Source organism: Bacteroides oleiciplenus YIT 12058, assembly GCF_000315485.1.
GTDB lineage: Bacteria > Bacteroidota > Bacteroidia > Bacteroidales > Bacteroidaceae > Bacteroides > Bacteroides oleiciplenus.
Genome location: NZ_JH992941.1, coordinates 1,444,326 through 1,501,996 on the forward strand (window position 1 = coordinate 1,444,326; position 57,671 = coordinate 1,501,996).

Sequence of the window (57,671 nt, forward strand, 5' to 3'; positions counted from 1 at the left end):
TTCTGTTACCGGATTCGACTATCCGCAGCACAAAGTGTACACAGTTGGAGTAAACGTAACCTTTTAATTGAACGTAACATGAAAAAAAATAGATTATCAATAGCATTATTATCAGGCTTATTGCTTTTCTCCTCTTGCGACAGTTGGCTGGAACAGGAGAACAAGATGTCTTTCACAGAAAAACAGGCCTATACATCGGAGGTTGGTATTACAAGTATTGTTTCCAATCTGTATAGCCGCATGAAATACTGGCAGGATTTTGGTACTGATGGCGATACTTATGATCTTACCCGTTGGGATGAAGCATCTAATAACAGTCAGTATTGGGCATTTGCGGGAAATGTGGGAACCGATTACAGAAACTATTATGATTATGGTTTTATCCGTGAGTTGAATCTCCATATTCGCAATCTGAATACGGTGTCTGCCGGTTCGATTGCTGCTGATAAGTTGAAGTATTTCCAGGCGGAAGCCCGTTATCTGAGAGCTTATACTTATTTTAAGATGGTCATCCAGTACGGTGGTGTGCCTTTGGTTACTGAGGTAACAGAATATATGGACGATCCGACACCATTGGCTGTATCCAGAAATAAGGAATCGGAAATTTACGATTTCATCATCAGTGAGATGGATGCCGTAAAAGAGGATTTCGGAACTGCCCGGGTTAAGACTCGTGCTACCAAAGGTGCCGCTATGGCCCTGAAGTGTCGTGCAGCTTTATACGCTGGAACTTTAGCATACAATTATGATAAGAGTGCTACCAAGACTTTGAACTTGTCGAGTGGTGCTACGGGTATTGAGAAAAACAAAGCTGAAGGTTATCTGAAGGCTTGTTTGGATGCTTGTGCCGAATTGGAAGCTATGGGCTATCAACTCTATCAGAAACAGGCGGATTTAGCCACCAACTATGCAGAAGCATTTATTGCTAAACATGCTGAAAACCCGGAATTAATTCTCTGTAAGGCCTATGACGGAGTAAATGTGAAGAATAACTTTACTACCCGTGCCCTTACACGTAAGTTAATACGTGTTTCGAATAATAAGGCAGGTTGTGAGGTTAATCCAGTATTAAATCTGGTAAATGATTATGAGATGCTCAATACTCACGAAGCGAAAGAAATAGATGCCTATGTGGGTGATGAAGTAATAGAGGACATGGATGTGTATACGTCTACTTACCAATATAACCTGTACAATAAACCGGAAGATATTTTTGCAGGTCGTGATCCTCGTTTGGCTGGTACGGTACTTTATCCGGGAAGCTCATTTAGAGGGGTTCCTGTCGATCTTCAAGCAGGTTTGGCTATTCCTACCGCCGATGGTTATAAGTTTGAGGTTGCGCGTACCATTTTGGAGGTTGACAACCGGATGTATGAAGGTCAGAAAGTGACCGGAGAAGACGGACCGCTTCGTGGAGACGATGGTAGTAGTAACTGGTATATTTCCCATTCAGGTTTCTTGTTGAGAAAGTTTGTTGATACTGCCACCGGAAGTGAAATGAACGGTAACAGTTCTGTTCCTTATATCGTATTCCGTTTTGGCGAGGCTTTGCTGAATGCTGCTGAGGCTGCCTTCTATCTGAATGAACTGGGAGTAGCTAGCTACAATGGCCGTCCTACTAAGACTCTGGCATTGGATTATATCAACCGTGTACGCCAGCGTGCAGGTGGCGATGTGTTCAAATTGACTGAGAACGAACTGACATTCGATCGTATCGTAAACGAAAGACGTGTGGAATTGGCACTAGAAGATCATCGTTATGAGGACTTGAAGCGTTGGAGAATTGCCGATGAAGTGTGGTACAATGATCAGGCTAATAAGAATGCTACTATCTATGTGTTGTGGCCGTATAAGATTTATGCTCCGGGCACGCCCGAAGATGGTAAGTGGATTTATCGGAAGATGAAAGCTCATAACAGAGCCAATAATGCTATTTTATATTTCGATAAAAAGATGTATTATAATGGATATCCGATGAATGAAGGTAACCCGAATATTGAGAAGAATCCTAACCATTAATTTACCAACTAAAGCTTAAAAACAATGAAACTAAAATCTATAATTGCAGCAGCATTTGTCGTATTGGGTTTTGTTATGACATCCTGCGAATATGATAATTATGATGCTCCGTCTTATGTTTTCAGCGGTCAGTTGAAATGTGACGGTGAGAACTTCCCTTTTGATTCGAATAAAGGACTATTAAGAGTCTTCCAGAAAGGTTATGGTAAAGTGGACGGCGGCGGCACGGGGATACGTGTCGATGATCAAGGACACTACCAGCAACTCTTCTTCGATGCAGAGTATAAAATGACACTGGTAAATGAAACATTGCCTTTTGAACTTCCTGATTTTGAATCACTGGGTGCAGGTAAAGGTTATGACTCCATTGCCTATCATTTTAACTCGAATGTTACAAGAGACTTTGAAGTGCGTCCGTACTATAAATTGAAGAACCTGAAGGCTGAACTGAAGAACGGCAACATCGTCGCTACTTTCAACATCGAAAAGATGACCAATACGGTGAAGGCAGCTCCGAAGATTGTAAAGACCCGTATTTGGCTGAGCACAAGTTCTTTGGTGAATAGTGGCATCAAGTGTACACGCAGTAGCGATGTGGAATACATCGATGATACTACCTTGCAAGTATATATTCCATTATCTGAGTATCGTAAGAAGGAAAACTACGTAGATAACTACCGTACTTATGCTTTCTATCGCGTAGCTATCGAACTGGAGGGAATGAACCAGTATTTCCTCTTCTCAACAATACAGAAGATAGAAAACCTGCCGGTAGAGTAAACTCTATATTTTGATATGAAGACTCTGTCGGTTTGTACCGGCAGAGTCTTTTCAACTCAATTATTTATTATATCTCTGATAATATCTAAAGCATGAAATATCTATTTATACTAATCAGTTTTCTCTTATCCGTCCAGCTTTCCCTGGCTGCTGAAAAAGAATATGTATTGCAGAGTGGCGATACCGGTCTGTCCATAGCCAAAGACGGAAAACGCCTGAGCTTGCAAACTGATGACGCCCATTATTTGAGTTTAAACGCTCCTTATGTAGTTACATTGGAAGTGAATGCGGAAACGTTGAACGGTTACTATTCTTCTGTGAAGGAAGAAAAAGGATCACTGGTCTGTGTCGCAAAGTTAAAGTCAACTCATGGAACCGTATTTCATGTAAAAGATGTGTTCACCCCCGATGCAGAGAACCATTTTCGCATAGATAGGGAGGTGACGATTGACAAAACCGGAAAAGGAGACGATTACTTCAACTCTTATTTCGGACTGACCCTGCAACGTAAAACACAAATAAACGATTTCGAGTTCTTTGTTCCGGGTATCTGGTACAGGAACAACGAAAGCCTCAGACGCGGCTCACTTGCCAGCGACTATACCGATAATTACTTCTATTTCCGCGAAGACCGTTTGCCCTTGCCATTGGTATCTGCCCGTGAGAAGGCTTCCGGATTAGCTATTGATATGATACACCTCAATGCTAATCCTGAAACTTTCTATGGCGAAAACGGAGTAAACAGAATTGTGGATGAACGTATGCAATTCGGTAGCCTGGGTTTCACGGAGACAGACTCGCACTCTATTCTCTTTGTATTCCCCGGAATTGAGGGAGAAACCACTTATGTAGGGCGCCTCCCCGAACAGAAAAGAAAAGGCTTCGCCTATCGCAGCCATCCTGTGAAAGCCGGGATAAAACATGTCTATAGCCTGACTTTTGGCTTCAACCAGACAAAGGACTTCCCCGACCTGGTGGAAACCGTATGGAAGCAAGCTTGGAATAAATATACCCCTGCTGTACATAAAGTAGACGTAAAAGACGCCTACGAAGCCAGTATCGAAGTGCTGGATGCCTACCTGTTGAACCTGAATGGTGCACCAGGCTGGCCTTTCTCCGTCTACCTGCCCAACGGTATAGCTCGTGCCTATAACTATCAGATGGGCTTCATCGGCTTCCAGATTTCTAATGCTTACTTCCTGTTGCGGAAAGGACTGGAAACAGATAATAAAGAGTATGTCCGCAAAGCCTCGGAAGTGGTTGACTTCTGGGTGAACAACTCCCAACTCGAAAGCGGCATAGTGCGCCCCTGGGCGGATGCTTATGTAGATCGGAAGGCAACCTGGCGCGACTATGAAGCCTACATGCGTGTCACCGGCGGAGGCATGGAAGGCATGATGGGTGCATGGAACACCATGCGGAAACATGGCATTGATAAACCTGAGTGGCTCGCCTACTGCAAGAACTTTGCCGGCTGGTTGATACGGACTCAGGAAAAGGACGGCAGCTTCTACCTCCGTTATGACTGGAGAACCGGAAAGCCCACCCATGACAGCAAATATACCACAACCAATATCATTCGCTTCCTCATAGAACTTTATTCCGCTACACAAGATAAACAATATCTGGACGCTGCCCTGAAAGCAGGTGAATTCAGTTATGACTTTATCCACCACGACTACCTCTATGTAGGCGGAGTGATTGATAACCCCAACGTGAAGGACCGTGAATCCGGTCAAATGGCCATTTACGCCTTCCTGGCACTTTATGATGCCACTGGTGATGCCAAGTGGAAAGAGGCTGCCATACAGGCTGCCCGCTATACGGAAACCTTTATGTTTGCCTACCATGTACCGATGGCTGCCAACGATACATTGACCGATTTTCCTAAAGACGTGAGTATTGTAGGACAAACTCTCATTGCTACCGGGCATTCAGCCATAGACAATGGACTGGCTTTCTCCTCCTTCCAATACTACCGCCTGTACCTTCTGACAAGAGATACCCATTTCCTTGAAATGGCAAAAATAATCCAGAACAACACCCTCTCCATCATGGACCTGGATGGTGACATGCGCTACCGTTACAGAGGTTTGCTGACGGAATGCTTCAACCCGCAATCCAACCGTGGACATAGCGTGCGCCAGCAGCTTCCCTGGAATCAGGCTTCCATCCTAGAACCTATGCACCGCTTCATGGATGCATTCGGTGAATGGGACATCGACGTCATAGAACAGTGGCCGATGAAGAAACGGCAGGAGATGATAGAGCGTTATGCGCGTACACAAGGTTTGGAAAAAGAATAAAAAAGAACGGACTATGAGATACTATATCGTAACAATGCTATTATGGGTTGGAGCCGTACAGGCCTTTGCACAGCAACCCCGTTTGAAACAAGTGGACGAATATCTGGCAGCAACCGGGCAACCTGTTGAAGTCGGTAAACCGTTGGAAAAGGAGTATTGTCTGTTGTCTACCCTTTATAAAGGAGATAAGAGTCTGATGCTGAACTTGCCGAACTTGGAAGATTATGGAACGCGTGAAGTCATACCTTTCGGCTTCAAGTTGAACCAGACTTCCGAACTGGAACTTGCTCGCCAAGAGGATAATAAAGCTGAAAGCACTGTCCGCTCATTCTATAGTCAAAGTATGTTTTCCGGAGTTTCATATCAGTTCTGCGATAGTGTAGTGTATGGAATCACTTTATATTATGATGACCAGGAAGGAGTGAAACAGAATATACATAAGAACCTGTTGAAACACTTCAAACAAGCTGATTATATGCAGGGAGAAGCTACAATATATTCTGATCCTGACTATGCAGTGAGAGTATTGCCCGGTAAAGTGGAATTTTACTCTTTGTTCCACTTCCCCACAGTCGAGACTTTCTATCCGGGAGTGTCCCATAAAATATGGTATGGTCCTTACAATTATGAAGCGGATGGCGCATCTGTGATGCTTGCTTTCTACAACCAGGAATCCAAGGAGAATAATATCCAGTCCGCCTTTAAGGTGAGTTATAAGTATCCTGCCGACAAGCCTTTCAAAATGAACCTCATCCGCTTCATTCTTGACGACGAGACGATTGAGCTTCCTTTAGAAGTGGAATATACAGATGCGGCAGACGGGGGAAAGTCGATAGAAGAACGTGATACGCGTACCTTCCTCTTTCCCGAAGTGCTGAAAGCGATAGACCGTTCGGCAGAGGTCGGTGTGGAACTGGTGGGTGAGGGCGGACGTTTCCTCTACAAGATGCCTGCTTTCCAGCGTGCATCTGTCCATACTGCCTATGAATATTTCCGTTGGAATGTAACCAATCCGATGGCTAAATACAGAGCTTGGTAGAAACTATCATTTTATGAAACTTATGGAACGAGGATTATTAGTGTATTTTCTATCTTTCTTTTTTTGTCTGTGCCATGGAGGTAATGGGGCTGGCAATAAAGAGAAGGCAAGGGTTGAATATGGGGAACATATTTATGCCCGGTTCGAAAGTCCGTTAATATTTCCCGGTACCATAAGAGATGTTGACGTATATGTTCCGGCGCAGTATGATGGTAAATCTCCTGTACCAGTCTGTGTATTTCAGGATGGTTTGTTTTACAGGGCGGATACGATTGTTTCAGAGCTTATAGAGAATAAAGAGATTCCGGTGATGATACTGGTAGCAGCTTCTCCCGGGCAGGTAACAGGAGATTTTGATCCTGACAGTCCACGTTCCAACAGAACTTATGAGTATGATACTCCTTCGCCACGTTTCGGGCAGTTTTTGTTGGAAGAGCTTTTACCTTTTGTGGAATCTCTGAAGACTTCGGATGGAAAGCGCATCTTCTTCTCACAAGACAGGAATGACCGGATGATAACGGGTTGTAGCTCCGGAGCCGCCTGTGCTTTTAATGTTGCCTGGAATACAGATGCTTTTTCCCGTGTTTACACTGCCTGTGGTTCGTTTACGGGTTTGAGGGGGAGTTTTACGAATGCGATACTGGTTCAGAAATTTGAGCCTAAACCGATTCGGTTCTATCTTCAGAGCGGCACGCGTGATATGTGGACATCTTTTGGCGATTGGTGGAGTGCAAACCAGGCAATGGTCAGAGCATTGAACTTTGCAGGATATGATTACTCTTATCAATTTATTGAAAATGCAGAGCATTGTGATGATAATGTGGTGAAGGTATTTCCGGATGCGATGCGTTTTCTTTGGAAAGGGTATCCACTAAATAAACCTTCGACTAAAGGTAAAACACGCAATTCTATGTTGAATCAGGTTTTACTTGAAGGCAAGACCTTTGAATTGGTGATGTCTGGTGTAGATGCTAATTTCCTGTTGGTTTCAGATCATAGAGGAGGGGTGCTGCTAACTTCAGATGAGGCAACAGTACGACTGGGTAACAGAAAGGAGAAGCCGCTCTTAAATAAGAGAGTGGTTGCAGTGGGAATCAATGCAGAGATGCTGATATATTCTCTTCGGGAAGGAATGAGCATAGCGGACAGCCTCGGCCATATTTTAAAGCATGTGAAATGTGGAATGCAACTCTATGATGCTGCACCTTTGAGGGAGGGAGGCTATTATATCATTGGGAGTCATGCCGGGGAGCAATTCTCTACCATCTGGCATTTATCTGGTGAATATGAATTGTCAGAGAAAGAAAATATTCCGAAACGTGTTTGTTCACTGGCATTAAGTGGGAATAATAATTGGCTCTATGCTTTGGGGTATGATACCAGACGCGGATATAGCTATAAGGTGAGCCGGAGTGATAAGGATTTACTTTATGGACAAGAATTTTTCTATATCCATGTACCGGACCAATATGATGGTGCCGAAGTCAGATCGGCCGTCTGTGATGATTATGGAAGAATCTATCTGGCTACTGCCTATGGCGTTCAGCTATGTGATTATAACGGAAGGTGCGAAGCAATCCTCTCTTTGCCGGGAAATGTAACCCCTGTGTCTTTAGCGTGGGGCGGAAGAGAGATGAATACGCTTTATGTGCTTTGCGACAATGGAGAAGTCTACAAACGGGAACTGAATACCAGAGGGACCTCTCTGAATAGTCTTATGCCAAACATCAGGGTAGGTGCAGGTTGATTATAATTTTGATAATATGTTTAACTCTAATCAATAAAATATGAAGATTAAGAACTACTTGGCGATAGTGCTGGGTGCAGCAGCATTATTCTCTGTTACCTCGTGTGGAAACACCAAAGTAAAAAAAAATGCATCGGTGGGGGGTGATTCGCTTGCAACTACGTATGTTAATCCTTTGTTCCCAAAGGGGCCCGATCCTTGGGCTTTGTTCCACGAAGGTACTTACTATTATATGCATACCATGCAGGACAGTCTGGTACTTTGGAAGACAACCGATATTACCGATGTGCAGAATGCTCCTCGGAAGACAATCTGGATTCCTACCGAAGCTTCTAACAAATATCATCTCTGGGCACCGGAGATACATAATATCGACGGGAAATGGTACATCTACTATGCTGCCGACGATGGCAATACAGACAACCACCAGATGTATGTACTGGAGAATGTAAACAAAGACCCGTTCGATGGTGAGTTCGTGATGAAAGGGCGCGTCAGCACTGATAAGGATAATAATTGGGCCATCGACGGTTCCGTATTTCAGAATAAGGGAGAACTGTATATGGTATGGTCCGGCTGGCAGACCCGCCGCGTGGATACCGAAACCCAATGTATCTACATCGCCCGCATGGAGAATCCTTGGACGCTTGGTTCCGAAAGAGTACTGATCTCCAAGCCGGAATTGGAATGGGAGAGACATAACAAGAATGAAAACGGCTGGAATCCCAGCTATACCATCTATGTGAACGAAGGTCCCCAGCCTTTGAAGAGTCCTAAAGGAAAGTATATCCATCTGGCTTACTCGGCAAGTGGTGTATGGACTCCATACTATGCGCTGGGCTTGCTGACGGCAAGTACCGACAGTGATTTGCTTGATCCGAGATCATGGTCCAAGTCTCAACAACCGGTATTCCACCAATCACCTGAAAACGGAGTGTATGGCACAGGACACAATAGCTTCTTCCCCTCTCCCGATGGCACGGAAGCTTATATTCTTTATCACGCACGTGATACGCAGGTAGACCCCGAAGGTGCCGGAGATACCCGTTCACCCCGTGCACAGAAATTTGTATGGCTTGAAAATGACTACCCTGACTTCGGAACTCCACTTCCTACGTCGACCCGTCTGAACAAACCTTCGGGAGCAGTAGTAACTTTTGCGAAATAAAACCGTCTTATTTATAGTAAGGGGGAGCTACAAGTAGCTGTGCTGTGTTTGTAGTTTGCCACTCGTAGCTTCTTCTTCATCCCTTTGTGAAAACTGATTTTAAAACTATAAGTTATATGAGAAAGAGTGTTATTGCTTTGGCCCTATTGATGTCTGTGCCCTTTTGTTGGGCGATAAATCCCGGTGTACCGCCTGGAGGTGAGAATCCTACTATGCTGTTTGCAGATAGTACTCGAACAGGTATACCTTTTTCAAAAGATCCGCATGTTGTTTCCTTTCATGGGAAATATCTGATGTATTATTCAGTGCCTCCCAAAGGTGATTCGGGCTGGGGCATAGGCATAGCCGAAAGTCGTGACCTTGTACATTGGCAACCGATAGGCGCGTTGTCTCCGGCTGCCGATTATGAAGCTAAGGGACTATGTGCACCCGGTGCATTATTGCGCAACGATACGATTCACCTGTTCTATCAGACATATGGCAATGGAAAGAAAGACGCCATCTGTCATGCATGGTCGGTGGACGGAATTCATTTCACGCGCAATGCCACCAATCCCATCTTTGCCCCGAAAGCTGGCGACTGGAACTGCGGACGGGCAATTGATGCGGAAGTGGTGTTTGTCAAAGGGAAGTATTTCCTTTATTATGCCACTCGTACTCCTGACTTTGAAAAACAGATAGTGGGCGTGGCTACTGCTCCTGCCGGTACCAACTTCAACCGGGAGACGTGGACAGAAGCTTACGACCGGGCTATTCTTGTGCCCGAGTGGGCTTGGGAGGAAACCTGTATAGAGGCTCCTTCGGTAGTGGAAATGGATGGTACGCTGTACATGTTTTATGCCGGGGCTTATAATAACCGTCCCCAGCAAGTAGGTCTGGCAACTAGCCAAGACGGCATTCATTGGAAGAAAGCTTCGAACAAGCCTTTCCTGACGAATGGAGATCCGGGTGCCTGGAATTATTGCGAGTCCGGCCATCCCCATATCTTCAAGGATAAGGATGGGCAGACTTACCTTTTCTATCAAGGTAATGAGGACTTTGGCAGAACCTGGTTCCTGTCACAGCGGAAGGTCATCTGGAGGGATGGAATGCCGCAACTGAAATAAACAGAGAGGCTGTATCGGGACAGAGATTCACATCTCATCCTGATACAGCCTCTTCTTCATTAAAAAACTAATTTTAAACCTAATCTATAAACCTAATTTAGTGACCTTTTCTTTATTTATTCTTCCGGGAAAATAATCCGGTAATTCCCACTCAGATGCATGAAGGCGAAAAGACGGAGCAGCCCGTCATAATATGCATCGAAATAACCATCCTCATAAGGCTCGTGTCTGGCATTCCATAACTTATTTACAAACTCCCGACTCTTCTCGTGCGTACACATCAGTGAGGCGGCGGCGGAAGTGGCAACAAGACCTAATGAGTGCCTCAGTGCCTTATACCCTCCGGCTCCGAGGGTATCTCTTACTTGTGTCCCGTTCACATTATACTGATCCACGAAAGTGTCGATGCCCTGACTGTAGAGGAAATTCTGAATCTTATTTCCATATTCCTGCTGCCATTCTTTATCAGCACAGGCCCAGGAGTAGTCTAAAGCCATGTTCATGGGCACGCGCCAAGAGTCGAAGCGAAAGGCGTCACCGATGATACGGTTGTTGTCTAGCAGGGTTCCGTCGTAGTTGTTGTAATCAGGATTTAGTCCGGTTATGGGGTGGATGCTCTTGTGCAGATATTCACGGCTGCGTTTGGCACACTCCCGCCAGAGGTCGGCTCTGCCATCATCGGCCCAGCGTGCCCATACCTCGTAGAAGGCAGGGACGTGATAGGACGGATCGGTAAAGAGCCCGCCGCGTATGTCGGGAACGAAGGTGATGAGTTTATGCTCCAGGTTGATGAATGGCATCACGCGGTCGGTTCCGTCTTTCTCCATGGAGCAGTTCAGGATGTTTTGAGCTTCGGCAAGGTAGTCGATTCCGGTGTTGTTTCCCCAGAGGTTGGAGGCGAAGATGAGAGCGGTGACGTAATAAAGCTCCCCATCGGAGGCGGGACCTTGAGAGTTACGGGTTCCGTCCACTTTACAACTCCAGGCGAAGTAACCTTTCAACGGGCCGTCCTGATGCTGCATGTACTTACTGCCCCATCTCCAAAGGCGGTCGAAGATGTCCTGGCGGTTGAATTGGACGGCAATCATCAGCCCGTAGGACATGCCTTCGGTGCGTACGTCGTGGTTTTTGATGTCACTGATGTAAGCCATAGAATCGCCTACTTCAAAGTAGACTTTATTGGGGCCATAGAATACATCGTTGAAGACGGATTTGAGCTTGGCGTCTATATCCGCTTGTTTATACCCCATTTCGGCGAAGAGGTTCCGGTACTTTTGTGTTTCGAAAGCCCCTTTGTCCCAAGGCTTCGTCGGGTCTGCCTGGCTGCACGATGTTCCGGCGATGAGGCAGAGGAGGAGGTAGAGTAAGTTTTTCATAAAAGAACGTTTTATATTATGTGATTTTTATGATTACTTAATAGTGACTGGTATCGCCTTCAACTGTTTCAGCTCCGACGTACCACCATAAAGTATTTCATAATCACCTTCTATCGGGCGCATCGTGTTAGTCTCTGTATCAAACCATTCAAAATCTTCTTTGCTTAATGATATAGTCACATTACCGGTTGTCCCTTTAGCGATATTCACACGTTTAAAGGCGCGGAGTGCATGCGACGGACCTTCTTTGTCGCCCGGACGGCGCAGATATACCTGTACCACTTCTTCTCCGTCACGTTCACCCGTATTGCTCACGGGGATGGTCAGGATAGCCTGTTCTCCCTCTTTTACTTCCTGTGTACTCAATGAAGCGTCTCCGTAACGGAACGTGGTATAGCTCAAACCGTGCCCGAAAGGGAAGAGCGGAGCTTCCGCCATGTAACGGTACGTGCGTCCCTTCATGGAATAATCTTCAAAGTCGGGTAGTTGACTTGTGCTCTTATAGAAAGTAACCGGAAGACGTCCTGCCGGATTGTAATCTCCGAAGAGAACATTGGCGATAGCCGTACCGCCAGCCTGACCGGGATACCAAGCCTGCAAGATGGCGTCGCATGTCTTCGTTTCCGGAGTCAGGGCGATGGCGGAACCGGAGAAGTTGACGAATACGACCTTCTTTCCGGCCTTCTTCAACTCAGCAAGCAGGCGGCTCTGGATGGACGGCAATTCGATTGTTTCTCGGTCGCCTCCTTTGAAGCCGGGGATGGTGACGCGCATTTCTTCACCCTCCACTGCGGGCGAGATTCCACCTGCAAAGACGATGATGTCTGCATCCTTTACACGTTGTATGGTCTTGTTCAGGTCAACCGGTATCTCGCGTCCCATATCGAAATCAAGGGCAGCGTCGCGGAAGCGGAACATGAAGTCAATCTTGATGCGGTATTCTTTTCCGGCTTCTGCCTGGAGGGTATATATCTTGGCATTGTTCTTGAAATTGACACCACTTGCCACTTCTTCGCCGTTGATGGAAAGCTTCGTGATGCCCTGTGTCTGGAAGCGGAAGGCGATGTCTTCGCTCTTTTCAGGACGGAATACGGACTCGTAGCTGGCGGAGAAGTCGGTGAGGTTGACGCCTGCTGCAAAAGCAGTGGCTCCGGTAGTGATGAAGTGAAACGGGGTGCTGATTTGGGTGGTAACATCAGGCTCGCCTTCTTGCTTCGTATTGTTCCAGTACTTGGCGTTGAAACCTTGCTTGCCGTCCATGCTGCATTGCTGGAATACGCTTTGCAGGGTGACGTCGGAAGTCAGGTCGCAACCCGGTTCGTAGATGAGTTGTGCTTCGGGCAGATATTGGCGGATGCCTTCGAGCAGGGTGACGGTATGTCCCGGAAAACCGTTATAGTTGCCCCATTGCATCACGGAGTCGTTGGCATTAGGACCTACTACGGCTACTTTCAGGCTCTTGTTCAAAGGTAGTACATTTTGGTTGTTTTGCAGCAGTACGAGGCTTTCGCGTGCCATGCGCAGTGCCAGTTCGCGGTGCTCTTTGCTGTCTACCACGCTGTAAGGAATCTGTGCCCAAGATACCAGTTCCGGATTGTCCATCTCGCCCAGTTCAAAGCGTGCTTTCATCAGGCGTTTCAGGGAGATGTCTATTTTTTTTTCATCAATTAACCCTGCTTTTACGGCTTGGGGCAGTGAAGCATAGCTTTCTCCACATTCTACGTCTGTTCCGGTCAGGACGGCTTTGGCGGAGGCGTGTTCTTTATCCGGTTCCGTTTCGTGGGCGCCTTTGTTGAAGAAGTCGTTGATTGCCCAACAATCGGATACGATGATGCCGTCATAGGCCCATTCGTCGCGGAGTATCTGCACCAGCAGGCGGTTGCTTCCGCAGCAAGGTTCACCTTCGAAGCGGTTGTAGGCGCACATCACTTCTTTGACATGCGCTTTCTGAACGAGGTCTTTGAATGCTGGTAGATAAGTTTCCCACAAGTCGCGAGGGTCCACGTTTTCGGCATCGAAGCTGTGGCGGTTCCATTCGGGACCGGAGTGCACGGCAAAGTGTTTGGCGCAGGCATGCAGTTTATCATATTTCCCTCCTTCGGGACCTTGCAGGCCGCGTACGACTGCCATACCCATTTGTCCGGTCAGGTAAGGGTCTTCACCGTAAGTTTCCTGTCCCCGTCCCCAGCGTGGGTCGCGGAAGATGTTGACGTTGGGAGTCCACATCGTGAGTCCCTGGTAGCGTTTCAGTCCACCTTCCTTGCTGAACTCTGCGGTCTTGGCACGGGCTTCGTCGGAGACTGCCGTGAATACGTCGTAGAGTAAATCGTTGTTGAAAGAGGCTCCCATACCGATAGCTTGCGGAAATACGGTAGCCAGTCCGGCACGCCCCACTCCGTGCAGGGCTTCGTTCCACCAGTCGTAGGCTTTGATGCCCAGTCGGGGGATGGCGGGAGAGGTGTTTTGCATCAATGAGGCTTTCTCTTCCAGCGTCAGTCGGCCTACCAGGTCGGCGGCACGCTCTTCCGGCGTCAGTGCCGGATTCTTGTAAGGGGGTTGGGAACACGAGAGGAAGCATAGGCAAAGGCATCCGATCCCGGTAAGTAACTGAAATTTCTTTTTCATCGTATTAGTGCTTTTATTGTTATTAATAGACTTTTGTTTCGCCGCTTGAGTGGCGATTACAAAAATAGGAAGAAAAAGAAACTCGGGGGAGAAATGTTATTTCAGATAGTTGAGTCTATGTTACAGATTTCTTTTGTATGTTACATCTTCTTTCGCTGAGGTTACATCGGGAGGGAAATAGCCTTTTCGCCCCTGATAAGTATTTTCTGTTCATCGTTCAGAGTTGTGGCAAACAGGTAAACCTCTCCACCTTCGGACAGTTTGAGGCGTTTTCGCAGTTCCGCCACAGAGGCGGGGAAGTTGCGAACCGTAATATTGGCTTTTCTGATGTCTCCCAATACGGCTTTTATTTCTTTCTTGTTCAGCGTGCATAGCCCTATTATCCGGAAACTCCTTCCGGGGAAGTTCTCTATCAGTTCGCCGGAAGTGTAGAGATGGCTGTTGGGGTGTAACTTCTCCACCTTATATATATGGGTGATGTTGCGGAAAGCACCCGCTTTGAGGATTGAAGCATTCGGTTCGTACAGATACTTGCCGGGGATATCCGCATATTTACCCGTACTTGACAACTCTTGGCCGCGTGTAAAGACGAACGATTGTCCGCTTCCCTGTCTGCTCTTTCCTTCTTTAGTAGTCAGGTTGATGCAATGAATGGGAATGTTTTCCGGTGCAACAGTGCCATGCCCCAGTATCAGCAACAGTTCTTTGCACTCGTTATTGACGGAAACAATGTGTGCTTCCTGCACATGCTTCAAGTCTTGAATGGCCAGAGAAAGGTCGAGCATAGGAGAGAGCTTCACCATGACGTGCCGGGCCTTGGCAAGCAATAGTGCTTCCAGTTCCGCTACATCCGGTTCACAGTCGGCAATGGCGACGGTCTTTCCTCCGTGCCCGTCACGGCGGGCGGGGTCGATGAATATCCAGTCTACGGGGGACATCTCTTGCAGATAAGAAACTCCGTCGGCGTTTACTACTTGAATATGGTTCAGCCCCAATAATGGGAAATTGTGTACGGCAATCCCGCACAGTGCTTCCTGACGTTCTACGTAAGTGGCTTGCCGGAACTTTGTTGAGAGGAAGGTGCAGTCTATTCCGAAACCTCCGGTGAGGTCGGTCAGTGTGCCGGATGAGGCTTCGGGGATGATGGATGCCTTATATTGTGCAGTTGCCTCCGAGGAACATTGTTCCAAGGACAGGTGGCGGGGATACAAAATACCGTCCATCGCATGCCATGACGGTATCTTCTCTGCCGCAGCCTGCCTGCCGGCTATCTGTATCAGTGCTGTGGGCATATCCACATCGGGATACTTTTGCGCCTGCAAAGCCAGACTACGTACATCGTCGTTGCGGTGCTCGCGGATAAAACGGAGGGTTTCGTCATTCAGTTCCATAAATCTTGCCGTTTTAGTAATTCCTTTGAAGCCATAATCCAAAGAAGCGGTCGTAAATCTGGTAAGAGTTTGCTTCCTGCGTGACGAAATCCTTCTCCAATAGTCCTTTTAGTGCCGATTGCACCGAACTGGCGGACGGCAATTTATACTTCTTGATGAATGCTCCGGAAGTGATGGAATTTGCTTTTCCTTCTTTAGTGATGGCAATGAGTAGTTCTTTTTGCTTTTCGGGCATCCGGAAGAGGATTTCGGAATAAGTGTATTGAAATGAATCTATGATTTGGCAAATGGCTTCCTCTACCATCGGAATATCGGAGTTTCCGCCGGAGGGTGTCATGTCATAGAGCGTATGCAGCACTTTCTGCATGTACCAGGTAACGCCGTCGAAGTACTGGTATATGTCTTCTATAGCTTCTGTTGATATGGATTTACCGACTGCCTTGAAGTGCTTCCGGGCAAATTTAATGTACTCTTGCAAGGGTATGCTTTCCAGATGCATCATGGATACACTCTGATAGAAAGGGCGTGATGCTGTCAGGAACATGTTTCCCATAATATGCCTTTGGCTTCCGGCAAAGATGAAGTGGGCGTTGTTGCAATGCTGCACATAGGTGCGCAGGATAGCTTCTACATTGTCTTCTGCATAACTTGTGATTTGTTGGAACTCATCGATGGCTACAATGCAAGGCTTTTCAGCATGTTCCAGATAGTGGAATATTTCATCCAGCGTGACGTCCGGCGACTGAATGTCTCCCAAACCTATATTAAATGAAGGGTTACCGCTGAAGTCGAACGTCATGCTGGCTTGCAGCGATTTCATGCTTTCCCAAAAGGCTTGCATGGCTTTCTTTCCCGAAGGCTTTAGGGTTTCAAGAATTTCTTTGCTGAGAGAGAATACAAATTCGCGCAGTGATTTGGTTGCATAGATATCAATAAAGAATGTATAGTATTCCTTTTGGATTTCTTTGCTTTGGAAACAATGCCGTATCAGTCCTGTCTTGCCCATTCTCCGTGTTGAGATTAAGGCAACGTTATTGCCGTTGATGATTTGCTGGATAAGCATCTCACTCTCCGTCTTCCTGTCGCAGAAGTAGGCGGGAGATATGTATCCGTTCGTAATGAAGGGGTTTCGAACGATTCGCATGGTTTCTTTACTTTATAGTGATTATGCAAAGATAATTATTATAAAGTAATAATGCAAAGATAATAATTGTTTTCCTTATGGCTGCATTCCCGCCTTCCGGAGCATCTTCTCCATGATTTCCAAATCGGCGGTAACTTCTCCCTGCTGCAAGTATCTGTCCCGGTTGCGGGCAACTTTCCCGTAAATCTCTTTAGCTTTCTCCGGTTGGTTATCATAATATAGGGCAAGCGCACACAACAGGCGTTGTTTGGAGGACATCATATTCTTATATCGAAGGGCATATCCCTTTAGTTTGTCTGTGTAAAGCCTTTCTATTTCTTCTTTTCTCCGGGCACCTATCAGTTCGAGGAATAGAAGCTCGCAAGAGATTTCCTTTACGAATAGTCCCGCTATCTCCCCTTCGTGCTGCATCAGCTCTCTGAAAGTCTTCTCTGCTGCTTCAAACTCCCCCCGGTCGATATACAACGAACCATAAGCGGCTTTGGCGGATACTTGGAAAGTATTACCATAATCTGTTATTTCATCATCCGTGAACCACGATTCCGGCATGTCTTTCAGTCTTGTGCCTGTCATGAGGGCTGCATTGATAGATAATTGTTGCGTCAGATACTTCCGGCTCTTCGGGTCTTTGTACATCAATATCAGGTTAAAAGCATCATTGGTGATGCCGGACATTTTCATTGGTATGCCGTTCATCAGTGCCAGGAAGAAGCCGCAGATAAAGAAGAGCAGCAGAAACATGTGTAATGCTAGCGGTGCTTCGGGGAACATTATCCAGAGGACGAGAGCAATGATAGCCGTCAGCAGATTCATCAGTACACCGCCTGCGTTGTACCAGAAGTAGGGCATCTGCTTGTAAGGCCGATCCGGTGGAGAAAGCAGGCATTGTCCGCCTGTTCCGGAGATGGAGAAGCGTTTGAAGCGGAATCGCCCTTTGTCCTTTATCAGTGTGATGTTGCCCACACGGAAAGATACGAACCGGTAACCGGTGGCAAGTCCGAAGACCAGATGCCCCGCTTCGTGCAGGATGATTTGCACGAATACGGCAAGGATGAGGCAAACCATTGACAGGACACAGGACATCAATAGGGTGGCTATTTGTACATTTCCCATTTTTCCTAAGAAGTCACTGACGGAAGTGCCTGTGAACATGACGATGCAGAACATCACTGCCCCGAAACCGATGCATGCACCGAACAGGGTGGAAAGTATAAGTTTGAGAGCTTGTTTCATAGTTGTTCCGGTATGAGTTTTTACCTTGTTTCTCCGCACAAATATAAGGAATATAGGGGATTTTACGGTATAACCCTGTATTTTTGTTTGGCTTCCTGACGGCTGCACCAGTTAAAGTGCCACCATTCGCTGGGCAGGGTACGGAAACCTGCGGTACGCATGACGGTGCGCAACAGTTGGCGGTTTTCTTGTTCCTGCTTCGTCATTTTCCCGCTTTGGACTAGGGCGGCTTCGTTCGTGATATGGGCTTCGGGACCCAGATGGTCTACTTTCGTACCCATCGGCAGAGGGACTCCCGCTTCATCCAGTATGCTGATGTCTACTGCCAGACCGTAGTTATGCAGTCCTCCGCCACGCGCCGGGTTGGAGACGTAGATATATTTGGAACTGCCTTTCACCACGTTCCACATCTTTTGCTGTACGCTCATGGGGCGGGCGGCGTCGTAAACAATCAGGCTATAGCGGGGATGCCGCTTCTTTAATTCCTGTTGTGCCCGCAGCAACCCTTTCAGGGCGTCGGGATGCAGATAAGCTTCGTATAAATCTTCGTATAACACCCGCCCGGTGAAGTTGTCGGCACGAGTGTACATTAGGTCGATGGCAATGGTGCTATCCGCTTCAGCAATGTTTACGAAACCGAGACTTTCCATGTGGTGGGCAGTCTGGCTTTGTTGCGCTGCAAGGGGGATGAACCAAAAGGTTATTAAAAGATAAAATAGACGTCTCATGCAATTCTTTTAGGGTTTGCAAAGATACGAATTCTCAAGGAATTACCTATATTTGTGGGATACATAGATTTTATCTATCAGTGTATAGATTTTGTCGGTTGGAGATAAACTTAAGAAGGACTACTTTTGTTACATAAATAATTCATTAAACAAAACCCCATGGAAGAGAAAAAACTAACCGCTGCTAATGGTCGCCTCATCGCCGACAATCAGAACATCCAGACAGCCGGGCAACGTGGTCCGGTCATGATGCAAGACCCCTGGTTTCTTGAGAAACTTGCCCACTTTGACCGTGAAGTAATCCCCGAAAGACGTATGCATGCCAAAGGCTCCGGTGCTTATGGTACGTTTACCGTGACACATGACATTACGAAGTACACCCGTGCCGCCATCTTCAGCGAAGTAGGCAAGCAGACGGAGTGCTTTGTCCGTTTCTCCACCGTAGCCGGTGAGCGTGGGGCTGCCGATGCCGAACGTGACATCCGCGGCTTTGCTATGAAGTTCTACACCGAAGAAGGTAACTGGGACTTGGTAGGAAACAATACCCCCGTATTCTTCCTGCGTGATCCGCTGAAATTCCCTGACCTGAACCACGCTGTCAAGCGTGATCCGCGCACCAATATGCGTAGTCCGAACAATAACTGGGACTTCTGGACCCTTTTGCCCGAATCTCTCCATCAGGTGACCATCACCATGAGCCCTCGCGGCATTCCTTATTCTTATCGCCATATGCATGGTTTCGGCAGTCATACCTACAGCTTCATCAATGCGGATAACAAACGCATCTGGGTGAAGTTCCACCTGCGCACCCTGCAAGGCATTAAAAACCTGACCGACCAGGAAGCCGAAGCCATCATTGCCAAAGACCGTGAATCGCATCAACGGGATTTGTACGAGAGCATCGAGAAAGGTGATTTCCCGAAGTGGAAGTTCCAGATTCAATTAATGACTGAGGAAGAAGCAGATCATTACCGCATCAATCCGTTCGACTTGACGAAGGTTTGGCCGCATAAAGATTTCCCGTTGCAGGACGTAGGCATCCTGGAGTTGAACCGTAACCCCGAGAACTACTTCGCCGAAGTGGAACAGGCTGCTTTCAACCCCCAGAATATCGTAGAAGGTATCGGTTTCTCTCCCGACAAGATGCTACAAGGCCGCCTCTTCTCTTATGGCGATGCCCAACGCTATCGTCTGGGGGTAAACTCGGAACAGATTCCGGTGAACAAACCCCGTTGCCCGTTCCACTCTTACCATCGTGACGGCTCTATGCGCGTAGACGGTAACTATGGCTCAGCTAAAAGTTATGAACCGAATAGTTATGGCGAATGGCAGGATTCTCCTGAGAAGAAAGAGCCGCCTTTGAAAGTTCATGGTGACGTCTATAATTACAACGAGCGTGAATATGATGATGATTACTACAGCCAGCCGGGCGACTTGTTCCGACTGATGCCTGCGGACGAGCAACAACTGTTGTTTGAAAACACTGCCCGCGCCATGGGTGATGCCGAACTCTTCATCAAGCAGCGCCACGTTCGCAACTGCTACAAGGCAGACCCGGCCTATGGCACAGGTGTAGCCAAAGCTTTGGGTATCGATTTGGATGCAGCTTTGAAAGAGACGCGATAGGTATGAATTGTCTTTTGATGAATGACAGGTTATAACTATCAATTCTAAATACGTTTTTTGTCATACTTTGCCTACATCCTACACCAATGCCCGCTTTCTATTGATTGTCAATTAGATATCGGAGATGTAAAAGGGTGTAGGCAGATGTATGAAATCTTCTGCCTACACCCCGAAACATGCCTTGAAGTGCATGGATTACTCTGTAACTTCTTTATTATCAGCTATTGTGGATGCTTTATGTGCATCTTGCCAGTTTATGTGCAAATATCCCTTTTTCTCAAGTAAATAGAGGATATTTATCCCTTTCTTCTTCGAAAACTCAGTAAACAGTGGCAACTTTTTACGATATGCGTGTTTAAAGAGGGCAATTCTCCGTTACTAATCCCCCATTGTCCCTTTCCTTTTCCCCTTTTGCTTTAAAGAAAATGATGTTATGCCATAGGCAAAACCTCGTTTTTCAATTGCGGGCTGTCCGGTTTCCAGTTGCGGGCCGTACAGCCCCCAAGTGGAAACTGTACGTCCCGCAATTGGAGGACGAAGTTTTGTTACTGGCAAAAGGATAAAAACAATAAGGCAGAGTATAGTTTTCAACCTATCCTATTTGAATCTTTGTTGTTGTATTGGGATGATAATGAAGCAGGATATTCCAATAAGAGCACTTGGTGGAAGTAAAGGAATTACTTCTGATTAGCTTTTAATGTAATACTGAACTCGCCAACGAAAGGCTTACCTGTATCCGTGCTCAATTGCGGGACAGATTCTTCTGCCTTGCGTCCCTTTTCCGGACGGGCGAATACACCGGATAGGATATACATAGTTTCGGGCCTTGATGCATTGTGTTCCATATATCCAATACTTGCAATGCGCAGACAGCCTATAGCACCCGTACGTTCTACCCAACGGGTAGCCTTTATTCCTGTTGTTTCTGTACTGCCGGCTTTTCCTCCCCATAGCCCGAGAATTGGGGCTGCCTGTTTATTGGGATAAGCGTCACAGGGACCGAGTCCTAACCAATGCAGTTGATTGAGTTCGGAAGCAGATTGAACAGCCATACCTATTATAGGTAGCCAGGGTATGGCTACATTAGTCAGAATCTGATAGCTGACATCTAAGCGGCCGTCTGCTCCAATGGTATAACGATAGGTGGTGGTGAAGCGATTGTTTGTATCCACGGTATAATTTACCTCTGTTTTAATTACTACGTTGCCTTCACTTTCTTCTATCTTCCAGGATTTTACAGACTGGGTATATTTATTGAGATCGACAGCTTTCCGCACATTCTCTTTTCCGAAAGCGGAAGTTTCGCTACGATCAAGAGTACGCCATATGACGGGACGCAAGTCTGTAATCATTTGCTTCCCTTGAATATCGGCAGAGGCCAATTGCCCGGTTCGAGGGTTGAATATGTAACGTATATCATTGGTTGCAACTATAACTGATTCTTTGTCTTTGCTTACTATTAATTTCCCGTTAGATACAGCCTGTACTATTTGTTCTGTCTGAGGACAAAGTTCAACAGCTTCGCGGGTAATCTCCGATCCGTCTGCACGGATGAAGATAAATCGGATGAAGTATGTTTTTCCCGGCTGTATGTTTTTCAGTTTGCTGATGGGCAGTTTAAGTGCTGATGTAGCATGCGGCTGACCATTGATAGAACTGTTGTCTGAAGATAGTTCTTGTCCGTCTTCCCATATAGACCAGTTAATTTTCACGGTATTAAGATTGGTGAAGTCAAAGTCATTCTGAATGGGAATGCGTATAGAATCCTGGCCGGGAACGAAATATATCTTGTCTATAGCCGGATAAACCTGGGCATAAACAGCTTTAGTTTCCAGATAATCTCTCGTCAGATTGCGGTAAGAATCTACGATACCATCCCATCCGGCATAGTCGATGCGCAGATACTTGTCGCCTTGGCTGATGTCATCTTCCGAGTATTCGGCTTTGGCTACCGGAGTTTTTATCCCTTGGTCTGCCCACATCCAAATGGCGGCTCCGGTTCCTGCCGGATGCTTGGTCAATGCTTTCCAACGGGCTTCCAGTCCACCGAAACCATCTACACCATAGGCATGGGTGTATTCGGTAGAGATAATCGGACGGTCGGAATGACTCGCCAGTTGGTCGTATTCACGGTCTTTCCAGTAATGAGGGGCGAGGATATCAACCTCTTTGGGCAACCATTCTTCGTGACGCCAGGGTAGCAGGACAGGTCGGGTAGGGTCAAGCGCTTTCACAGACTTTACTGAAGCCATGTGCAATGTAGTCAACGGGTCTTCATTGCCGATAGACCAGTAGATGACGGAAGGGCTGTTGATATCGCGTACAACGGTTTCGTAAGAACGTTGCAGCACGGCATTGGAGAATGAGGGATCGTACATCAGATTACCTGCACCTCCCAGTGAAATTTCATTGCCTACATACATGCCCATTTCATCGCATAGTTCGATGAAACCTTTAGCGGGAGTGTAATGCGAGAGTCGGATATAGTTAATATTGGCTGCTTTCATCAGTGTGATATCCTGTAGCCAGTGAGCACGGGTGGTGGCTCTGCCTACATCCGGGTGCTCATCGTGACGGTTTACGCCACGGAGTTTCACTGCCTGACCGTTGATGCGGAATACCCCTCCGATGGTTGAAATCTGTCGGAAACCGATTCGTTCGGTTCGTGTATGCGCTACTTGGCCTTTCTCTAACAGATCGATGCGGAGGTTGTAGAGATTGGGAGTCTCTGCCGTCCAGTGTAGAGGAGACAGTATACGCAAGGTAAAATCAGTCTCACGGTCGGTCGAAGTATGTGCAGGAATGGTAATCTGCTGGCGGGCAACTTCTTGTCCTTCCTTGTCGGAGAGCGTGAAACGGAGATTATAAGGCTCTCCCGGACTTGGATAATTGCCCGGAAGCGTGTTCTTATGCTTGTCACTGACCATCACACGTACTTTTAGGTCGGCATCTTTGAAGTAGTTGTCGAAGGTGGTTTGTGCCACTACGTTATCAATCCAACGTTTGGCGGGCATGGCTTCGAGTGTGACATCCCGATAGATGCCCCCCAATGTCCAGTCATCAAAGACATCGAATTTATACTCTCTTGTCACTTGTCTTACGCGGACGGCAAGCCGATTGATACTGTCTGTCTTTAACTTGTCCGTAGCATTAAAGGAAAAAGAGGTATAACCGCTGTCATGACGACCCAAGTATTGCCCATTCAACCATACTTCGGCTGATGACCATACTCCGCCGAAGTGCAACAACACTCGCTTCTCATTCCAATCTTTGGGAACGGTGAAGGTATGCAAGTAGAAACCTTCACTGGCTGTGTCTTCTTTGAATCCGCGGTAAACGGGTTCTTCGTACCCCAGTACAGCCCAGTTTGATGGAACGGGAATGGGCTTGAAGTCATTGTTAGTAAACCCGGGAGCATGGAAGTTCTTTAAACGCAGGGCTTCTTCTCCTGTCTTGACTAATGCAAAATCCCACGTGCCGTTCAAACTTATCTGCTCTTGGGCAGATAGTCGGAGGGCAGCAATCAGTAGGACGAATGATAAGATACGTCGTAAATTCATGGTATATATGTATTAAGATGTAGTAATAGGTAATGATTCGCTATTATTATTAACAGCTTTCACTTTATCAACTTTTAAGTTTGATACAAACTTATATCTTATTTTTTTTACTACAAGATGATTGGATGAATGTCCATGAAAATGGAAAATTATCCATGTCTTAGCATAGTGGGACGCAAGGTATGGACATTCGTAAAATGCCTTGATGGAAAATAATCCATATAAACGGAATATTGTCCTTTTAGGAGTTTGAAAGGCTCTCTACATTTGCAGTGTCACTTCGGAAAGTAATAGCTGAAAATAACCATTAAAGAAATCTGATACGAAGCGAAATTAGAATTTAGTATTACTATAATTAAACTTTGATTTTAGAACAATGAAAAACAAAGAAGAAAAGGAAAGGAATGTTCGTTGCATGTCGCTTAAGTTAGCGTTCCTGTTTATTTTAAGTTTGGCGACGACACTCAGTGCATTCGCACAGAATAAGACTGTCACCGGTACAGTTTTAGATTCTACAGGTGAATCTATCATTGGTGCTAATGTAATGGCAAAAGGAACTACTAATGGAACGATTACTGATATTGACGGGAACTTTTCCCTATCTGTTCCCAACACAGCCAAGACATTGGAAATCTCGTTTATCGGTTACGAAACTGCCATCGTTACTATCCCTCAGAATAATCAGGTAAAAGTGACCTTGAAAGAATCATCAATCGTTCTGAACGAAGTAGTTGCCATCGGTTATGGAGTTCAGAAGAAAGGAAGCGTGACCGGCTCTATTGCAAAGGTGAACTCTGAGAAATTGGGCAACCGTCCTATTTCAGATGTGTCTTCGGCCTTGCAAGGGCAGATGGCCGGCGTCGAAATCCGTACTACTTCGGGCGAACCGGGTAAGGATATTCAGATTCGCGTACGTGGGGCAGCTTCTATTAATGCTGACTCTGATCCGCTTTATGTAGTGGATGGAATTCCCGTTGATAATCTGAACAGCTTGAATCCCAGTGATATCGAGTCGATTGAAGTCTTGAAAGATGCATCTTCATCTGCCATTTATGGTTCACGTGGCGCAAATGGAGTTGTGCTGGTTAGCACTAAGAAGGGTAAAGAAGGCAAGGTTAAAGTTGAATTCTCTGCAAATGTAGGTCTGCAACAGATGGAACGGAAGATGGATATTCTCTCTTCCGAAGAGTGGATTGATTTTAAGTCATATTATAATAATATGAACTATGTTCAGAAGTATGCTGGTAAAGGTGCTACGATCAATGATGATTGGAACACCCGTAAGGCACTTATTGGAGGCGTAGATTATAATAGTATGCTTGATCCCAGATGGTCGGAACCTAATTATGGCGGCTTAAGGCTGATTGACTGGCAGGATGAGTTCTACCGTACGGCTCTGATGCAGGATTATCAGGTTTCAGTATCGGGTGGTACCGATAAGACCAATTACCGTTTTTCTGTGGGCTACCTAGATCAACAAGGTATTGCTACCGGAACTGATTTCAGCCGTTTGAACTTGCGTACCAATATCGAATCGCAATTATCGGATCGTATTAAAGTTGGTTTGATCATTGCCCCTACTGTTTCCTGGGCTAATGGTGGTCGTGTAGACGGAAAAGATTCCCAGTCGCATATCACTCTGTCCGCAGCTCCTGTTGCTGAGGCTGAAGCGGGAATTTATACCGGAGCTGAACCTTACGAAAAATACATGTGGGCAGGTGGTGCAGTCAGCCCGGTGGCTTATATGGAAGAATCGACCAATGCTACTGATATGGTTCGTATTAACACTTCCGCTTACTTGCAGGCCGATTTAGGTAAGGGATTCAAAGCCGAAGTAACCGGTTCGTGGAACTATTATGATAAAGAAAACCGTTCTTTTGTTCCAAGTTCCGTAACGAAGAACTGGAATCAGGGCGAAGGTGTACAAACTACTGCCGCCAGAAGTAATGAGAAAGAGAACAATATCATGTTTCAGGCTTTGCTGCACTATAATCAAGTGTTTGGAAAGCATACGGTAGGTGCCATGTTGGGCTATTCTATGGAAGAATCCAAGGGTTCGTCTTCTTCATTGAAAGCAAAACAATTCCCTAATAACTCGTTGGAAGTATTCGATATGGCGTATACTACCATCACTGGTACTAAAGCCGATTTATCTACACCCGTCCGTTTGTTGTCTTACTTCGGACGTGTGCAGTACGACTATGCCGATCGCTATTTGCTTACTGCCAGTTTGCGCCGCGACGGTTCTTCCAAGTTTGGTCAGAATAATCGTTGGGGATGGTTCCCGGCAGTGTCGGCTGCATGGCGTGTTTCCAATGAGGCATTCTGGCCGGAAGATTTCGTAATCAATTCTTTGAAACTTCGTGGAAGCTGGGGTATGAATGGTAATAACTCTATTCCGTCTAATGCGGCTCTTAGTGCTTTGGGCAATGCCAATTATGCATTCAACGGTTCTTTAAGTTCAGGATTCTCCCCATCTTCTGTTGCAAATCCTGATTTGGGCTGGGAAAAGACACATAGCTGGAACGTGGCTCTCGACTTGGGGCTGTTCAATAATCGAATTTATCTGTCGGCCGATTATTATGTAAAACGTACGAAGGACTTATTGTACAAAGTAGCAGTTCCTTCTATCTTGGGATATTCTAATGCATGGGGAAATATCGGTAGCCTTGAGAATAAAGGCTTTGAGGTGGAACTGGCAACCCAGAATATGGTTGGCCGTTTCAACTGGTCTACTTCCTTGAACTTGGGCTTGAATAAAAATGAAGTCCTTAGTTTGGGTGCTGATAATGCTACTGTGTATACAGGTTATTCCAATACGCAAGTCTTGCAAGTAGGTCATCCGTTGAAGGAGTTTTATATGTACAAGGCTGTCGGGGTATATCAGAAGCAGTCTGAAATAGACGATCCTAAAGTTGCCAAGATGAAAGGCCAGAAAGTGGGCGACGTTCGCTATGAAGACGTCGATAGGAACGGTGTGATTGATGAGCGGGACAGGACTTATGTAGGAAAACCTTCTCCTGACTTGACCTTTGGTATGACGAACACATTCAAATATAAGAATTTTGATTTATCCGTTTTGGTAACCGGACAGACGGGTGGTCAGGTGTATGGCTTGTTAGGTCGTGCTATCGACCGTCCGGGAATGGGAGTGAGCGCCAATGCTTTGGGTTGTTGGAGAAACATGTGGCGTTCGGAAGCAGAACCGGGCGATGGCAAGACGCCGAGCATATTCTCTTCAACTACCAGTACGCTTTATGACACACGCTGGCTTTATGATTCTGACTTTATCAAGATTAAAAATATAACATTGGGCTATCAGATTCCTGTGCGTAAATATTTCAGTTACGCTCGTGTATATGTTTCAATTGAGAATGTGTATATGTGGGACAAATATGATGGTGGCTATTCTCCCGAATCTAATAATGGCGGCTCGGGCGGCGATTATGATTATGGTGCTTATCCGCAAGCCAGAACCTTCTCATTGGGTGTAAACTTGACTTTTTAATATGATAAATAGATACAGTTATGAAAATGATTAAATATATAGTAGGGCTTTTCATTGTAGCGACTTTGTCGTTTACTTCCTGTAGCGATTTCCTAGATGTGGAATCAAGAAATACACAGACAACAGATACTTTTTATAAGACAGAAGGTCAGGCAGACCAAGCCTTGACAGGTATTTATCATGACCTTCTTCCCATGTCGTTATACTCTCTGATGTTGTCCGAAGTTCGTTCCGACAATACTTATAAAGAGAATGACGGTGCTCAGCGTGACTTTTCTTCTATCGGCAGATTCGAGAAGAACATAGCTAATCTGTCGGTGTTGAGTAATGCGTGGGATGATTATTATAAATTGGTTTCCGACGCTAATACTTTCCTTGAGAAAGTGGAGAAGATCAGTTTTGCAAACGAAGATATCAAGAAGCAGTATATGGCTGAAGTTCATTTTCTTCGTGCTTTGGCTTATTTTGATCTGGTTCGTTATTGGGAGCATATTCCGATAGTTACAAAGACTATCTCGCAGGCTGAAGCATTGGCTCTTCCCCAGTCCGAAGCTAAAGAGGTTTACGAACAGGTGATTATTCCCGATCTGGAGTTTGCATGCGCCAATCTGAATAATTCTCCTAAGAACTATTTAGGAAAAGCGGTTGAAGGGCATGCTACCCAAATAGCTGCAAAAGCATTATTGGGTAGGGTTTACTTAACGATGGCCGGTTTTCCGTTGAATGATGGTTCGAAGAAGGACCTGGCAAGATCTTTGTTTAAGGAAGTTATTGACTATGCGGATGCAAATAAAAAGTATTGGGCAAAAGATAGCGAAGAGTGGAAGCGTATCTGGATTAGCGACAATGACAATAAATATCATATTTTTGAGATACAATACCAAAATGGAGGTCTCGGCCTGGGTAACCAAATGCTTTTCGAAGCTTGCCCCAGCTTGTATTCCGCATATACAATTGTGCGTATCTTTGGTAATCATATTTATTGCGAGCGCCGGTTAAGTGAAGAGTTTCAAAAGATATACAATGAAAAGATGGATGCTCGTTGCTTGGCAACCATTGATACTACCAAGTTTGTGAATACAGATGGAGCTACTCCTATCAAGTACACCGGCGATGATTTCTTTATAAAATTCCTGGAACATAAGATGAAACGTTCACAATTGGGCTATAGTGACATTGATAATTCTATTGTTGATGTGAAAGATTGGCCAATCAATCATCCCATTATCCGTCTGGAAGATGTTATGTTGATGTATGCCGAGATTGTCGGGCCTACTACGGAAGGCTTGAATATGGTGAACCGTATTCGCACCAGAGCAGGTATGGATGCTATCCCAGCTTGTTCGGATGCAGAATTCCAAAAGTATGTGGAGCGGGAACGTCGTCTGGAACTTGCTTTCGAAGGTATTCGCTGGCACGATTTAGTGCGTCATAATAACTTGCAGGCGATACGTGATATGTATACACGTTATGCAACCAATGAGGAGACAGGACAGGTTAATGCTGATATCCTAGCGTTTGCTCAAAATGTGAAAGATAATATGTACATTTATCCTATACCGGAAGCACAAATGAAGGTGAAAGAAGGATTATATAAGCAGAATGAAGCGTATAAATAAATTGAGTTGAATAATTAATAGTTTTTTTATTGAGAAAATAATGAATAAACTATGATTAGCAGGCTTATCGAATGCTGCCATTATCTGTAAACTCTTGTTTTCCATCTCGCCCTGGGGTCGATGTGACTACTATGGAATAGGCATGAGAAAAGTTCTCTCATCCTATCCTTCGTTTTGATAGTTTAAACTCCATAGGGCGAGTTTGGTTGATAAAGTTGGAATATATTAACCAAATAAAGAATTAAGTTTATGTCATTAACAAGTATCATTTGTGGTATAGCATTGTTGACAATAGGTGAGGTTGGACCGAAAAATATGCCTAACGCCATAGAACCTGTTGAAGCACCGTTCGCTATGCCTGCATTTCAGCGACCTGTTTTCCCTGAACGTACTGTGCAGGTAAGTATGGAACGGGAAGGAATGTCCACTAAAAATATCCAGGAAGCTATTGACAGGACAAGCTGTCAAGGCGGAGGTACAGTAGTGATTCCTGCCGGCATATGGCAGACGGGGCGTATTACTTTGAAGAGCAACGTGAACCTGCATCTTTCGGAGGGAACAGAACTACATTTCAGCGGTTATATAACAGACTATCTTCCAGCTGTCTTCACACGTGATGAGGGTGTGGAGGTATATTCTTTGGGAGCTTGTTTCTATGCCAACGGGCAGGAGAACATCGCATTGACCGGAAAGGGAAAAGTAATCGGTCCGTCTATAGATTGCGAAATATACAAATGCAACGAGGGAATGTCTAGCGAAGAGGCAATGAAAAAGCCGCTTGTCGGGCGTATTTACAATGGGAAGGAGGGTAAAGGTGTTTTTTTACCTAAGACGTTTGCTCCCATCCATTGTAAAAACGTGTTTCTAGAAGGTGTCACATTCGAACAAGGTCTGTATTGGAATATCGTACCGCAATATTGCGAGCACGTTGTCATCCGCGGTGTTACGGTGAACAGCTTCGGGCACGGACGTACCGATGGCATTGATATTGATTCGAGCAGTGATGTGTTGATAGAATATTGCTCGCTTGATTGTCAGGATGATTGCTACACTATGAAGTCGGGTCGGGGCGAAGACGGATTGAAGGTGAATCGCCTCACCCGTAATGTCGTTATACGTAAAAGTATAGCACTGCGGGGTGCGGGCGGCATTGTGTGCGGCACCGAAATTGCCGGTGGGGTGAGAAACGTATATATGTGCGATTGCGTCTTCGAAGGAACCGACCAGGCTTTCCGTTTCAAGACCCGTCGCCCGCGAGGAGGATTTGTCGAAAATGTCTATGTGGAACGAGTGCTGGCCAATGTGAAAAGGCAGGCTTTATATTGCGACATGCTCGGCTCTGCCCGTTGGGTGGGCGAGTTGGCACAGCGCTATCCAGCCCGTGCGGTAACGCCGCTTACGCCGTGGTTTGCCAATATTTCCATTCACGATGTGGAGATAACTGGATGCAGCACATTGGTGGATGTGTCGGGACTTCCGGAAATACCTGTGAAGAACTTCTTTTTCGGCAATGTCAAGGCACGCTGTAACCAGATAGGCAGGGTGTGCGATGTCACGAAATTCTCTATGAAGGATGTAAGGGTAGAAAGTAGCGACACCGTGATGTGCATTGACAATTGCGATTACGCCTCTTTTTTCGGCTTCAGCAATGTAGCTACAGACAGTCCGATGAAGATAGAAAAGGCGGGAGGGGAATGCCGCTATCTGAATGTGCAGACTTATCCGCTCGCTCCAGTAAACTATCAATCCATCCGCCCTGGCGAGGTGTGGCTTGATACTGAAGGTAAACCTATTCAGGCACATGGATTTCAGGTGACTTTCCGTGACGGTAAATACTATTGGTATGGAGAAGACAAGACCCATACACTGTTTGGAACTAACCGTATGTTTGGTGGCGTGCGTTGTTACTCATCCACCGACTTTTATAATTGGAAGGATGAAGGAAGAATAATCGAACCAGATACCGAACCACATTCGCCTTTGCATCATTGCCAGAAATTGGAACGGCCGCATATTCTTTATTGTGCCAAAACCGGCAAATATGTATGCTGGCTGAAATCGCAAAGTAATGATGGCTATTTTACCATTCTTGAAGCTGAACGTTTTATGGGACCGTATCATTTTGTCCGTAACTTGAAGCCTAACGGTTTTGCTGTGGGGGATTTTGATATGTATGCTGATCCCGAAACAGGAAAAGGTTATGTTTGGTTTGAGCGTCCGCATTGGGAACAGATATGTGCTGAACTTTCTGATGACTATACTAATGTAAATGGCCGGTACTCAGAACATTTTGTAGGGAAGGTTCCGCCGTTTACGCGTGAGGCGGCAGCACATTTTGTAATGAATGGCAAACATTATATTTATACCTCAGGGACAACAAGTTATACTCCCAATCCTTCGGAGGTGGCAGTGTTCGATGACTATCATGGTAAATACACTGTGTTGGGCGATCCGCACATTGGCGATGAGTATGCACATTCTTTCTGTTCGCAGATTACAAGTGTGATAAAGATTCCAGGAAAGAATCTTTATGTAGTTATGGCTGATCGTTGGCAGCCGCATACTAATAAAACAGACATACCGAAGAAAGACTGGCAGTCGTTTTTGAACCGATATAAGGACCACCGTCCTTATCCCAAGGATTTTGAAACACCGAAAGTGGCTGATAGATTTTATACGCTTGTTAATCCTAATCAAGATGTATATAAGGCTACATATGTATTTCTGCCAGTAGTAGTGAAAGATGGCGTACCAATGATAGAGTGGAAGGATGAATGGAAACTGGAAGACTATGAATAAATGTCTTTTGGTGCGGTAGCCTTGGTTTTCTCCAAACAATGATTTCCCGATTCCGTTTTTTATCGTACTTTTGTGTGGTAATAATTTCCGCTTCATTATGAAAACACGTTTCTTTCTCCTTTGTATAGTCCTCCTTTCTCTCTTGACACTGAATGCATTTGCCTCCGTAGACGTTCGTTCTATTTTCATCACTACCAATGAGGGGCTTGCCAATAACTCGGTGCGTTATCTGTTCCAAGATAGTAAAGGATTCGTGTGGATGGGTACTTTGGATGGCTTGAGTCGTTATGACGGACATTCATTCGTTACTTTTCGTCCGGGTATAGGCGATGAAATATCTTTGGCAGATCATCATGTGAAAGTTATCACAGAAGATAGAAACGGTTTCTTGTGGATATTTACTTCTCCCGAAATATTCAGTTGCTATGACTTGAAGCGCGATTGCTTTGTGGATTATACCGGTTGCGGCGAGTACAAGCAAGAGTATAAACGGAAACTGGAAACCTCTACAGGCGATATTTGGTTATGGCACAACGAGAAAAACGGTTGTAGGAAGATAACTTATAAAGACGGGCATTTCAGTTCGGTAATCTTTGATAGAAAGAATGGCAAGCTCTTTTCCGATTCAGTCAACTACGTCCATGAAGATGAACAGGGCAGTGTCTGGATTTGTACGCAAGCCGGACTGGTATGGGTAGCCGGAAACCAAACCCAACTATTCAAGAAAGAACTTTCTTTTGTAGCGGCCGTCACTTATGAAAAGAAAAACTTCTTCCTCGCTTCCAACGGACAGATTTATGAGAAAACACCCGGTAAAGGTCTCCGTTTGGTAGCCCAACTTCCTTGGGGAATCTCTCCTGCCAAAGTTTACGAACATAGCCTTGTTCAGGACGATTGGGTAATCTTTTCTCCGACAGGCGGAGCTGTCTTTCGGATGTCCGAAGGTCGATTGGTAGATGATCCTTCACTGAACATACCTCTGGGACGATGCATAAGGGATAACCTCGGTAACCTTTGGATATCGAATGGAACCGGCGAAGTTAGCTATTTAAATATCCGTACACGGGAACTAAAGAACTTCCGGCTAATGTCTTATGAGAAAGCGCAATTGGTAGCTGACGAACGTTTCTGGGTGGTGCAGGATGCACGCGGACTGATATGGATATCTACTTATGGCAACGGATTGTTTGTTTATAATCCCAAGACTGATGAAATGACCCATTATACGTATCATGTTGAACGATTCAACCGGATAAACTCTGACTTCATTCTTTATATCATGGGAGATAGAACGGGCAACATCTGGCTGGGTTCCGAATATTCGGGCATTGCCTTGCTATCGGTACTCAATGAAGGTGCAACCCGCATTTATCCTGAGAATGATACGCTCGTAGACCGTTCTAATACCATACGTATGGTTACTTGTACCGAGAATGGAGATATTTGGGTAGGAAACCGTCGCGGCGGATTATTCCATTATGATACTAATCTGCAACTACTTGATAAGAAGAACTATAATCTGAGCGTGTTTGACATAGCCGAAGATCATGAAAGGAAACTGTGGATGGCAACCCGTGGAGCTGGCTTGAGTATCGATGGGAAATGGTATACGAACCAATCCAAAGATGCGAACTCATTGGCCCATAATCATATCTATGATGTTTTCCGTGACTTTAAAGGGCGTATGTGGATAGGTACTTTCGGAGGTGGACTCGACCTGGCTATTCCTGTAAATAACAGTTATATCTTCCGTCACTTCCTGGCGGGTAGCTACAGCAAGAAGCAAGTGCGGACTATCACCGCCGATAAAAACAATTGGATATGGGTAGGCACAAACAACGGTGTCTATGTATTCCATCCCGATTCTTTGATTGAAAACTCCAAGAGTTACTACACCTACAATTTCGATAACGGCAAACTGCGTAGCAACGAAATACGCAATGTCTTCTGTGACAGTAAAGGTTGTATGTGGATTGGCACTACAGGAACAGGTTTTGCCTTATGTTCCCCGGGGCAGGATTATAAGAACCTTTCGTTTCAGTATTACGATACGAACAATGGGTTGGTGAATAATGTGGTGCAATCTATCGTAGAAGATCTCGAAGGGAAGATATGGCTTGGCACTGAGTACGGTATGTCTTGTTTCGACCCTGCTACACGGACTTTCGATAATTTCTTCTTCTCGGCTGTAATGCCCGGCAATGTCTACTTGGAAAGTAGTGCCTGCACCACCAAAGACGGGAGGCTGCTGTTTGGCACCAATCATGGTTTGGTAGTAATCAATCCACAGATGATACAGTCGCAGCGTATTATTTCACCGATTGTATTGACCGATTTAAAGATAAACGGTATTTCCGTTCGTCCAGGTGATGTGGATTCTCCGTTAACCACCGCATTGAGTTATACAAACGGCATTGAGTTGCAATACTTTCAGAATTCGTTCAGTATCGAATTCTCTACTTTCGACTACTCTATGGGTAATGATGCTAAATACATCTATCAACTGACTCCTTTTGATAAAGATTGGAGTACGCCTTCTTCACTGAATTTTGCAGCCTACAAGAATCTGCCTCCCGGCAGTTATCAATTGCACGTCAAGGCATGTAATGCTTCCGGCGTGTGGGGAACGGAAGAAACGGTATTGCAAATTGTGATTGCTCCCCCTTTCTGGAAGACTACTTGGGCATATATGGTTTATATTATTTTAGTTTGCATTGCTTTGTATATCACTTTCAGGTTGGTACGTAATTTCAATACTCTGAGGACACGCATTCAGCTCGAAAAACAACTGACTGAATATAAACTAATCTTTTTCACCAACATCTCGCATGAGTTTCGCACTCCACTCACTTTGATACAAGGTGCTTTGGAGAAGATCGAATCTTCGGGAAAGAGGTCCAAAGAGTTAGCTTATCCCATCAAAATCATGGATAAGAGTACGCAGCGCTTGATGAGGCTTGTCAATCAATTGTTGGAGTTCAGAAAGATGCAGAACAACAAACTGTCTCTTTCTTTGGAAGAAACGGATGTTGTAGTCTTCCTGCACGACATCTTTCAGAGTTTCCGTGAAACGGCGGAGACTAAAGGGATGGAATTTGTATTTACCTCATCCGTCAACTCTTATTCCATGTTCATAGACAAAGGGAAACTGGATAAGATTGTCTATAATCTGATATCGAATGCTTTTAAATATACACCTGCGGGCGGTAAGATAACCTGCATCGTACAAGTGGAACAGGCTATCGGCAAACTGTTTTTCTCTGTAGCAGATACAGGTGTCGGTATTCCCAAAGAGAAACGTTCTCAACTTTTCTCCCGTTTCATGCAGAGTAGTTTTTCTAATGATAGTATGGGCATTGGGTTGCATCTTACGCACGAATTGGTCAAGGTTCATAAAGGAACTATTGGCTATACGGAGAATGAGGGCGGCGGCTCTGTATTTACTGTTACTCTGCCTTTGGACTGTGCTGTGTACAGTGAGAAAGATTTCTTAGTCACTACTTCATTAATAGAAGAAGTGAGCACAGAGATGGAAGAAGTGAGTACGAAAGTTACATCAGCATTACCGACTTTACAAGAAGAGCAGAACTCTGCACCGCTAAACCGCAAGAAGATACTTATCATTGAAGACGATACGGACATCCGTGAATTCTTGAAGCGTGAAATCTCTCTCTATTTTGAAGTCGTGGCCGAGGCGGATGGTACATTGGGATTTGAACGGGCACGCACGTATGATGCTGACCTCATTATCTGCGATGTCCTGATGCCTGGTATGAATGGCTATGAGGTAACCCGTAAACTGAAAAATGAATTCAGTACCAGTCATATTCCTATTATCTTACTGACAGCGATGGGCACCACCGAGAATAAACTGGAAGGCGTAGAGAGTGGTGCAGACGCTTACGTCACTAAACCTTTCAGTCTTAAACTGCTACTGGCACGTATCTTCCAGTTAATAAAGCAACGTGAAATGCTTCGTGAGAAGTTCCTCAATGAACCGGGTGCGGAGCATACTGCTGTCTATGCTTCGGACAAAGACAAACAGTTCCTTGATAAGCTTCAAGCTGTGATAAACAAGGAACTGGATAATGCTGAATTTTCCATGGAAGATTTTGCTGCACGGATGAAGCTGGGGCGTACCCTCTTCTACAAGAAAGTACGAGGATTGACAGGCTATACTCCGAACGATTACCTTCGGCTTTTCCGATTGAAGAAGGCTGCTGAATTGCTATCGGAAGGTAATTATAATGTGAGCGAAATCTCCTATAAAGTAGGCATCAGCGATCCACTTTATTTCAGTCGTTGTTTCAAGCAACAGTTCGGTGTTTCACCCTCGGTGTATTTGCATGGAAAAAAGGAAGAATAAATCTTGAATCAAATCCAACTACTTATTTGCGTGTCTTAGTATTCGTCGCTTAATGAAATCACCTTCAACTGTTTTTCAAATGTCGCCAACGGTAAGTCTGTATAAACTTCCACCTTAACAGAACCTCCGGGAAGTATATCGAAATAGTTGTCGCTGAACGAGCTGTTTGCGTCTCCGGTAGCAATGAAGACGGCACGGGCGAAGTTATCACTGCTAAGCGTTACTTCAAAACCTCCTTCAATGGGTTGTACACTGGTTGCAAGTTTGGCTTTGGGATAGTTTACTTCTTTTTGCTTCACCAGGAAGTAGTTATTGGTGTAGCTGCTATTCCCTTTATCCGTCAGGAGGACGGCATGGATGACAACGTCTTCTTTGCGTGCTCCTTTCAGGGCTTCATCAAGTGGGACGGAGAAAAGCGCCTTGCTGCTATTGGCATCCACTTTCACATTCCGATTGTAGCTGTTGAGAACTTCCCCCGTCAGTTTCATGACTTTTACTTCAAGCCTACCGTTGCAAGCCTTGTGACGGTCGGAAACAATTTGAATTTTCAACTGCCCGTCTTCATCGGCTATGGGAGATACAAGGATGTCCCGGTAGGCTTTGCGGGCGAAGTAATGCTGCGCTTTCCAGCGGCCGTAATAGTCGCGACTTGCCCAAGAAGCCACAGGCCAGCAATCGTTGTGTTGCCAGAAGAGCGTTCCCATGCAGTAAGGCATATCCCGGCGGTGTGCTTCGATGGCGGTTTTGATGGCGTCGCCTTGCAGCACATGGTTCATATAGAGGAAGGATTCGAAGTTTCTGGGCTTGCGGTATTCGTTCAGCAGATAGGTTTCAATCAACTCGTTGGCGTGCATGCCTCCTCGCTGGTGCGACATCATGACTTCCGAATAGATGTCCCAATCCTCCTGGCGCGGTGCATAGCGTTTCACCGATTCAAATTCGGGGAAGGACTGGAAGCCGTATTCGCTAAAGAAACGGCTTCTCTCCTTATTATACATTTCAATCGACTTCTTGCCGTGCCACACTTCCCAGTAGTGGCGGTCGCCGTTGCGGTCGTCGCTGCCGCCATCATAGCGGGCGAAGGGGGAAGAAGGCCAGTAGAAACTTTCGGGAGCATACTCTTCTACCACCTGGGGGAGTGTGACGTTGTATTGGTCGTTAAACTGTTTCCAGATTTTCTGTTCGTATTCGGGATTCTGTGCTTTATACCGCTTCTGCCAGCCCCAGTTGAACCAGGCATCGTTACATTCGTTGTTGCCGCACCAAAGGGCGATGCAGGCGTGGTTGCGGAGCCGCTTCACGTTGTCGATGGCTTCCTGACGGATGTTTTCCAGAAGCTCCCCTTCGGCAGGGTAGAGGCTGCATGCAAACATGAAGTCCTGCCAGACAAGGATGCCGTAGCGGTCGCAAAGTTCATAGAACAAATCGTTCTCGTAAGTGCCGCCACCCCAGATGCGGAGCATGTTCATGTTGGCATTGGCTGCGTCGAGGATGGTCTTTTTGTATTGCTCCGGTGTGACGCGCGGAAGAAAGTTATCCTGCGGGATGTAGTTGGCACCTTTGGCAAACACGGGGATGCCATTCAGTTCTACGTAGAAGGTTTTTCCATCTTTGTCGGGACGGTTGATGATTTTGAGTGAGCGCAGGCCCACTTCTTCTGTCCGGGCATCGGATGTCTGATTATTGACGGTGAGGGCTGTGCGGAAACTGTACAGATGTGGTTCGCCCAGTCCGTTGCTCCACCATAGTTTCGGATTCTTGATAGAGAATGGCAGGGAAATCTTGTTGATGCCTTTCTGCAGGGAAACGGTTTGCCCTGCCAGTACTCTGCCGGAAGCGGCTTCGGTGATGGTGACGTTTGCTTGGTCTATCTCCTTGTCTGCCAGTATCTCCACTTCTCCGATGAGGGATGCGCGGCTTTTGCTGACTTCTGGCTGGCGGATGAAGACATCGTTGATCCGGGCATTATCCCAAGCTTCCACATATACAGGCCGCCAGATGCCGGAGGTGACGAGGCGGGGACCCCAGTCCCATCCGTAGTGATAGCCTGCTTTGCGGGCGAATACGCTGACTTTCTTATTGAATACTCCGCCGTTTTCGGACTGGTCATTACCGGCTTCATACTGGTAAGGCAGGGCGTCCCACTTGGGAATATCCACTTTGATGGGGGAGTGGAAGTAGATTTTCAGTATGTTTTCACCGGGGTTCAGGTCGGGCTTGATGCTGGTTTTCCATTCGCGGAACATGTTGTTGGCTTCCAGTATTTTTTTCTCGTTCAGGTATACGTCGGCATACGTATCCAGTCCTTTGAAGATGAGGTCGATGTTCTCCCTTCCCATCATTTCGGGAGTGAGTTGGAAGGTGGTCTGGTATATCCAGTCTTCTTTGTCAATCCATTGCATGCCGCGCTCGTTGAGGCGGAAGAAAGGGTCTTCGATGATTTTGTTGTCCATCAGGTCGGTGTGCACCACTCCGGGCACGGTGGCGGGATACCAGTTGCTTAGTCTGGCTTGCTTGAACTTTCATCCTTCATTCAGTTCTTTCCGCAGGGGGACGGCTATCAGAAGGGCACTGCACAGTAGTGATGAGGTCAGTAAAGATGCTCGCTTTAGGTTTAAATTCGGCTTTTTCATATGTACAAGATATTTCTCAGCCCAAAGATAATAATAATAGGCGCGAAATCTGCAGATTTCGCGCCTAAATCAATGTACCTTTACTTTATAATTACCTTAGAGATATGGAATGATCGTGATATAAATACCCGTAATAATAGCCGAAGTGATAACCCCGGAGATATTTGCTCCCAAGGCATCCCCCAGAATGAACGAGTCAGGATTATCCTTACTAACCAGCTTTTGAGCTACCTTTGCCGTAGTCGGCACACAACTGACAGCTGCAATTCCGATTACCGGATTATAATTTCCTTTCTTAATGAAGTACATGATGTATCCTCCCATAATGCCGCCGATACCCGAAAGCAACAGTGCCACTATACCCAATACTAATAATTTCAGAATCTTCGGATCGAGCAGTAAATGTGCATCACAAAGCACGCCCAGCAATACGCCCAACATAAATGTAGAGCCATAAAGCAACGGACCGCTAACGAAATCATAAATATGCTTCATACCTGATTCACGTACGGCAACTCCCAGGAAGAGAGAGAAAAACAACGGTGAAGCCACCGGGAACAAGAAGCACAACACTGCACACAGCACAGCCGAGAATGCCAGTTTCACCTTGGCATCGTAGTTTTTAGGTGCTTTCTTCGAAGTCATCTTGATGGCACGCAAGCGTTTTGGAACCAGTAACTTCACCAGATACGGGTAGCCGCCATACGTTAGTCCCAGATACAGATAAGCCACTACTGTGATAGGTACAAATAAATGTTTGGCCAAAGCCAGTGATGTAAACAGAACCATAGGACCATCTGCACCTCCTACCATAGCTACAGAAGCACTTTCTTGCAATGTCAGTCCAAGGGCGGAAGCTACGGGGATAGTCAGGAAAGTACCCAATTCGGCACATAAAGCCAGGAAAAGGCTGACGAAAGGCTTTTGTAGCAGAAAGCCTACATCTAACAAAGTGCCTATACCCATAAATACAAAGCAGGCTATCAATCCGTTACTGAAGGTGAGTGTATAGACAGGTTGCAAAAAGTCTATCTGCATCGTATTCATCAGGTCATCCGTATCCGAAAGCATCGGATCGAGAAAGAGGTTGCCTAATGTGCCGTCCGGCATGAAAAGTGTTCCACAATTGATGGCAACCATACCTAGCCCCATCGGAATCATTACCATAGGCTCAAGCACTCCTTTCCAGCCCAGATATATGAGTAACAAACCTAAAAGGATTAAAAACACACGGGCTGATGCAAGCAGGTAGCCACTTTCCATCATTGTTCCAAAACCTTGGAATAGGGTCGCGAAATCTATATTTTCCATACTATTTCTTATTTGGTCTTACCGGTAGATTTTCCGGACTGTTTCTTATTCTTATGATATAACATCTCTTCTTGTTGTTTCAGATACATCATGTGCGTATCTTCGGGATAGTAGTAATCCATCAGGTTAGCGTTGGAAACTCCGGTGCTTACTCCATGGTAATATCCACGATAATCGGAAAGTTCACGGTTGACTCCGCGGCTGAATTCTTCGCGTTTATCGTTATAGAGTTCATTTTCTTCTATAGGGATATCCCGTATCATGAGTTCCACCTTTTGGCGCAACTTGCGCAGGCGTCGCAGGCGAAGCAGTTCTTTCTGGTGTGAACTGTAAAAGTCGAATGAGTCGGCAGCAACGGCAATCATTTTGATAATGAAAGCCACGAAGAAGCCGATCACGAATGTAAGCCCCATCATTTCGAGGGTGGCTATTAATAAATCGAGCATAGTAATTATATTAAATTTAGATGTGAATAAACAATAGGTTGACCAAAGACATGCCAATGGCATACCTCCGGTAAAAGGGGAGTAACAAGTAGAGTGGTGGTTTAAATCAGAATATGCTTCAACTCGTAGACGTAATATCCGTAAGAATAACGGATAGCACTGGGAGTGAAAGAGAGGCTGGCATTTTGTTCCACCGGTAAATGAGTGGAGAATATACGTTGCATCTGTCCTGCAGACGGATGGATCTTAAGTTTCAGTAATTTCGATGGAGCATTAGCTTGATTATAAAAGTTCTCCTGAAAGAGGATACCGTTGATTTTACGTTCATTGTTTTCATCATTAAAGAACGGGCGGTGAGCAATGGTTGAGTAACAATCTGCTGACATTGAAATGAAACATCCTGTTGGTGTAGGGGTGACGGAAGTATCTGTCGAGGCTTCGGTAATCATCCGAAGTGCCGGCTGTTCCTCTTGCAGAATGACAGACATTCCTAATGAGAGGCACATAAACAGAAATATATAGTGTAGATGTTTCATCATAGGGTCCGCAAACATAACAAATATCTTTGTGTAATGTTGCTTTCCTCCTCAAGAAAATTTTGTTAAATAGAGAACGGTTTCTTTGTGCATGTTCTGCAAATGTGTATATTTGGAATAATATATCTAAATATATTGTAAACTACAATAATTCAAATTCCTATGAGCAGTAATATATTTCTGATTATCGCCGTGGTCACAACTGGTATTTTTGTGATACAGTTTATTCTTTCCATTTTCTTCGGAGATATTGATGCGGATACAGATGTGGATGCCGACATAAGCAGCGTGGTATCTTTTAAGGGACTGACGCACTTCGGTATCGGTTTTGGATGGTATATGTATCTGATTGGAAATACTGACATTCAGAGTTATTCCATTGCCATTTTGATTGGTCTGTTTTTCGTTTTCGCTGTGTGGTTTCTTTATAAAAAAGCCTATCAGTTACAGCAGGTGAATAAGACGGAAAAGACGGAAAAATTAGTAGGCCGAGAATGTACCATCTACTTTGGACAAGGAGATGGCAGATTTACTGTACAGGCAAGTCGTGACGGAGCTATGCGTGAGATAGATGTAGTATCTGAAACGAATAAGACTTATCAGACAGGTGATAAAACTATTATTACGGGCTATAAGGACGGAACTCTATATATTCAATAAAACAAAACTCAAAAACATAGATTTATGACACAAGAAATGATGATTATGGCCGCCATACTCGTGGCGGTTATCTTACTTACCTTCATTGGTATTCTTTCCCGTTACCGGAAATGTAAAAGTGACGAAGTACTGGTAGTATATGGTAAAACGGGCGGTGATAAGAAGTCAGCCAAGTTGTATCATGGTGGTGCTGCATTTGTGTGGCCAATAATTCAGGGGTATGAATTCCTGTCCATGAAACCAATGCAGATAGACTGTAAACTGACCGGTGCGCTGTCTGCCCAGAATATCCGTGTGGATGTACCGACTACGATTACGGTGGCTATCAGTACCGATCATGAGGTTATGCAGAATGCTGCCGAACGTATGCTAGGGCTGACGATTGATGATAAGCAGAATCTGATAACGGATGTTGTATATGGACAGATGCGTCTGGTGATTGCCGATATGACGATCGAAGAGCTGAATTCCGACCGCGATAAATTCCTTTCTAAAGTAAAGGATAACATCGATACGGAACTTCGCAAGTTTGGTTTGTATTTGATGAACATCAACATCAGCGATATCCGTGATGCTGCCAATTATATTGTCAACTTAGGTAAGGAAGCTGAAAGTAAGGCACTGAATGAGGCTCAGGCAAACATTGAGGAACAGGAGAAACTGGGTGCCATCAAGATTGCCAATCAAATAAAGGAACGTGAGACGAAAGTTGCCGAAACGCGTAAAGACCAGGATATTGCCATTGCCGAGACTAAAAAATTGCAGGAAATATCTGTGGCTAATGCTGATAAGGATCGAATCTCGCAGGTTGCTATTGCCAACGCTGAAAAAGAGTCGCAGGTGGCAAAGGCTGAAGCTGAAAAAAATATCAGGATTGAGCAGGCTAATACGGAAAAGGAAAGCCGTATTGCTGAACTGAATTCTGACATGGAGATTAAGCAGGCGGAAGCAGGAAAGAAAGCTGCCATCGGACGAAATGAGGCTCAGAAAGCCGTGGCACAATCTGATGCGGAGCTGGCTGTAACACGTGCCAATGCCGACAAACAGGCCGGTGAAGCTGAAGCACGTTCGGAAGCTGCCGTACAGGCTGCCCGCGAAATAGCTCAAAAAGAAGTGGAAGAGGCTAAAGCCCGTAAAGTGGAATCTTCTTTGAAGGCTGAAAAGATTGTACCTGCTGAAGTTGCAAAGCAAGAAGCCATTCTTCAGGCTGATGCTGTTGCCGAAAAGATTACCCGTGAGGCTGAAGCTCGTGCAAAAGCAACTCTGGCACAGGCTGAGGCTGAAGCAAGAGCCATCCAGATGAAGTTGGAAGCTGAGGCTGAAGGTAAGAAGAAATCATTGCTTGCTGAAGCTGAAGGTTTCGAGGCTATGGTACGTGCGGCAGAATCTAATCCGGCTATCGCCATCCAGTATAAGATGGTAGATCAATGGAAAGAAATTGCTGGAGAACAGGTGAAAGCATTCGAACACATGAATTTAGGAAACATTACTGTATTCGATGGTGGAAACGGAGGTACAAGCAACTTCCTGAGTTCGCTGGTGAAGACGGTTGCTCCGAGCCTCGGTGTACTGGACAAACTGCCTATTGGCGAGACCGTAAAGGGAATCATTCACCCGGAAGGAAAGGAAGATAAGCAGGAAGCCCAAAAGGATGAACCAAAGAAAGACGATAAGAAGAAATAATCAGATAACCTTATCTGCTAAAAAAGAAGCGAAGAATCCACAATGGGGTGGATTCTTCGCTTCTTTTTTATAGAATAGTTTAGGTCTTTATATTCCCAGTCGTTCTTTCAATAGCCGGTAGCCCGTCAGGCTAACCCGTAATTTAGTTCCGTTTTTCAATAATACCTGGTAGGTTTCTTTTCCGAATAGTTCTACCCGCGATATCTGTGTCACGTTTACAATGGTGGAACGATGGATACGTACAAAGTTGTCACTTGGCAGATGTCCTTCAAAATACTTCATGGTTTGCTCTTTGATGTACTCTCCTGTGGGGGTGATCAAAGTCGTATAATCTCCACACGCCTGGATATATAGCAGTTCATCTACTTTGATGATATGTATTCGTGACCCGTCTTTTACAGTAATGCGATCAATGGTTTCCTCTTGCTCTTCCGGTTTTTCTTCTTTTACGGCTTGCGGTACAATGAATTCATCTTCTTGTGCTTCCGGGTCTTTCACTACTATCAGGTGATACCACAATATAATGGCTATCCATGTCGGTATGCCGAACAGAAGTCTGAAAGGTATGGTAGAGGCAAAAGAGATATAAGGTATTCCTACAATTCTTACCATAATGTCGCAGACCATGAAGCTGCCCGCAATCCAGAGCAATATTCCTGATACAACCGTAATGACATTTGTCTGGAGAATGGATACTTGGCCTACTACAAACCAAGCCAGGTATGCCAGTGCCGCAAGCCATCCGATTGTTGTGATTCCGTCGATGATGGCAGGTAGCCAGTCAGTTCCGGTATATCCCCACAACAGAGTTGCCTGGATGATTGCCAGAACCAATGCAAGCACAAGCATCGGAAACCAACGATAAGGATAATCTATAATTGGATGTGCTCTCATAGGATTAGTCTTTAATCTCTAATCCACCGAAAGAAATATTTCCACGGATTATCAGTGTACTTTCTTTATTAATATTTGCTCCCTGCCAACGCTTATCCTCGCATCCGCCGGCAAAAGCATTACATTGAGGTACGACATTCCAGTCTGAAGGAATGTACAACTCTATTCCACTACAAGTACAGTCGATATCGATATAGGTTTCTCCCGGTGCAAGATGCGTGTGGCGCAGATCAATGACAGTCCCTCCGAATGAAGCCCGGATACTGGCTCCTTTAAACAATTCATCCAATACGACATGGCGTACAGAACCAAAGGCATTGTCGGAACGCAGATAACCGTTTTCTGATTCGCATTGTTGCTCATTGTTTTCCATATTCATGTGTATATGTCCACCTCTTTTTTTAGCCCAGTCCTGATAACGGCCGCTCATATGACTTTTCATCCAGCGTTCTCTACGGCGGGCTTTTACAAAGAACAGGATACCTGCTATGATCAGTGCAACAGGCCAGACAATGGTTTGTGAGTTCTCCGGTAACCACGATAATCCTCCAACTAAAAAATAAACACCTATCAGGATGAGGATAGAACCGCTCAGATAATGGCGTCGCGTCATCGTGTAGATACCTAATACAATGAGAAGACTATGCCAGGATACCACTATGCTAAATAAGTCATACGTAATCCAACCTACGTTACGGGCAAACAGTAATATTCCGGAGATGATGAAGAGCGAAGCTATCAGTGCTTTGCCCGATAAACCCGCATGAGACGGGAAGTTTTGTTTCTTTTCCATTATTTCTATTGTTATTGATTCATGGCTCAAAGGTAAGCGAATTATTCATCCCAGTATAGCCCTTCCGGGTGATTTCCGGTAGAAAAGCCGATGAGTTCCGGGTATGAATCGGTGAATTCGGAGGGCTTTCGTACGATATCGACACAGATTAGTCCTATTTTTATATAGGTTGTACATAGATTCCGCTATTTTTGTTTCTATAAAAATAGGAACCTTATAACTGAAGTGTACGATGATGAAAAAGACTCCCTTATCAATAATAGTGTTGCGGATGCTGTTACTGCTCTCATTTTTGACTCCCGGATTGTTGTTCGCACAGGATATCCATTTTCAAACATTCGGAGTAGAAAATGGCATCTCGCAACCAACAGTTACATCTATTTATCAGGATGAATTCGGAATAATCTGGATAGGTACTAAAGATGGTTTGAACCGTTATAACGGTACCGATTTTTATATATTCCGCCCGATTGAGAATGATAAACATAGTCTTTATAATAATAATATAGGTACGATTTGTGGTGATAAGGATGGGCATATTTATATTCGTTGCAAGTATGCCGTAGTTGAATATGATATTAAGAAGAATATTTTTCATACAATTCGCGATAATAACATTCAGGCCATTAGTTACGGTAACTCTCGGCTGTGGACTTGTACCAGGGACTCTTTATTCACCTATAACCGTGCGGAAGATAAGTTGGAATATTATTATCACCTGGAGGATGTACGCATGTCCTGTGTGACCGAAGACCATGAAGGAAACCTATATGTAGGAACCATGAATAATGGCTTGTACATGCTGGACAGTAATAAGAAATGGCTTAATTATCTCCCAACAAAGGATATAACCTGTATTTATGAAGACTCCAAAAAGAATATTTGGGTAGGTACCAAAGATGACGGGCTTTTCCGACTGGACAGGAACGGTGGAAAAACAAACTATGTGCATGCACCTTATAAGAATGGACTTTCCAGCAATTACGTCCGTTGTGTGGTCGAAGATAACTTAGGTAACTATTGGGTGGGGACTTTTAAAGGTTTGGATAAATTGGATGTCACTACCAATACTTTCACCAATTACAGTGAAGATAATAAACCCTATAGCCTGAGTAATTCTTCCATCATCTGTATGATGAAGGATCAGCAAGGAACTTTCTGGATTGGCACTTATTATGGCGGGGTTAATCTGTTTAATCCGGACTATGAGATTTATACCTATTATTATTCCGATGAATCTCAGCAAGGAAAGCTGACCTCTCCTTTTGCCGGACGAATGAGAGAAGATTCCAAAGGTGGTATCTGGATTGCAACAGAAGGTGGTGGAGTGAACTATCTCGATCGAAAAACAAGAAGCTTCGCAGAGTTTAAGTATGATATAAATAAGAACTCTCTTGCATCCAATACGGTACAATCCCTGCATTTAGATGAAGATAACCAGACTCTGTGGATAGGTACACTACGGGGAGGACTGGATAAGCTGGATTTGAAAACGCATCGATTTACCAACTACAGGCATATTCCCGGGAAAGAGAATTCATTGATTAACGATATAGTTCGCAAAATTATTCCGTATAAAGGGAATCTTTTGCTGGCAACCCATAACGGAATAGGTTCATTCGATCCTCAAACAGGAGAGTGCACAAAGTTACTGAAAGATAGTAGACTCAATAACAGACAGATCATTGATATGCTTCTTGACAGGAACAATAATTTATGGTTCTCCTATTCATTGGGACTGGTTAAATATAATCTTGAAACCCGGAAACAAGATGAGTATTTCGTTCCTAATAGTTCGAAGCGGGTTATAGGCAGTAATCTGATAAATGTACTTTTTGAAGATAAGAAAGGTAATATCTGGGCGGGTTCTTCGGGAGATGGTATATTCCTATATGAGCCGGATATCAATTCATTCAAACCGTTTAACTCACACAATTCGGACCTGATTAATGATTATATCCTCGATATAAAAGAGTCTTTGTCCGGCTATCTCCTGATAGCCAGTAATCAGGGCTTTTCACGTTTTGATATGGAGAACCAGCGCTTTTATAACTATAATAAACAGAATGGTTTTCCGATGACGGCATTGAACCCTTACGGATTGTTTGTAGCCAGCGATAATGAGATATTCCTTTCCGGTCCCAAGATGATGATATCTTTCTTTGAAAAAGAATTGAATTCTTATGTAAAGCCCTATCAGCTTAACTTTACCTCATTGGAAGTGAATAACCAGGTTATATTGCCGAATGATGATTCCAATATTCTCTCTGAGTCTATTTTGTATCAGCCACAAATTACGCTGAATCATAACCATTCCATCATCACTATAAATTTCTCATTATCCAATTATGTATCGGTACTGAGAAACCGGATTTACTATAAATTGGAGGGATTTGATAAAGACTGGATGAGTGTAGGTTATCGTAAAGGCATTACTTACACCAACCTGAATCCGGGTAAGTATAAGCTAAAGATAAAGAGCTCTGAGGAATATTCCGGTAAGGAAAGTATCTTTAAGGAAATCGATATTGTGGTGAAGCCACCTTTTTACAAATCGGTCTGGGCATATTGTATTTACGTTATTATTGTGATTGTATCTGTCTATATAGTGGTTAGTTTCTATTCTTCCAAATTAAAGTTGCGGGCTTCACTTGAATACGAAAAGAAAGAGAAGAAACAGATAGAAGAACTGAACCAGTCCAAACTTCGTTTCTTTACCAATATTTCACATGAATTCCGTACTCCGCTCACATTGATTGTGAGCCAGTTGGAGATGCTGATGGAAAGGAATGATATTCAGCCGTTAGTGTACAATAAACTGGTGAATATCCATCGAAATACATTACGTATGAAGCGCCTGATAACCGAGCTTCTTGATTTCAGGAAACAAGAACAGGGTTTCGAAAAGTTCAAATACAGCAAGCAGGATATTTATGCGTTCCTGGATGAAATCTATCTGTCTTTCAAAGAGTATGCACGGGGTAAACAGATTAATCTTGAATTTCTTAATAAGGATAGGAATCTGGAAGTCTGGTTTGATGTGGTACAGCTTGAAAAGGTGATTTATAACTTGCTGTCCAATGCTTTCAAATATACATCTCTGGGTGGTACAGTCTCCTTATCAGTACAGGAATATGAAAATAGTGTGGTTATTCTTATTTCAGATACGGGTATCGGTATTGCCGAAAAGAGTCTGGATAAGATATTCGATCGTTTTTATCAGGTCGACAGCACAGACAACCAGAAAGGTACGGGCATAGGGTTGGCACTTGCTAAAAGTATAATTGAAACCCATAAAGGCAAAATCAGTGTGCGGAGCATGGAGGGAAAGGGAACCACTTTTGTGGTTGAATTGCCTTTGGGAGATAGTCACATTGCCGATTCACAGAAAGTGGCAACTCCCGATATCGATTCATCATGTATTTCAGAATTGACCATGTATGGTGACAAGGCACTGATTGATATGATGGATGATGAGAATCCCGCTAATGAATCGGAAGATACAAAGAGTAAAATCCTGATTGTTGAAGACAATGAAGAACTCAGAGGCTTACTGGTTCGTCTGTTCTCCAAAGTATATTCCGTTTGCGAAGCGCAGGATGGTGAAGAAGGACTGGAAAAAACAAAAGAAATACAGCCCGATATTGTACTGAGCGATATCATGATGCCCAAGATGTCCGGTATAGAAATGTGCAGGAAGATAAAGAGTAATTTTGAAACATCCCATATCCCAGTGATACTACTGACGGCCCAGACAGCTGAAGAATATACAATGCAAGGGTTAAAAATGGGTGCAGATGACTATGTGACTAAACCTTTTAATGTGAAACATTTGTTTATGCGTTGTAACAATCTGGTAAACAGTAGAAAGCTGTTACAGAAAAAATATGCAAAACAAATGGATAACAATGTGGATATACTGGCAACGAATAGCGCAGACCATCAGTTCATGGAACAATGTGTAGCGTGTATTGAACAAAATCTGGATAATCCGGATTTTGACGTGAATATGTTTGCCCAGGCCATGAATACCGGCCGTACCAAACTCTTCCTGAAGATTAAGGGTATCACAGGGCAGACACCCAATGACTTCATTCTGAATATCAGATTGAAGAAGGCGCAGATGCTACTGAAACAGATGGATACGAAGACTGTTTCGGAGATAGCATATGAAGTTGGCTTCAACTCCCCAAGCTATTTCATAAAACGTTTCAGGGAGTTGTTCGGGGTGACTCCCGCCCAATATCAGAAAGGAGAAGAATAAGTTTACTATTATAATTGATACTATGAAAACAAGATTATTGTGTGCTTTATGTGCATTCTTTCCGTTGTCTCTGTTGGCGGCAAAGGTTCATAAGATAACTCCTATCACTACCGATAAGGATATCAGGATTGAAGTAATGTTGTCTGTTGAGGCGAACGAAAGTTTGTCCCTTGATGCTATAATTACGCATGTCCGGAATAAGGCGATATTGTGCAGCCATTCCGGAGAATTTTATTTTAAGAATAAAGTGGATACAACGGTGGTCTGGAAAATAGACCAATTGACTCCTGAACTATGGAGTCCTGTTAATTCTGCACTTTATGACTTGGAAGTAAAGGCAGGTACTGAAACTTTTCATAAGCGGATTGGGTTCAGAAAGTTCGAGATGCGGGATGGTGTATTTTATTTGAATGATAAACCTATCTATCTGCGGGGTAATGCCATTAATCCGCCTGAGCGGGGAATACCCGAACAGCTGGAAAGAAGCAAAGACTTTGCACGCGATTATGTTCGCTTTATGAAGAGCCTGAACATAAATATCATCCGTATTCCCGATGACCAGAATTGGATGGATGTGTGTGATGAAGAAGGTATGATGATATTTGCTGGTCGGTATGGTCGCCCCAAACATGCAACCAAGACTGCACCACCGACAGACTTTGACCTGTCACTCAGAACCTATAAGGAGATTGATCTGGGACCGTTCACTCCTCATCCTTCCGTAGTCATCTATATTTTATCCAATGAAATGCCTTATGAAGGTAAAACGGGCGGTCTGTATCGGGAGTTCCTGACAAAGATGTGTCGTGAACTCAAGAAATGGGATGATACCAGATTGTATATAGGCAATACCGGTTATGGACTGGGACATTCGGGCGATATCTATGATGTACATAGGTATTGGGGATGGTATTATAATACTTTCCTTACTTATCTCAATATGCGTGATAAGGCGATGTGGCAAAATCCGGAAAGAGTACAACCGATTACTTTTACCGAATGTGTAGGAAACTATACAGGAATAGACGGGCGTTTCAACCTCTGTTCCAGAACCAAACAACCGGGTTCGCAGAAGTGTTGGACAGGACATCTGCCCGATGATGAACAAGCCGGAGCAGCTATGAGCTATCAGGCTTTTGTACTGAAGAATGCAACGGAATTGTTCCGTCGGTTGAGAAGTCAAAACAGTTGCCTGGCAGGTACCATGCCTTTTACAATTATATTTCATAACTGGGATGGGGTAAAGTCCTTTGCCGAGATGAAACCGAAACCTGTAGCCTGGCAATATCAGATCAGCTATCAGCCTATATTGCTGAGTTGGGAGAATTGGCAGTCGCAGATTTATGCAGGGAGTAAGCTTGCGGTGGTAGCCCATGTCGTCAATGACGATGATTATGGCAATGATTTGGATGAAGTTCATTTACAGTGGTGGATTGAAAAGGAAGGTGAGAAAGTATTGGCGGGAGAGGTCGATCTTCCATCTATTCCTTATTATGGCACTTGTAAGAGGCTTTTGTCAATAGGTATTCCTCAGAATCTGGTTTCGGGAGATTATATGCTGAAAGGTGAGGTTTGGTCGAAAGGCAGGAAGGTGTCCTATAATGAGAGTGAACTGTTCATAGCTGGAAAAGACTGGCGGGGTACAGAGGTGATAAAGAAAACCATTTATGTGTACGATTCTTCGGCAGGAGAGCAAACCTTGAATTGTTTGCAAAAACTCGGTTACCCTGTAAAAGCGGTACGTATGGTTAAGGAATTACCCCGGAACTCTACCTTAATTCTGGCTAAGAATTCATGGGATGATTCACTGAATAATCAGTCAGAGCAGTTGAAAGAATATGTAAGTAAGGGTGGGCGCATTATTTGCCTGCAACAGGATGCTGTAACATTCAATCAATCGTGGCTGCCAACTTCCGTGGAGTTTCTGAAAGACAGCAATAATGATCCGGTTTATCTTTCACCGTCTCTGGCGTATGCGGATGGTATGAATATCAATCTCGAACGTCCGTATCATCCGGTTTTTAACGGATTAACCCCTAAGCAGTTCCGCCTTTGGTCCGACTATACCTCCTATGATGAATCGAAGAAAGGCTTTCCTGCCATTTATCCGGTGGACAAAGGATATGATCTTCGTGAATCCGGGATGGAGAATGTAGCCGTCCTTGCCAACTATAGCCGTGCTTTGGCTGCGACAGCCTTGTCGGAGATGTTTATGGGTAAAGGCTCCATACTGTTGTCTGGTTTCGATTTGATTAATCATTGCGGAGTAGACCCCGTAGCTGATAAACTCCTTTTCAATATGCTTCGTTATATGTCTGTCGACAAGCAGCATGAACCGTATGTGGAAGTGACTGACTCAATTATTTGGGGAGACTATGCTTCCGAACGGGGAATCGTGAACGCACCTTGTAATGGTCTGATGGTAAACACTGTTCCTATCATTCCAAAAGGACAGGAGCATGACCCCAGATATGAAGTGAAGATTGATGAATATGGTTACCAGTACGCTGGTGCTTATGGTGGGTGGAATTCAAAACCGGGTGTGCAATATGTACCTTATGGAAGAAGACCTATGGCTCCATTCACTTTTTCAAAAGGAGGAAGCCCGTTGATCAGTAAATCATCTACCAGCGGCGAAGGATATTTCTACATGACATTGCCCGGGAAGAAGAAAACCATGATTACCATATTGGAGAATCCTGTGGACGAGCCTCTTAACATCAGCATCACCGTCAATGACAAAACAATAGGGAACTATGTGCTTCGGCCCAAGCAACAGTTGAGTGTCGAAACAGATATCTCGCATATAAAGAATACAATGAAAGTTTCCCTGAAAGGAGACCGTCGGGTGATATTACTGAAAACAATATTAAGTACGAGGCGTCCGGATCATGCAGAATAAGATTTCTGATAGTTGCCAATCCGATGGCAAAATGCCAGTATTAAATACGGCTGTACAAAGTTGCTTCATAAAAGAACGATTGTTATATGTCTTCACTCGGTAAACGGACATCTTTGCAGAGTCATTTTAAAACCGAATTGAACTATGAAACGCATTTTATTTTCTTTATTTTTATTTCTGGCCAGCATCGTTGTTTTTGCTGACGGCGGGTTTACGGTTGCCGATGTTTTTACGGATCATATGGTGTTGCAACGTAATGCAAACGTGAAGATCTGGGGAGAAGCGGCAGACGGTTCGCAGGTTGAAGTGTTGTTTGAAGGACACAGTCGGAAGAGTAAGGCTGTTGATGGAAAATGGATGGTCACATTAAGGACCGGAGAAGCTGGAGGACCTTATAAATTAGAAGTCATAAATGGTAATAATAAGGTTAGTTTTAGAGATGTTTTCGTAGGTGACGTATGGCTGGCGGGTGGTCAGTCAAATATGGAGTTTGCTTTGCGCAGGGTGAAGGATGCGAAGGCGGAAATCGATTTGGCTGATTATCCTCAGATACGTTATTATAAAGTACCGAGAAAATATTATCTGGAACACGGAGTATCTGAAACATCCTGGAAGACTTGTACTCCTGAGACAGCACCAGAATTTGCAGCTGTTGCTTACTACTTTGCGAAGAATCTGCATAAAGATTTGAATATTCCTATCGGTATCATTCAACTACCCGTAGGAGGAACGACGGTTGAGGCGTGGACGAGCCGGAAGTTACTGTTGTCTGATAAAGACTTCCGCCCTATCATAGAGCGTTATGATAGTATTGTTGATGCTTATCAGCCTGGAGAGTATGAGAAGATATATGACCGTTATATTAAGTCTCTGGCAGAGTATAACAAATTATCAGCAGAAAAGAAACAATACATTGGTAAACCTACGGAGCCTATGGGAAAATGGAATTTTCGTCGTCCGGTCGGTTTATCCGAAACGATGTTGAACGTTGTCAGTCCATATACTCTGAAAGGATTTATTTTCTATCAGGGAGAGTCGAATACAGCACGTGGGGCACAATATCGTAAACTGTTCCCCGCTATGATAAAGGAGTGGAGGGCGTCGTGGGGGCAGGGAGATATTCCTTTCCTGTTTGTACAGTTACCTCGATTTGAAACAAAGACCCGTTACTGGAATGAGTTGCGTGAAGCGCAATACTTCACCTCACTGCATGTGAAGAATACAGGTATGGCCGTTGCTTTTGACCAGGGAAATCCCAAAGATATTCATCCGATTGTGAAAGACACAGTTGGCTGGCGCCTTGCACAGTTGGCTTTGGGTAAAGTTTATGGTAAGAAGATTGTTTATCAGGGGCCTGAATTTAGAAAGAAGACGAAAACCGGAGACGGCAGTTTACTTCTGGAATTTGCGAATGCGGGTACAGGGATTATTGCCAAAGACGGTTCTTCCTCGCTTTCCGGATTTATGGTTGCCGGTAAAGACGGCCAGTTTTATCCGGCCGAAGCAGTGATTGTTGATAGCAATCGGGTACGTGCAAAGAGCAATGAGGTAAATGACCCTGTAGATGTCCGTTATCTCTGGGTGAATAGTGGATACATGAATTTCTTTAATAAAGAAGGTTTTCCCGCCCTTCCCTTCCGCACGGATAAATACAGGTTGGGGACGGAAGGCGTATGTGTCAACCCTGAACCGGTGATACCCCAGCTTGATCTGTTCCTTTTCATTGGCCAGTCCAACATGGCAGGACGGGGATATATTACTGATAACTATAAAGGCAGTATAAAGGATGTATACTTGCTGACTCCGAACGGTGATATGGAACCTGCAAGGAATCCTTTAAATAAGTACTCTACTATCCGCAAGCAAATAGATCTGCAAGGAGTAGGCCCGGCCTATTCTTTTGCAAAGGCCATTGCAGATAAAACGAAGCATAAACTTGGATTAGTGGTTAATGCACGCGGAGGGAGTTCTATAAATTCGTGGTTGAAAGGAGCTAAGGATGATTATTATGGAGAAGCTTTGTCACGTATACGCCAGGCCATGAAGTATGGAACGTTGAAAGCGATTATCTGGCATCAAGGCGAAGCCGATAGCCGGAATCCGGAAGCGTATATGGCGAAGTTACAAAAACTGGTTGCCGATTTGCGGGAAGATCTGGGAGATACAAAGCTCCCCGTCATTGTGGGAGAGATTGCCGAATGGCGGATGAATGGGACTTCGGATGCATTTAATAAGATGTTGCGTACGGTTCCCCGGCATATTCCCTATTCCTATTGTGTGTCATCCCGGGAATTGGTGCCCCTGATCAATGAAAATGACCCTCATTTTAGTGCTGACAGTCAGATAATTCTTGGTAGGAGATATGCTGAAGCGGCTTATAAAGCCTGTTACTCTAAAGAATAGAAATACCCATTAAAAGATAATTTATGAGCTTGAAGAAACAACTATTTTTAGTCTGTGGTGCTATTGTCATGCCCTTTTTAGGGCTATATGCAGATAATGTCAATGTAGCATTACACAAACCGGTCACTGCCTCATCGCAGCAGAAAGAGTTTCCGGCATCCAATGTGACGGATGGAATCGTTTCGCGTAAATCTGCCTGGATGAGTGGTAAAAGTGCGCGTCCACCTCATACACTGGATATTAATCTCGAGAGATATTATAATATAAACCGGGTTGTTATCTATACGGGAATTCCGGATGCCGAACAAACAGAGCAGGAGAAGGGAAAAGCACCGGGATTCTGGTCGGTGAAGAATTTTAAGATTCAATACTGGGATGATGCTAACTGGACGGACCTGCCGGATACGGAATGCACGGAGAACAGGTTGGATAAGCTTGAGTTCACCTTTCATCCGGAGCTGCTCACTTTTCAGATTCGTCTGGTATCTACCGATGGTGAACCGATCCGGATTAATGAGTTTGAAGTATACGGTAAGGAGAAGGCGGGTATGCCGATTCCTGTTACTACAGGTGAAGCTCCAAGAGCTTTCCAGGAACCTTTGGAAAAGGAAATGCAGGTGACGGTGGCTAAAGAAATTATTGGTAAGTCCATGAAATACGTGGCTTACAATCAAGGATATTATTTACCCGGAAGTAATGTTTCCGGTTGGCTTGAATACTCTAATGTGAACAGTGTGCGCGTATGGACTTCTCTGAATGATTATATTCCCCAGTCCGTTGTGCTCAATGATAAGGAGCTTTCTACATTGAAGGCCTTTGAGTCCTGTAAGAATGAGTTGCGAAACAATCCGGAGCATAATCGTTTCATTCAATGGGAACCTATCCTGGCGAAGTGTGGGGAAGCACATTTTTCTACCAATTCCATGGTATTCGAATACACGTTGAAAGAATTGAAACGTCTGAATATCGATGCTATTCTTCAGATAAATTCCACAGATTTTGATGGAACGTGGAGTAATAAATGGAAGCAGTGGCAGCGTTTCTATGCATTGGCTTTTTATGCAGCTAAGACAGGGGATGTAACCATGTACGCCATGCACAACGAACCGAATCATCGCCATGCCGGACCAATGAAGATCACCCAGTATGTAGATGCCATGAAAATAGTTTCGGATGCTGTTTATTGTGCCGTGCAGGATGTGAATAGGCTGTATGGGAAGAATCTGAAATCACGTTTTGTGGGTCCGGTTACAGCTGGTTCCAATACAAACTGGTGGGCCGAAGTCGTGAAGAATCTGCGTATAGACTATCGCGGCTTGCCTTCGGACAGGGATTTGATGGATATATTCTCTACCCACTCTTATAATCTTCCGGCAGCAGGTTATGTGTCCAAGGTTTCTGATATAAGAAAGATTATAGTGGAAAATCATCCTTTGAAACAACCGCTTCCGATCGTTTATACGGAAACAGGGCGTTGGATGAATGCATATCTGATCGATAAGGAAGAGACGATGGATTCTCCTTCCTTGTTCACAGAGTGGGCCGGTGAATATACAAACAATACGCTCAATCAAGGATATGGAATGTGGGCTTTTAAGTTTGCCAATACTACCAGCGGAACATATCCGCGTGGTATCAAGTCAGGACATCACTTTATCTGGCAAGGCAAACGGATTGTAGAGGATGCCTATACCAATGTGGCATTGGGTAAGAAAGCAATGGACCTGACTTCATCTCGCCCGGTAGCGGCGAAGGTAATAACCGACGGTAATAAAACAGATGCTTCCATGTGGGTGTCTCCAGATACGGATGCAGAGAAATACCTGGAAATCAATCTGGGAAAAAGCACTTCATTGGGTGGGGCTGTTGTCTATACGGGTTCGGCATATGGAGTTTATACGGCTCCCGATCGCGTGAAGAATTTCCGTTTGCAGTATTGGGACGGTACCAGATGGGCGGATATAAAAGAAACCGTTGAGAAAGATGCACGTTATGCGCAATCCTTTTTTCTGTTCGATGCTCCTGTAACTACTTCCAAAGTCCGCTTTGTTGCAACGGATAAGGGGAGTATCAAAGTGAGGGAAATCAAATTGTTTGATGCGGAGTCCGTCAAAGAGGTTCCTTCCTCTTTTGATATAAGTGGCATTCAGCGTACGGGTGAAGTTGTTCGCCTGTTTGCAAAAGGGTTTAAGGATGAACGCCCGTTGCTGAATACTGTGAAGTCGGTTGCAGATAATGATGTGGATGCGATAACTTCCTTTAATTCGGAAGAAATGAGATATTATATATGGCTGGTACAACGGAAACTCTCTTCAAACCATCTCACACTGGACCTGAAGTCGCTGAACCTTCCTGCAGGAACCAGGGTGATTGCCGAGGAAGTAAGTGCAAATGCTTATGGTGAAGTGGTCTGGATAAAAGAAACCTCGGAAGAAGGACAGCTTTCGTTTGAACTTCCTGCCCAGAGTGTAATGCTCCTTACCATTCCTATCTGTTCCAATGCTGCAAAGACACTGGTGGCAACGGCGGATGCAACCGTTAAGGCCGGGGCAAATAGTGAGAAACACTTCGGTAAAGCCAAAGTGATGAATATAGAAATGAATGCTTCCCGAGCCAATGGCAATCAGGTTAGCTATCTTAAGTTCGATTTGTCGGGTCTGAATAAAGAGGAAATGAATGCCGCTATACTCCGGCTGTATGGCAGTTCGTCAACCAAATCTCCTTATCGTTTCCATGTCTATGCACTGGATAATAGTAGTTGGGACGAAAGTACCCTGAACTGGAAGAATGCCCCCAATCTGGAAAAAGACCAGGTGCGCGTAACCGATGTAGGTAATACGGCACATGTGGCAGGTGAGATAGTTGTGACTGAGACAGCATCCTGGCATCAGCTTGATGTCACTTCATTGATACGCAAATGTCGGCAGCCGGAAATTACATTTGTGTTGATCAGGGAAGTCCGCCAATTGGGAGATGATTCTGATAATAATAAGAATAGTTCCTTCG

At 44.8% G+C, this 57,671-nt stretch carries 31 protein-coding genes and 1 pseudogene (2 of these 32 cut by a window edge); 19 read left to right on the forward strand and 13 right to left on the reverse strand.

Annotated elements, in window-relative coordinates; all coding sequences use genetic code 11:
• From HMPREF9447_RS13100 to HMPREF9447_RS13135, 8 genes are all read left to right on the forward strand, one after another.
• On the forward strand, nt 1-67 hold the 3' portion of the coding sequence (locus HMPREF9447_RS13100) for a SusC/RagA family TonB-linked outer membrane protein (RefSeq protein WP_009130224.1). It extends 3,188 nt beyond the left edge of the window; 67 of the gene's 3,255 nt are visible here — the last part of the coding sequence; the start codon falls outside the window, past its left edge; the stop codon is at nt 65-67.
• An 11-nt stretch (nt 68-78) separates the two neighbouring features.
• Nucleotides 79-2,019: a RagB/SusD family nutrient uptake outer membrane protein gene (locus HMPREF9447_RS13105; RefSeq protein WP_009130225.1), complete on the forward strand. Its 1,941-nt coding sequence runs from the start codon at nt 79-81 to the stop codon at nt 2,017-2,019.
• Nucleotides 2,020-2,043: 24 nt separating this feature from the next.
• Entirely contained in the window at nt 2,044-2,799 is a 756-nt protein-coding gene (locus tag HMPREF9447_RS13110) for a DUF3823 domain-containing protein (RefSeq protein WP_009130226.1), read from the forward strand.
• Nucleotides 2,800-2,891: 92 nt separating this feature from the next.
• A complete protein-coding gene (locus HMPREF9447_RS13115) occupies nt 2,892-5,105 on the forward strand; it encodes a glycoside hydrolase family 76 protein (protein WP_009130227.1) in 2,214 nt (737 codons plus the stop codon).
• A gap of 13 nt (nt 5,106-5,118) precedes the next feature.
• On the forward strand, nt 5,119-6,144 hold the full coding sequence (locus HMPREF9447_RS13120) for a hypothetical protein (protein WP_009130228.1): 1,026 nt from the start codon (nt 5,119-5,121) through the stop codon (nt 6,142-6,144).
• Nucleotides 6,145-6,157: 13 nt separating this feature from the next.
• Nucleotides 6,158-7,891, forward strand: coding sequence for an alpha/beta hydrolase-fold protein (locus HMPREF9447_RS13125; protein WP_009130229.1), 1,734 nt, complete (start codon nt 6,158-6,160; stop codon nt 7,889-7,891).
• Between the two features lie 40 nt (nt 7,892-7,931).
• Nucleotides 7,932-9,059: a glycoside hydrolase family 43 protein gene (locus tag HMPREF9447_RS13130; protein ID WP_009130230.1), complete on the forward strand. Its 1,128-nt coding sequence runs from the start codon at nt 7,932-7,934 to the stop codon at nt 9,057-9,059.
• 116 nt (nt 9,060-9,175) lie between these two features.
• Complete coding sequence (locus HMPREF9447_RS13135; protein WP_009130231.1) at nt 9,176-10,165, forward strand: family 43 glycosylhydrolase; 990 nt, start codon at nt 9,176-9,178, stop codon at nt 10,163-10,165.
• A gap of 116 nt (nt 10,166-10,281) precedes the next feature.
• Here the strand turns inward: HMPREF9447_RS13135 and HMPREF9447_RS13140 are convergent, their stop codons facing one another.
• From HMPREF9447_RS13140 to HMPREF9447_RS13165, 6 genes are all read right to left on the reverse strand, one after another.
• Nucleotides 10,282-11,541 carry a glycosyl hydrolase family 8 gene (locus tag HMPREF9447_RS13140; RefSeq protein WP_009130232.1) on the reverse strand — a complete coding sequence of 420 codons (1,260 nt, stop codon included), beginning with the start codon at nt 11,539-11,541 and terminating at the stop codon, nt 10,282-10,284.
• A 33-nt stretch (nt 11,542-11,574) separates the two neighbouring features.
• Complete coding sequence (gene xyl3A, locus HMPREF9447_RS13145) at nt 11,575-14,166, reverse strand: xylan 1,4-beta-xylosidase (protein ID WP_009130233.1); 2,592 nt, start codon at nt 14,164-14,166, stop codon at nt 11,575-11,577.
• 161 nt (nt 14,167-14,327) lie between these two features.
• Complete coding sequence (locus HMPREF9447_RS13150) at nt 14,328-15,557, reverse strand: class I SAM-dependent methyltransferase (RefSeq protein ID WP_009130234.1); 1,230 nt, start codon at nt 15,555-15,557, stop codon at nt 14,328-14,330.
• A gap of 13 nt (nt 15,558-15,570) precedes the next feature.
• Complete coding sequence (locus HMPREF9447_RS13155) at nt 15,571-16,701, reverse strand: AAA family ATPase (protein ID WP_009130235.1); 1,131 nt, start codon at nt 16,699-16,701, stop codon at nt 15,571-15,573.
• 75 nt (nt 16,702-16,776) lie between these two features.
• Nucleotides 16,777-17,934 carry a M50 family metallopeptidase gene (locus HMPREF9447_RS13160; RefSeq protein WP_009130236.1) on the reverse strand — a complete coding sequence of 386 codons (1,158 nt, stop codon included), beginning with the start codon at nt 17,932-17,934 and terminating at the stop codon, nt 16,777-16,779.
• A gap of 62 nt (nt 17,935-17,996) precedes the next feature.
• Nucleotides 17,997-18,662, reverse strand: a complete 666-nt coding sequence (locus HMPREF9447_RS13165) for a M15 family metallopeptidase (RefSeq protein WP_009130237.1) — start codon at nt 18,660-18,662, stop codon at nt 17,997-17,999.
• Nucleotides 18,663-18,821: 159 nt separating this feature from the next.
• On the opposite strand from HMPREF9447_RS13165, the gene HMPREF9447_RS13170 reads away from it, so the two are divergent.
• Complete coding sequence (locus tag HMPREF9447_RS13170) at nt 18,822-20,288, forward strand: catalase (protein WP_009130238.1); 1,467 nt, start codon at nt 18,822-18,824, stop codon at nt 20,286-20,288.
• A 677-nt stretch (nt 20,289-20,965) separates the two neighbouring features.
• Here the strand turns inward: HMPREF9447_RS13170 and HMPREF9447_RS13180 are convergent.
• Complete coding sequence (locus HMPREF9447_RS13180; protein ID WP_009130239.1) at nt 20,966-23,848, reverse strand: glycoside hydrolase family 2; 2,883 nt, start codon at nt 23,846-23,848, stop codon at nt 20,966-20,968.
• Between the two features lie 376 nt (nt 23,849-24,224).
• On the opposite strand from HMPREF9447_RS13180, the gene HMPREF9447_RS13185 reads away from it, so the two are divergent.
• From HMPREF9447_RS13185 to HMPREF9447_RS13200, 4 genes are all read left to right on the forward strand, one after another.
• A complete protein-coding gene (locus HMPREF9447_RS13185; RefSeq protein WP_009130240.1) occupies nt 24,225-27,356 on the forward strand; it encodes a SusC/RagA family TonB-linked outer membrane protein in 3,132 nt (1,043 codons plus the stop codon).
• Between the two features lie 20 nt (nt 27,357-27,376).
• A complete protein-coding gene (locus HMPREF9447_RS13190; protein WP_009130241.1) occupies nt 27,377-28,975 on the forward strand; it encodes a RagB/SusD family nutrient uptake outer membrane protein in 1,599 nt (532 codons plus the stop codon).
• Between the two features lie 249 nt (nt 28,976-29,224).
• The gene (locus HMPREF9447_RS13195; protein ID WP_009130242.1) at nt 29,225-31,774 is read left to right on the forward strand and encodes a glycosyl hydrolase family 28 protein; all 2,550 of its coding nucleotides are present in this window, start codon (nt 29,225-29,227) and stop codon (nt 31,772-31,774) included.
• Between the two features lie 97 nt (nt 31,775-31,871).
• On the forward strand, nt 31,872-36,140 hold the full coding sequence (locus HMPREF9447_RS13200) for a hybrid sensor histidine kinase/response regulator transcription factor (protein WP_009130243.1): 4,269 nt from the start codon (nt 31,872-31,874) through the stop codon (nt 36,138-36,140).
• Nucleotides 36,141-36,175: 35 nt separating this feature from the next.
• Here HMPREF9447_RS13200 and HMPREF9447_RS13205 read toward each other — a convergent pair.
• The 4 genes and pseudogenes from HMPREF9447_RS13205 to HMPREF9447_RS13220 all read right to left on the reverse strand — a co-directional run bounded on the left by HMPREF9447_RS13205 (nt 36,176) and on the right by HMPREF9447_RS13220 (nt 41,069).
• Nucleotides 36,176-38,773: pseudogene (locus HMPREF9447_RS13205) on the reverse strand (beta-mannosidase).
• Between the two features lie 96 nt (nt 38,774-38,869).
• A complete protein-coding gene (locus tag HMPREF9447_RS13210) occupies nt 38,870-40,084 on the reverse strand; it encodes a sodium ion-translocating decarboxylase subunit beta (protein WP_009130245.1) in 1,215 nt (404 codons plus the stop codon).
• 8 nt (nt 40,085-40,092) lie between these two features.
• A complete protein-coding gene (locus tag HMPREF9447_RS13215; protein ID WP_009130246.1) occupies nt 40,093-40,530 on the reverse strand; it encodes a hypothetical protein in 438 nt (145 codons plus the stop codon).
• A gap of 101 nt (nt 40,531-40,631) precedes the next feature.
• Entirely contained in the window at nt 40,632-41,069 is a 438-nt protein-coding gene (locus tag HMPREF9447_RS13220; RefSeq protein ID WP_244267614.1) for a hypothetical protein, read from the reverse strand.
• Nucleotides 41,070-41,228: 159 nt separating this feature from the next.
• Between HMPREF9447_RS13220 and HMPREF9447_RS13225 the strand changes: the two genes are divergently transcribed.
• On the forward strand, nt 41,229-41,726 hold the full coding sequence (locus tag HMPREF9447_RS13225; RefSeq protein WP_009130248.1) for a hypothetical protein: 498 nt from the start codon (nt 41,229-41,231) through the stop codon (nt 41,724-41,726).
• Nucleotides 41,727-41,750: 24 nt separating this feature from the next.
• Nucleotides 41,751-43,409 carry a flotillin family protein gene (locus tag HMPREF9447_RS13230; protein WP_009130249.1) on the forward strand — a complete coding sequence of 553 codons (1,659 nt, stop codon included), beginning with the start codon at nt 41,751-41,753 and terminating at the stop codon, nt 43,407-43,409.
• Nucleotides 43,410-43,496: 87 nt separating this feature from the next.
• On the opposite strand, the gene HMPREF9447_RS13235 is transcribed toward HMPREF9447_RS13230, so the two are convergent.
• Nucleotides 43,497-44,303, reverse strand: a complete 807-nt coding sequence (locus HMPREF9447_RS13235) for a LytTR family DNA-binding domain-containing protein (protein WP_009130250.1) — start codon at nt 44,301-44,303, stop codon at nt 43,497-43,499.
• Between the two features lie 4 nt (nt 44,304-44,307).
• On the reverse strand, nt 44,308-45,096 hold the full coding sequence (locus tag HMPREF9447_RS13240) for a LiaF transmembrane domain-containing protein (protein ID WP_009130251.1): 789 nt from the start codon (nt 45,094-45,096) through the stop codon (nt 44,308-44,310).
• Between the two features lie 271 nt (nt 45,097-45,367).
• Between HMPREF9447_RS13240 and HMPREF9447_RS13245 the strand changes: the two genes are divergently transcribed.
• From HMPREF9447_RS13245 to HMPREF9447_RS13260, 4 genes are all read left to right on the forward strand, one after another.
• Entirely contained in the window at nt 45,368-49,360 is a 3,993-nt protein-coding gene (locus HMPREF9447_RS13245) for a hybrid sensor histidine kinase/response regulator transcription factor (RefSeq protein WP_044138081.1), read from the forward strand.
• Between the two features lie 22 nt (nt 49,361-49,382).
• Entirely contained in the window at nt 49,383-52,262 is a 2,880-nt protein-coding gene (locus HMPREF9447_RS13250; RefSeq protein WP_009130253.1) for a glycoside hydrolase family 2 TIM barrel-domain containing protein, read from the forward strand.
• 144 nt (nt 52,263-52,406) lie between these two features.
• Nucleotides 52,407-54,665, forward strand: a complete 2,259-nt coding sequence (locus tag HMPREF9447_RS13255) for a sialate O-acetylesterase (protein ID WP_009130254.1) — start codon at nt 52,407-52,409, stop codon at nt 54,663-54,665.
• Between the two features lie 23 nt (nt 54,666-54,688).
• On the forward strand, nt 54,689-57,671 hold the 5' portion of the coding sequence (locus HMPREF9447_RS13260) for a DNRLRE domain-containing protein (RefSeq protein ID WP_009130255.1). Its footprint extends 44 nt past the window's final position; only the first 2,983 of its 3,027 coding nucleotides appear in the window; the start codon lies at nt 54,689-54,691; its stop codon lies off the right edge, out of view.

Bases quoted from the DNA above. Each gene is read 5' to 3' on its own strand.
- HMPREF9447_RS13105 (WP_009130225.1), top strand. From the start codon at position 79: ATGAAAAAAAATAGATTATCAATAGCATTATTATCAGGCTTATTGCTT.
- HMPREF9447_RS13110 (WP_009130226.1), top strand. From the start codon at position 2,044: ATGAAACTAAAATCTATAATTGCAGCAGCATTTGTCGTATTGGGTTTT.
- HMPREF9447_RS13115 (WP_009130227.1), top strand. From the start codon at position 2,892: ATGAAATATCTATTTATACTAATCAGTTTTCTCTTATCCGTCCAGCTT.
- HMPREF9447_RS13120 (WP_009130228.1), top strand. From the start codon at position 5,119: ATGAGATACTATATCGTAACAATGCTATTATGGGTTGGAGCCGTACAG.
- HMPREF9447_RS13125 (WP_009130229.1), top strand. From the start codon at position 6,158: ATGAAACTTATGGAACGAGGATTATTAGTGTATTTTCTATCTTTCTTT.
- HMPREF9447_RS13130 (WP_009130230.1), top strand. From the start codon at position 7,932: ATGAAGATTAAGAACTACTTGGCGATAGTGCTGGGTGCAGCAGCATTA.
- HMPREF9447_RS13135 (WP_009130231.1), top strand. From the start codon at position 9,176: ATGAGAAAGAGTGTTATTGCTTTGGCCCTATTGATGTCTGTGCCCTTT.
- HMPREF9447_RS13140 (WP_009130232.1), bottom strand. From the start codon at position 11,541: ATGAAAAACTTACTCTACCTCCTCCTCTGCCTCATCGCCGGAACATCG.
- xyl3A (WP_009130233.1), bottom strand. From the start codon at position 14,166: ATGAAAAAGAAATTTCAGTTACTTACCGGGATCGGATGCCTTTGCCTA.
- HMPREF9447_RS13150 (WP_009130234.1), bottom strand. From the start codon at position 15,557: ATGGAACTGAATGACGAAACCCTCCGTTTTATCCGCGAGCACCGCAAC.
- HMPREF9447_RS13155 (WP_009130235.1), bottom strand. From the start codon at position 16,701: ATGCGAATCGTTCGAAACCCCTTCATTACGAACGGATACATATCTCCC.
- HMPREF9447_RS13160 (WP_009130236.1), bottom strand. From the start codon at position 17,934: ATGAAACAAGCTCTCAAACTTATACTTTCCACCCTGTTCGGTGCATGC.
- HMPREF9447_RS13165 (WP_009130237.1), bottom strand. From the start codon at position 18,662: ATGAGACGTCTATTTTATCTTTTAATAACCTTTTGGTTCATCCCCCTT.
- HMPREF9447_RS13170 (WP_009130238.1), top strand. From the start codon at position 18,822: ATGGAAGAGAAAAAACTAACCGCTGCTAATGGTCGCCTCATCGCCGAC.
- HMPREF9447_RS13180 (WP_009130239.1), bottom strand. From the start codon at position 23,848: ATGAATTTACGACGTATCTTATCATTCGTCCTACTGATTGCTGCCCTC.
- HMPREF9447_RS13185 (WP_009130240.1), top strand. From the start codon at position 24,225: ATGAAAAACAAAGAAGAAAAGGAAAGGAATGTTCGTTGCATGTCGCTT.
- HMPREF9447_RS13190 (WP_009130241.1), top strand. From the start codon at position 27,377: ATGAAAATGATTAAATATATAGTAGGGCTTTTCATTGTAGCGACTTTG.
- HMPREF9447_RS13195 (WP_009130242.1), top strand. From the start codon at position 29,225: ATGTCATTAACAAGTATCATTTGTGGTATAGCATTGTTGACAATAGGT.
- HMPREF9447_RS13200 (WP_009130243.1), top strand. From the start codon at position 31,872: ATGAAAACACGTTTCTTTCTCCTTTGTATAGTCCTCCTTTCTCTCTTG.
- HMPREF9447_RS13210 (WP_009130245.1), bottom strand. From the start codon at position 40,084: ATGGAAAATATAGATTTCGCGACCCTATTCCAAGGTTTTGGAACAATG.
- HMPREF9447_RS13215 (WP_009130246.1), bottom strand. From the start codon at position 40,530: ATGCTCGATTTATTAATAGCCACCCTCGAAATGATGGGGCTTACATTC.
- HMPREF9447_RS13220 (WP_244267614.1), bottom strand. From the start codon at position 41,069: ATGATGAAACATCTACACTATATATTTCTGTTTATGTGCCTCTCATTA.
- HMPREF9447_RS13225 (WP_009130248.1), top strand. From the start codon at position 41,229: ATGAGCAGTAATATATTTCTGATTATCGCCGTGGTCACAACTGGTATT.
- HMPREF9447_RS13230 (WP_009130249.1), top strand. From the start codon at position 41,751: ATGACACAAGAAATGATGATTATGGCCGCCATACTCGTGGCGGTTATC.
- HMPREF9447_RS13235 (WP_009130250.1), bottom strand. From the start codon at position 44,303: ATGAGAGCACATCCAATTATAGATTATCCTTATCGTTGGTTTCCGATG.
- HMPREF9447_RS13240 (WP_009130251.1), bottom strand. From the start codon at position 45,096: ATGGAAAAGAAACAAAACTTCCCGTCTCATGCGGGTTTATCGGGCAAA.
- HMPREF9447_RS13245 (WP_044138081.1), top strand. From the start codon at position 45,368: ATGCTGTTACTGCTCTCATTTTTGACTCCCGGATTGTTGTTCGCACAG.
- HMPREF9447_RS13250 (WP_009130253.1), top strand. From the start codon at position 49,383: ATGAAAACAAGATTATTGTGTGCTTTATGTGCATTCTTTCCGTTGTCT.
- HMPREF9447_RS13255 (WP_009130254.1), top strand. From the start codon at position 52,407: ATGAAACGCATTTTATTTTCTTTATTTTTATTTCTGGCCAGCATCGTT.